The sequence below is a fragment of the Streptomyces wedmorensis genome (genome assembly GCF_000716445.1).
In the GTDB taxonomy this organism is placed as follows: domain Bacteria; phylum Actinomycetota; class Actinomycetes; order Streptomycetales; family Streptomycetaceae; genus Streptomyces; species Streptomyces wedmorensis.
Genome location: NZ_JNWK01000029.1, coordinates 1 through 56,797, shown reverse-complemented (window position 1 = coordinate 56,797; position 56,797 = coordinate 1). Strand labels below are relative to the sequence as shown.

Here is a 56,797-nt window from a genome sequence, read left to right as displayed (position 1 = left end):
CGGCCCCCGCCGCGTACTCGACGAGACCGGCCGACCAGGGCGCGCCGCCCACCTTGCGGCGCATCTCGATGTACTCCAGGGGGTTGGCGATCCGCCCCTCGTTGATGTTGTCGAGCTCCCAGAGGGACTCGTGGAGCAGGTGCTCCGTCGCCTCCGCGAACCGCACGCGCCAGCCCTCGGACATCGAGGGAACGGTCCGCCGCCAGAGGTCCGCGAGACCCGCCTCGACGGGGTTGGTCGGCTCGGGCATGCCGGTCGCCGGGTCCGCCGGCATGAACAGCGGCAGCCGGTCCAGATAGGCCTTGCTGCCCGCCCGGTCCTGGGTCCGTTTGAAGACCTCCAGGAAGTGGTCGTCGAAGAAGAAGACCCAGGTGTACCAGTCGGTGACGAGGTCGAGGGCCTCCCCGTCGCAGTCGGGGTGGGTGTACGAGCAGAGCAGCGCGTAGTCGTGCGATTCGAGGTCGTGCTCCTCCCAGACCCCCGAGCCCTCCAACATCCCCATCGCGCGCGCCCACTCACGCGTGTGCGTGCGGGCGGACTCCACGTGGGGATTGAGCCGCGCCGGATACGGAACATAGAAATCCGGCATAACGAAGGGCTGAGGCATGTGCTGAGGGGCCTTCCGGTGAGCAGGGGCTCTGTGCGGGCCCAGCCTTACCCGTCGCCCGGACGGCGCACACGATCTCCGGGATAGTCGTATGAACGCCGGAGGGGCGGCACCGGATCGTCACCCCGGCGCCACCCCTCACCTTTCGGCCACCCCTCGTCAGATCTGGAATACCCGCACGTCAGCGGCCTTCACGAACGCCACTCGATGGCCGAACTGAATCTGGTAGTACTCCTCCTGCCCCCGGACGACCTTGTGACCCGTCGGATCGAACACCGGCGCGAAGTAGTACTCGCCCGGAGTACGGCCACCCACCACGTACCGCTGACCGGCGAGCAGCTTGTACGGCAGCGGCGACACCGACTGCACCGGAACGCCCACCGGGTACGCCGACGCCTCCGGATACGCCCGGCCGTACACCGGAACCTCCGCGAGCCCCTCCCTCGGCGTCAGCACCGTTCCCCGCGCGTCGACCGCCGTCGGCTCCTGCCGCGGGTTGTGGAACCAGGCCTTCTGGCCGAGGTACCAGATCGCGGTCCAGTCGCCCAGGCGCTCCACCACCGCGTAGCTCTGCCCCGTGGAGGCGCGCGCCCCCGTGTCGTTGACCCCGTCGGTCGAGCCCTGCCCGCCCGGCCGCAGACCGATGTCCTTCACCAGGGGCGCGTCGGCGCTCGGTGCGGTGTGCAGCCGCACCGCCCCGCTGCCGTGCGGCGCGCACGCCACCCCCGCCGTCGCGCAGCCCGTGTAGACCGGCCGGTGGGCGCCGTAGTCGGGCCGGACCGTCACCACACCCGCGTGCGGACCGGCGCTCGGCGTGATCGGACGGCCGAGCAGCCGGAAGTAGTGCGCCCAGTCCCAGTACGGCCCCGGGTCCGTGTGCATGCCCTTGATCGTGGACGTCACGGTCCCGGGCACGTTGTCGTGGCCCAGGACGTGCTGCCGGTCCAGCGGGACGCCGTACCGGTCGGCGAGGTACCGCACCAGGCGCGCCGACGTCCGGTACATCGCCTCCGTGTACCAGGAGTCGGGCGAGGTGAGGAAACCCTCGTGCTCGAGACCCACCGACTTGGCGTTCACGAACCAGTTGCCCGCGTGCCAGCCGACGTCCTTCAGCGGCAGGTGCTGGGCGATGTGCCCGTCGGAGGAGCGGAGCGAGTACTGCCAGGAGACGTACGTCGGGTCCTGCACCAGCTTCAGGGTGACGTCCCACGTGGCCTCGGTGTCGTGGATCACGATGTAGTCGATCGACTGGGACTCCGGCCGGTTCGCCTTGTCGTGGTTCCCGTAGTCGCCGTCCCCGAACTCCTCGTACGGCGCGGGGATCCACTCACAGGCCACCGACCGCGGGCACTCCACCGGACCGCCGGCCGGCCGCCGCAGGCCGAGGCGGTCCACCTGCGCCGTCGAGGGCTCCACCGCCGGGGCGGCGGCGAGCGTCACCACCTGCCCGCTGTCCGTCGTCCGCGACTCCCCGGTCCGGATCACGTCGAACACGTCGTTCGCGTACGTCGAGGCCGTCGCCGAGTCGTCGGCACCGGAGTACGCAGCCACCGCCCCGTACCAGTCCGCCGGGTCCGTGCTCGCGGGCAGCCCGGCCTCCCGCTGCGCCGCCGCGAGCAGAGCCGCCCCGCCCTCGATGTTCGCGGCCGTGCCGGTGCGCAGCTCCTCCGCCGGGATCCCGGACAGCGCGGAAGCCCGCTCCAGGGTCCGCAGCCGTGGGGGCAGCGTCTCCGCCGCCGGGACCGGCGCCCCGGCGCCGGCGCGCACCGCGCGGGAGGAGTCGCCGCGCGCGTCCTCCTCCCCGTCGGAATGGTGCGGGGCGGCCGCGGCCAGCGCCGTCACGGCGTCCGTCAGGTGCATCGGCCCGTAGCCGCCGGTCACGCTCGGCGCCCCGCCGTGCCCGTCCCACCGCGACTGCAGGTACGAGACGGCCAGGAGCACGCTCTCGGGCACGCCGTGGCGCGCCGCGGCCCGCGCGAACTGGCCCTGGAGGGTGCCCGCATCGGGCACGTCGGCCCCCGCCGGCGGCGCCGCCGAGAGCAGCGGAAGCAGTAGGGCGGCGGACGCCACCGCGCCCACCGCCCTCGGTACACGGTTCGGTGACGTACGTCTGCGGGACGCGGAACGGAGCAAGGCAGCCTCCAGGGGAAGGGGGTGACACCGGGGCGTGCGGGACCGAACCCGTACAGGGGTATCGGCTCCCGGACGATCCGTCAATCACGCCTGCGTCCAGGGAAGTTCCCACGTCAGGGCGGGAATGGAGGCCAAGTGGCGGAGTTTCGCGGAGACGGGTCCCGGGCCTGGGACGCGTCAGTGGAGTGGACCAATGGCCGCGCGGCCGCGGCGTTCCGGAGCCGGACGCGCCGGTGCGCCGCGTCCCGGTGTGTCGGCACCGGGCGCACGGCGCACCCCCCCGTGTCGTCGGTCGGGCCCGCCCCCTTCAGCGTGTCCCGACCGCCGCGCGCACGGCACGCCGTGCCATGGCGCAGTCGTCGTGCAGCCGCCTCAGGAGCAGCCGCTGTTCCTCGCCCGGGGCGAGCGTCCCCGAGGGCACCGGCACGGATCCGGCCGGCGGAGCCTCCTTCATGGTGCGCTGCACCGCCGTCTCGTAGGTACGGATCTCCCGCGTCAGCACGATCATCAGGTTGACCAGGAAGGCGTCCCGGGAGGCCGGCCCCGCCTGCTGGGCGAGCTGACTGATCTGGCGCCTGGCCAGCGGCGCGTCACCGAGCACGGCCCACAGCGTCGCCAGGTCGTAGCCGGGCAGGTACCAGCCCGCGTGCTCCCAGTCGACGAGGACCGGACCGGCGGGGGAGAGCAGGATGTTGGAGAGCAGCGCGTCGCCGTGACAGAACTGCCCCATGCCCTGCCGCCCGCCCGCGTGCGCCAGGCCGTGCAGCAGCTTCTGCAGGTCGTCCCGGTCCCGGTCCGTGAAGAGACCGAGCTCGTGGTAGCGCGCGATCCGGGTGCCGTAGTCCAGCGGGGCGTCGAACGTCCCGGCCGGCGGGCGCCAGGCGTTCAGCCGGGCCACCGCGCCGAGCGCGGCCCGCACGTCGGCCCGCGGCGGAGCCTCCACGGGGTGCCGCGAGAGCGCCGCCGCCCGTCCCGGCATCCGCTCGATCACCAGCGTGCAGTTCTCCGGGTCCGCCGCGATCAGCCGCGGCGCCCGCACCGGAGGACGGTGGCGGACGAAGGACCGGTAGGAAGCTATCTCGTGCCGGAACCGCTCGACCCACGCGGGGGAGTGGTCCAGTAAACACTTCGCGACCGCCGTCGTCCGCCCGGTCGTCCCGACGATGAGCACGGAACGGCCGCTGCGCCGCAGCACCTGCACCGGGTTGAACTCCGGGCAGATCCGGTGGACCGAGGCGATCGCCATCTTCAGCTGGGTCCCCTGAGGGCCGGACAGATCGATTCTTCCGCTCACCGGCTGCGTACCGGTGCCGCCCGCCCAACGCCTGGGCCGGACGGCCTGGGTCACGGGGGCGAGGTACGGACCGGCGCCGGCCGGGACGATGCGGTGCTGCGGCCGGGGCGGGGCGGACACGGAGGACGATGCTGTGTACATGGAGGTGACAGATCCCTTCGTGTGCCGACGAGTTGCGCGCGTCGCCCCGCCCGCTCCCCGGTCCGCACCCTGGGGAATGAGGGTCGGTCGGCGGTGCGGGGTGGCGCGTTCATACCTGACACCCGGGCGCGGGTGGCGGAACATCGGGCGCACCCTGGCGAACCCTGGCGAATAGTCGCCAGCCCTATGACAGCGGGCTACTGTCAACTCAGCCGAGAACCTGGGGGCTTAGACGTGACCGGACAAACCAACACCCGCCTGGCGGACCTCTTCGGCCTGGCCGGCTGGTCCAAGGGCGAACTCGCGAGACTCGTCAACCGGCAGGCGGCGGCCATGGGCCACCCCCAGCTGGCGACCGACACCTCGCGGGTGCGGCGCTGGATCGACCGGGGCGAGACGCCCCGCGATCCCGTTCCCCGGGTGCTGGCAGCACTGTTCACCGAGCGACTCGGCCGTGTCGTGACCATCGAGGACCTCGGGTTCGTACGACACGGGCGCGCCGGCAGGCGGCAGGACGTCAGGAAGACGGAGAACCCTGACGGGCTGCCCTGGGCACCCGATCGTACGGCGGCGGTCCTCACCGAATTCACGGGAATGGACCTCATGCTCAACCGACGCGGCCTGGTGGGCGCGGGTGCCGCGCTCGCCGCCGGTTCCGTACTCACCAACGCCATGCACGACTGGCTGCAGACCGACCCCTCCCGCAAGGGCGCGGCTCCGCGGGCCATCGATCCCCTCCACGCCGACCCCGCTGGGTTCGACCGCTACGAGGCCGCCCCCATCGGGTCGGAGGAGATCGAGGCCCTCGAGCACTCGGTGGAGGTGTTCCGAGCCTGGGACGCCTCCCGGGGCGGCGGTCTCCAGCGCAAGGCGGTGGTGGGCCAGCTCAACGAGGTGGGCGGCATGCTCGCCTACCGTCACGCCGACCACCTCCAGCGGCGCCTGTGGGGCGTCGCCGCCAACCTCGCCGTCCTCGCGGGCTGGATGTCGCACGACGTCGGCCTCGAACCCACGGCGCAGAAGTACTTCGTCATCGCCGCCCACGCGGCCCGTGAGGGCGGTGACCGGCCCCGGGCCGGCGAGGCGCTGTCCCGGGCCGCCCGCCAGATGGTGCACCTGGGCCGCCCCGACGACGCCCTCGACCTCATGAAGCTGGCCAAGGCCGGTGCGGGGGAGCGGGTGCTGCCCAGGACCCAGGCCATGTTCCACACGATCGAGGCCTGGGCGCAGGCGTCGATGGGGCGTGGACAGGCCATGCGCCGCACCCTCGGCGAGGCCGAGGAACTGTTCGTGTCCGACCGGCTCGACGAGAAGCCGAGCTGGATGCAGAACTTCGACGAGGCCGACATGCACGGCATGCAGGCCCTCGCCTACCGCACCCTCGCCGAGCACGATCCCTCCGCCGCCGTCCCCGCGCAGCGGCACGCCAAGCTGGCCATCGAACTCCGGCACGGCGGACACGACCGGTCGAAGCTCTTCGACCACATCTCGCTCGCCTCGGCCTGCTTCATCGCCGACGACCCGGAACAGGCCGACCGGTACGCCCGGCTCGCCCTCATGTCCATGGGGGACACCTCGTCCCACCGGACCTGGGACCGGCTCCGGGAGATGTACCGGCTCACCGGCCAGTACGCCGGCTACTCGCGGATCGAGAACCTGCGCGAGGAGATCGAGCTGGCCCTTCCCCGGTCACCGGTCAACCGACCGCGCACCGGGCAGGCCTGATCCGCGGGGCTCGGGGGAACCGGGGGCCGGAGCCCGGCTCACGAGGCGGGCAGGGCCCGGGCGGCTCAGCGGCCGGCCCGGACCACCATCACGCAGGCGTCGTCCTCGCGCTGCTCGTCGCCGAACTCCTCGACCACCGCACGCACGGCGTCCTGGGCGTCCCGCGCCGAGGCGAGCCGGGGGCCGAGGGCGAGGAGCCGTCGCGCGCCGGTGTCGTCCCCGAAGCCGCCGACCGCCCCGCCGGCGCGGGTCAGTCCGTCGGTGTGCAGGACGAGCACGTCGCCCGGGAACAGCCGGGTCTCGGCCTCGCCGTACACGGCTCCGGTCGTCGCCCCGAGCAGCACTCCCTCGGGGCGACGCAGCACGTGCCCCGTCCCGCCGCGGAACAGCAGCGGGGCGGGGTGGCCGGCCTGCGCCCAGCTCAGGGTCTGGGCGACGGGGTCGTACCGGCAGCACATCGCGCTGCCGAGCGCGGGCTGGACGGAGGTCTCGAGCAGCTGGTTGAGGTGGCTCATCAGGGCGGCGGGCCGGATCCCGGCGACGGCCATGCCGCGCAGCGCACCGAGGAGCATGGCCATGGAGGAGGTCGCGGCGACCCCGTGGCCCGTCAGGTCGCCGACGGTGAGGAGTGCGTCCCCGTCCGGCAGCGCGAGTGCGTCGTACCAGTCGCCGCCGATCAGACCGGTGGTGGCGGCGGGCAGGTAATGGCCGGCCACGTCCAGGGGGGCGGGGCCGTCGTGGGCGAAGCGGAGCGAGCCGCGCCACGGCGGGAGGACCGCTTCCTGGAGTTCGACGGCGACCCGGCGCTCGGTCTGCTCGATCTGGCGGCTGCGCTCCAGGCTGTCCCGGCTCTCGCGGACCGCCCGCTGGCTGCGCCGCAGCTCGCTGACGTCCCGTAAGACGGCCCACATGGAGGCGGTGCAGCCGTCGTCGTCGAGCACCGGCTCACCGGTCATGTGCACCGTGCGCACCCGGCCGTCGGTCCGCACGATGCGGAACTCGCCGTCGATCGGCTTACCGTCGATCAGGCAGTCGGTGACCATCGCCTGGAGGACCGGCTGGTCCTCGGCGAAGACCATCGAGGGCATCTCGTCGAGCGACATCGGCCCGCTCTCGTGGGCGCGGCCGAAGATCTGGTACAGCTCCTCCGACCAGCTGACCTCGTCGGTGAGCAGGTTCCACTCGGCGCTGCCGACGCGGGAGAGCAGCGAGCCGGTGCGCGGCGGGGCGGCCTGGCCGTACGCGGTGCCGGGGTCCGTGGCGAGCGAGGCGTCGAGCGCGCCGTCGTATCCGCCCTCGGCCTCGCCGTCGGGCTCCGCGTCCGGTGCGAGCTCCGCCGGGACGCCCGCCCGCAGCTGCCCCAAATGGGCGCCCAGATCATCGAGTTGGTGCACCGCGAGGTCGCACAGGGCGCGCTGCCACCGCTGCTGGGGGTCGTCCTCGTTCGCCACGGCGTCCCGGCGGACGGCGTCGACCTCACCGCGCAGGCGGCGGGTCTGCGAGATCAGCGCGTCCACCGCACCCGGCTCCGGCGGTTGAGCGGGGCGGTCCGCGAACAGATGGGACGGCATGTCGAACTCCGATACAGGCGCGGCGCGGCCAAGTGTGAAGGGGAGGCCTGCGTACGACTGTTGCACAGCCCGGCACAGCCCGTAAGGGATTTGGCAACACTCGATCCGGTGGTGCTTCTGACATATGTCAAAGGCCCACCGATTATCGGCCAGGGCTCGACGCGTTACGGTGCTGGGGTGGTGAACGACGACGGGAACGGCACGGTGGGCACGCACATGGCGGTCGCGGGAAGAGCGGCTACGACCGCCGGCACGTGGGCGACGGGCAGGGGAACGGACGCCCGCACGGCGGTCGCGCGTACGACCGGAACCACGGCCGCCGGCGCCGCCGAACCGGGCACCGCGCGCTTCGACGGCACGGCCGCCACGGGCGGTGGCCAGGCCGCGGTGGGTACGGCGCTGCTGCTCGCGGCCGCGCCCGCCGGGCGCGGCAGGGCCATGGACGCCGCCTCGGTGCTGCCGGCGCTCGCCGCCGTACCGCCCGCGGTCCTCACCGGCACGACCACCGCCACGGTCGTCGAACTCGCGGACCCGCTCGACCCGCAGACCGTCCTCACCCGCCTGCGCGCGGCGGCGGCGAGCCCCGGTCCCCTGGTCGTCTGCCTCGCCGGACAGCTCCACCTCGACCGCCGCCAGGAACTGCCGCACCTCGCACTCGCCCGCACCACCCAGGCCACCCTCCGCTACACGGCGCTGCCCTGGCACTGGCTCGCCGGCGAACTCGGCGCACGGCCGCACGGCACCACCACCGTCGTCGCCGACCTCGTCGCCGACCCCGACGTCTGGCAGCGGCTCGCGGCCGTACCCGAACTGCTCCAGCTCGGACCGGGACCCGTCCTCTACGGCCGGGTGACACCGGCCCCGCGCCGGGGCGAACCCGCCACCCCCGACTACCTCCGCGCCTGGGCGGAACTCTGGCGCTCCGGCGCGCGGCTCCCGCACGCCACCCTCCACGCCGAGGCCGCCGCGGGCACCGCCCCGGCCACCGCGGAGTCCCGGTTCCTCGCCCCGGCGCCTCCGACCGCCGCCGCGCCGCAGGACCCGCACCCCGCCATCCTCGCCGCGGCCATGGCGGGACGGCACGGGGAGGCGGCGGCCGTCGCGGCGGCCTGGGAACACGAGGCCCTGCGCCGCCACGGACCGCACTCGGCGGAGGCCGTGCACTGGACCGAGGTGCGGGCCGACCTCGCCCGGCTCGCCGGCGAACCCGCCCGCAGCTGCGAACTGTGGATCGCCGCCGCCGAAGCCCGCCTGGCCCTGCTGCAGCGCCCCGACGACCCGGACGTCGAAGGCGCCGTCGACCGGGCCCACCACCAGTGGGAACAGATCGTCGACCCCGCCCGCGCCCGCGCCCTCGGCCCCACACTCGTCGCCCTGCGCCGACACGTCCCCGGCCGCCAGCCCGGAGCCCTCGCGGCCCTCACCCGACGCGTGGGCTGACCATCACCGGCCGTTCTGCGGCGCTTCCCGCCTCCCGCCGGACGGCCCGGACGGCCCGACACGGACCCGCCGCCGGGGCGTCCCGTCACCGCCCCTCACTCCGAAAGGCATCGCGTGACCTCGCTCGCCACCGCTCAGCGTTCGCTCGCCGACCCGTCCGTGCGCCATCCGCTCTGGCCGCCGCTGACGCGCGGTTGTCCCGTCACCTCGACGGAGGAGGTGGCGTACCCGCTCGACATCGACTACGCCTACGACGACGTGCCGGCCGATCTGTTCGACCGCCCGGCCGCCCACGGCCTGGAGCGGTGGGCGCCGCTGCTGCCGCCGCTCGCCGCGCCCGGCCTGGGAGAGGGGAACACCCCGCTGGTCGAACTCGCCGACGGGCTCTGGATCAAGGACGAGTCCCGCAACCCCACGTGGAGCCACAAGGACCGCCTGAACCGGGTGGCGGTCAGCGCGGCCGTCGCGTCGGGCGCGCGGGGCATCGTGGTCTCCTCCTCCGGCAACCACGGCGCGGCCGCCGCGGCCTACGCGGCCCGCGCCGGACTGCCGTGCGCCGTGTTCACGTCGCCGGACGCACCGCCCGCCGTCGCCTCGCACCTGCGCGCGTACGGGGCGACCGTGCTGACGGTGCCGCGCGCGTCCGTCCGCCCGCTGATGCTCCGGATCGTCGACGAGCTCGGTTTCCAGAGCGTCAGCAGCGTCACGGACACCGCCCACACCGGGCACCCCTTCGGCCCCGAGGGGTACAAGACCCTCGCCTACGAGATCGCGCTCGACCTGGGACGGGCCCCGGCGGCCGTCCATCTGCCCACGGGGTACGGCGAGTTGCTGTTCGGCGTCGCGAAGGGGTTCCGGGAGCTCGCCCGGCTCGGCGTCACCGACTCGGTGCCCCGCGTGTACGCCACCGAGCCCGCCGCGGCCGGCGCCCTCACCGAGGCCCTCCGCACCGGCCGGCCCGTCGCCCGCGTCCCCGTCGGCCCCAGCATCGCCTATGCCATCGACTGCGAGATCAGCGGCTACCGGGGCGTCCTCGCCGTCCGGGAGACCGGCGGCGCCGCGCGTACGGTGACGGACGAGCAGATGGCCGCCGCACAGGCCGAGTCGGCCGCACAGGGCCTGTGGTTCGAGGCCTCCTCCGCCGCCGGCCTCGCCGGTTTCCGTGCCCACGGGCCTCACGAGGCCGACGGACCCGTCGTGTGCGTGGCCACGTCCAGCGGCTACAAGGACATCGGCACCGCCCGGCACACCTACGCGCCGATGGACCCGGACTGGCAGTCGATCAAGACCGCGCTGACGGAGTCCGAACCCCCGAAGTAGGGGCAGGAGGCTCCAGGGGCCTGCCGGGCACGCGATCGCGCACCCGCACCATCGTTCTCCGGAACCGTGCCACCGGGTCCAGGACGACCAACGTCGCATCGTCACAGGGGAGTACACCGATGAACACGCCGCAACGACCGTCGTCGCCCGCGCCCGTGTCCGTGCCCGCGCCCGTGTCCGTGCCCGCGCCCGTGTCCGTGCCCGCGCCCGTGTCCGTGTCCGTGCCCGCGCCCGTGTCCGCGCCCGCTCCTTCGCCTTCGCCTTCCGGAGCGGGGGGCGTGGACCGGTCGTCCGTCCGCGTGGGCGCCCTCGTTCCGCTCACGCGGCCCGGCTGGGTCGAGGCGGGCCGGCATCTGCTCGCCGGGCTCGAACTGGCTGTCGCCGGGGTCAACGACGGCGGTGGGATCGACGGCAGACAGCTGGAGCTGGTCGTTCGGGACACCGCGGCGGATCCGGAACGGGCCGAGGCGGCCGTGGAGGAACTGGCGGGACTGGGCGTGGTCGCCGTGGCGGGGGAGTACCACAGTGTCGTCGCCCGCGCCGCGGCCGCGCGGGCGGACGCCCTCGGCGTGCCGTTCCTCTGCTCGTCCGCGGTGCTCGACGCGCTCATCGAGGGACCGACGCCGTGGGTCGCGCGCGTGGCCCCGGCGCAGTCCCATGGCTGGCGGATCTACGGGGACTTCCTGCTCGGCGCGGGTCGGCGCCGGATCGCCGTCGCGACCCAGCCGAGCGTCTACTGGGCGACCGGCACCCGCGTCCTGCGGGACCACCTCGCTCCCCACGGCGGGACCGTCGTCGAACTCGACGCCCGCACGCTCGGCCCCGAGGCCCTGTGCGACGCCCTCGTCGAGCACGGCGCTCACGCGCTCCTCCTGCTGGTCGGCACTCCGGAGCCGGCGGTGCCGATCGTCCGGGCCGTCCGCGGCGACCGGCGCCTCGCGGAGCTGCTGATCGGAGCTCCCGCGGGACAACCGGAGTTCGCCGGATGGGCCGCGGCGCTGGGAGAGGACGGCGCCGGGATCCCGTTCCTGCGCTACCTGCCCGAGAGGCTCGGTCCGCTCGGCGAACGCGTCGGGAAGGAGCTGCGCGAACGGCTGGGCGAAGCACCGTCCTTCGTCGCCTACGAGGGCTGGGACACCGTGACCGTCCTGGCGGAGGCGCTGCGTTCCCACGGTACGGGCCGGGCGGCCGTCGCCGCGTCCTGGCCGGAGGTGGCGGTCGACGGCACCCGCGGTCCGATCCGGTTCTCCCGGCAGCCCGGCATCGACGTGTGGCAGTGGGCCTGGCCCCCGGTCCAGGTCGTCGACCGGGACCCGACTCAGCATGGTGACCTGCGGATCCTCCACTCCGGCTGAGCGGCCGAGGCAGGTTCCGGGTGCACGGAATACCCGAACACGCGGGTGAGTTGATCGCAGCATGACCAAGCCCGCAGAGCCCCGCACCCTGTCAGACGACGCCCTGTCCGAACTGCTGGGAACCCAGCAGTTCGGCACTCTCGCCACCAACAAGCGCAGCGGCCACCCCCATCTGACGACCATGCTCTACAGCTGGGACGCCGAGGAGCGCGTCATCCGGTTCTCCACCACCGCCGACCGCGTCAAGGTCAAGCAGCTCCGGCGCGACCCGCGCGCCGCCGTCCACGTTCCGGGCGGCGACGTGTGGTCGTTCGCCGTGGCCGAGGGCGAGGCCGAGGTCTCCGAGATCACGACCACGCCGGGGGACGCGGTGGGCCGGGAGCTGCTGGCGATGATTCCGGAAGCCGCGAGGCCGCAGGACGAGGGCCCTTTCCTGCAGCAGCTGGTCGACGAGCGCCGCGTCGTCATCCGCCTGAAGGTGTCCCGCCTGTACGGGACGGCGCTCGACATCAACGGCTGAGGACGCCCGCGCACGGGAGTCGCCGCGCGGACCGCGGCCGCTCGGCCGGCGGTGTTTGACCTTGACACGGTGACAAGGTCTTCACTGCTCGCCGAGGAGGTGGTCTCGATGACGATCACGAGGCAGGACACAGAAGGCGCGGGAGCGCTCCGGGGGCTTGAGGACGCGTCGTCGTCGGTGCGGCTGAGGGCCGCGCTCGCGGTGGGCACGACACCCGACCCGGGCTTCGTCGGCAAGCTCGTGGAGCGGTGCGCGACCGAGCCCGAGTTCTTCGTCCGCGACATGCTGACCTGGGCGCTCACGCGTCACCCGGTGGCGCTGACGCTCCCCGAACTGGTCCGCGAACTCCGCTCGGAGCGTGCGCAGGCACGCAGCCAGGCGCTGCACACGCTGTCCAAGATCGGGGACCGGCAGGCGTGGCCCGCGATCACCGGGACGCTCCTGACCGACGCGGACGACGAGGTGGCGCGGAGCGCCTGGCGGGCCGCGGTCGTGCTCGCGCCGGAAGGCGAGGAGCCCGCGCTGGCCGCGGTGCTGGCGACACAGCTCGGGCGCGGCGAGCGCGAGACGCAGCTGAGCCTCAGCCGGGCGCTCGTCGCGCTCGGCGAGGCGATCGAGCCGGCCCTCCGTACCGCGACGACGGCACCCGACCCCGGCGTCCGGGCACACGCGCTCGCGACGCTGCGGCTGCTGCGCGACCCGGACACCGGATTCGGCTACGCGATCGAGGAGGCGAAGCGTGTCGTCGCCCTGGGCGGCTCGGAGCGGGAGGGACGACAGGGCGTGTCGACAGGGGAGGGGCTACAGGACGTGTTGACCGGGGACGGACGACAGGGCGTGTCGACGGGGAGGGACGACAGGGCGTGCTGATCGGTGAGGTGGCGCGACGGTCCGGGGTCAGTGCCCGCATGCTCCGGCATTACGAGTCGCTCGGCCTGGTACGGCCCTCCGGCCGTACGGGCTCCGGCTATCGGGAGTACTCCGGGGACGACATCCGGCGGATCTTCCACATCGAGAGCCTGCGGTCCCTGGGGCTTTCGCTGCGGGAGATCGGCCGCGCCCTCGACGATCCCGGGTTCGCGCCCTCGGAGCTCGTCGGCGACCTGGTCCGCCGGACCCGCGAACGCATCGCGGCGGAGACCGAGTTGCTCACCCGGCTGCGCCGGATCGACGCCGCGGAGCCCGGGGCCTGGGAGGACGTCCTCCAGGTCGTCGCACTCCTTCAGGCCCTGGGCTCGCAGAACGCCGACGTGCGCCAGCGCGCGGCCCTCGCCTCCGCCGACGACGTCCCGGTGCCGGTGGAGGCGCTCGTCGACGCGGTGCTGAACGAGACGGAGCCGAACGTCGCCGGAGCCCTCCGGTGGGCGCTGGCGCGATCGGGCGACGGCGGCCCGGCACTGCTGGCCCGCGGCCTCGACTCAGCCGTGTCCGCCGTGCGGGAGCGGGCCGTGCGCTCCCTCGCCGAGCTCGCCGACCGTCCCGGCGACGAGGCCGCCGGGTGGCTCCGGCAGGCCCTCACGCACCCCGACGCCGTGGTCCGGGGCCAGGCGGCCCTGGCGCTCGGGACCCACGGCGTGGTCGACGCGGTCCCCACGCTCGTCGACATGATCGTGGAAGGACGCAACGACACCGACGCGGCCGACGCGCTCAGCGTCCTCGCGAGCGACACCGCGACGGCGGACGAGATCGCGACCCGGCTCGTCGACCGCCTCGCCGACCCCGCCACCGGGTCGGCCGCCCGCGGCCGGCTCACCCAGGCGCTCGCCTCCGTCCCGGGGCCGGCGTCGGCACGGGCCCTCGTCGCGCTGGCGCGGGACGAGGACCGTGCCGTCGCGGTGACGGCGACGTACCTCCTCCGGCTCCGCGACGCGCCGTGACGTGTTCGCCCCTGGCACGCCGCGCACCCGGAGGTCCGGCGGGTGGTGCCCGCCACCGTCGTGGCGGGCGTCGGTCAGGGTGCGGCGGTCGCGGGCGGCACGACCCGGATGCCGAACTCGTACGTGCCGGTGGCCTGCGCGATGGCGACGAAGAGGTCGGCGAAGTGCTCCTGGCCGCGGGCCGTGGCGATGGGACCGAGGTCGAGCACGGAGTCGTGGGACCAGCCCAGGTCGGCGAGCAGGCCGCGGACGACCCGCTTGGCGTTCGGGTCGTCGCCGGAGAGGAAGACGGTGCTGGGGCCCTCCAGGGAGCGCGGGGCGACCATCAGGCCGCGGTCGATGGTGGAGAAGGTCTTCACCACAGGAGTGTCGGGGAACGCCTGCTGGATCTCCTCGCCGAGGCTGACGACGGGGTGGGAGGGCGTGCCGTCCGGCAGGAAGCCGACGGCGACGTCGAGGAGCACCCGGCCGACGAGCGCGGGGGCTCCGATGCTCTGGAGCAGGGCCACGGACGCCGTGCCGGGCGTGGCGTTCACGACGACCTCGGCGTGGGCGACGGCCGCGGCCGAGCCCTCGATCCGTAATCCGGCGGCGACCAGTTCCTTCAGCTCCGCGAGGAGCGCCGGATCGTCGGGGCGCCGCGACCCGACGACCACGTCGTGGCCGGCTCGTGCCCACGCCGACGCGAGGGCCTGTCCTACGTTTCCTGTACCGAGGATCCCTATACGCATGACGCTCATGGTGGCCGGACGGCGGTGCTCGGCACCTCGGCCGAGGAGCCGATGAGCCCTCCGTCGATGGGTCTAGGTCCCGTCCGGAAAGCAGCGCCGTGTGCCCGGAGGGCAGGGCCGGGACCGCCCGGGAGTGCCGGGACGGACAGCCGACCCTATTGTCCGGACACGTCGATCAACGTCGTGCCGGGGTCGGCCGGGACCGCCCGGCCCCTCATCCTTTTCGCCCTGACGGACACCCGCCGGGCCGGCCGGACAGGCGGCGACGGCTCCTACAGCCTGGCCTCGCTCACCGAGGACGACGAGATCACCAAGGCCGTCGAACCGAAAGGACCACCTCATGTACGGCAAGCCCATCGGCTCGGGCGCGGTAGGCGGCGGAGGCGCCGGCCTCGCCGCGACCGGCGGCGGGATGTCACCCGTCGCCGTGCTCTGCCTCGTCGTCGCCGCGACCACGCTGATCGCCGCGGGACTCGCCTTGCGCAGCCTCGTGCCCGTCATCGGCGGCGGCCCGGAGCGCCGCTGACGAGCTCCCGGTCGCGCCGCCGTCCTGAGATGATCGGAGGCGTGACCGTACCCCCGCACCCCGCAGCGCAGCCGCTCGTCACCGAGCGGCTGGTCCTCCGGCCCGTCCGGAGCCGTGACGTGCCGGCCGTGACGCGGCTGTGGACCGATCCCGACGTGCGGCAGCACCTCGGCGGTCCCGTCATCGAGTCGGTCGTCCGGATACGGCAGCGCCGGATCGTCGGGGCGCCCGGCTTCCACGCGGTGGTCCGGGCCGAGGACGGCGTGCTCCTCGGCCTCGTCACGGTGGAGGACGGCGGGTGGGGCGGCGAGACCGAGGTCTCCTATCAGTTCCTTCCCGAGCACTGGGGACGGGGTTACGCGCGCGAGGCGGTCCGCGCGGCCGTCGCGCGGGCCCTGGAGACCGCGCCCAGCGTGGTCGCGGTCACCCAGGAGGCGAACCACAGGTCCCGTCGGCTCCTTGAGGCCGTCGGCCTGGAGCACGCCGAGTCGTTCGTCGAATGGGACGCCCACCAGGTCCTGTACCGGCGGCGCCGGGGCGCCGCCTCCCGTCCCGAGGAGCTGCCACGGGGCCGCACTGCCGCCGAGCCGAGGTCGTGACCCCTGGGTCCCGGCCCCGGCACCCGCATCTGACGCCTCGGGTCTGAGGGGCGGCTCCCAGGCCGCACGGCCGCCGCCCCGAGGCCCGGACCCCCGGCCCCCGGAGCCCCTGCCTCAGCGTCGTCCCTCGCCCGCCGCCAGTGCCGTCACGGCGCGTTCCAGGCGGGCCGCCCGCGTCTTGGCGGTGCGGGCCTGCCAGAGGCTGAGGATCACGAGGTAGCGGTCGGTCTTGCCGAGGGCCTCGAAGGCGGCCGAGGCCCGGGGGTCGGCCGCCAGGGCGGCCGCGAGGTCGTCGGGCACGGTGGCGTCCTTCTGGGAGGGGTACGCGGCCTCCCAGCGCCCGTCCCGCTGCGCGGCCCGCACCTCGGCGAGGCCAGGTTCGCGCATGCGGCCGGCGGCGGTGAGTGCCTCGACCTGGCGCACGTTGACCTGGGACCACAGGCTGCGGGGCCGGCGAGGCGTGATCTTCTGGAGGTAGGTCCGTTCGTCGCGCGTGATGCGCTTGCCCGTGATCCAGCCGTACACGAGCGTGCCGTCGAGGATCTCGTCCGCGGTGGGCGACGGGAGCTCCGTGCCCTTCTTCGCGAGCAGGAGCCAGATGCCGGGCGTGTCCCCGTGGTGCGTCTCCAGCCAGGCCTCCATCTCCTTGCCGTCGCTGAAGGCCATGACCGCGAGCCCCTCGACCGTGTCCACCGGTTCCACCGGAAGACCCCCTCCCCGTTCCGTCCCGAAGCCGCCGGTGACCCGGGCGGCTTCCCATGATCCCCACCATAGGCACGTCGGGCGGGTCTTCGAGCGGCTTCGCACCGACGCGCGCGGCGGGACGGCGTACCATCTGCGGGTCCGTCCGGCAGGGCATCCGCATCCGGTCGGCGGCTAGCCGAGGAGCTCTGACCGCATGTCCTTCCTGGTGATCGGCGAGTGCGTCGCCGACATCGTCCGCGCCCCCGGCACCCCCGACCGGGTCCACCCGGGCGGCAGCCCCGCCAACGTCGCGTACGGCCTGGGACGGCTGGGCCGGGAGGTCGCCCTGCTCACGCAGCTCGCCGACGACGACGCCGGGCGGCTGATCGGCGACCACCTCAAGGGCGCGGGCGTACGGCTGGAGGTCGGCGGCGTGCCCGCCCGCACCCCGTCGGCGGTCGTCGCCCTCGACGCGCAGGGCCGGGCCACGTACGCCTTCGACATCGCCTGGACGCTGGAGGCGGAGCCCGTGCGGCCCGCCCCGGCCCCCGCCCACGTCCACATGGGGTCCATCGCGGCCGTGACCGAGCCAGGCGCGACGGCGGTGCTCGCCCTGGTCGAAGGACTCCGAGGCCGGGCCACGGTCAGCTACGACCCGAACGTGCGTCCCGCGCTGATGGGGGACCACGCCGGCGCGGTCGCACGCGTCGAACGCTGTGTCGCCCTCAGCGACCTGGTGAAGGCCAGCGACGAGGACCTCGCCTGGCTCTACCCGGGCGCGAGCCCGCGCGAGGTCGCCGCACGGTGGCTCGACCTCGGTCCCGCCGTCGTCCTGGTCACCAGCGGCGCCGACGGCTCGCTCGCCGTCACCCGTCGGGCCACGGTCGCCGCCAACGCGCCGAAGGTCCCCGTCGTGGACACCGTCGGCGCGGGCGACTCCTTCATGTCCGCCGTCCTCGACACCCTCGCCTTCCGTGCCGGGGAGGACCTCGGCGGGCTCGGGGCCGAGTACCTCGCCCGGCTGCTGCGGAGGGCGGCCGCGGCGGCGGCCGTCACCGTGTCCCGGGCCGGCGCGCAGCCGCCGGACCGGGGCGAACTGGACGCGGCGGGGGAGGAGTTCGACCTCGTCGTCAGATCCGTGCGTGCGTCGTGATGTCCGAGGTGAACTGCTCGATCATGTCGGGCGTGACCGTCGGCCGGCACTGCCCGATCGCCGCCAGGTAGTCCGCCGTGCTCGCCCCGGGCACCGGGTCGTCGCCGCCACGTCCGCCGACGGCGATCAGGTCCCGCTCGAAGGAGGCCTGAGCGGCGATCCGGGCCGCGTGCTCGATGTCGGCAGGGGTGAACAGGTCGCTCGCCAGGACGAGTTCGTCGATGTCGACGTCCGTGCGCCCGTCGGTGTAGCGGGCCCAGATCGCCGCCCGCGCAGCCTTGTCCGGCGTACCGATCGGGATCAGGTAGTCGAACCGGCCGGGGCGCAGGAACGCCGGGTCGAGGGAGCGGATCGAGTTGGTGGCGCAGACGAGGAGACGCTCGTCTCGCTCCCGGAACCCCGGTATGAGCTTGAGGAGTTCGTTCGTCACCCCGTGCATGCCGCCGGGCTGTGCCGGCTCCGAGCGGACCGGGGCGATCTCCTCCACCTCGTCGATGAAGACGAGGACCCGCTCCAGCTCGGCGATCCGCGCGAACGCGGACCGCAGGGCCGCGGCGAGGTTCCCCTCGTCGGCGAGCCGGGACGGCAGGATCTCGACGAACGGCCATCCGAGCCGGGAGGCGATTCCGCGCGCGAACGTCGTCTTCCCGGTGCCGGGCGGGCCGAACAGGCACACCGCCCGGGGCGGCCGCACGCCGTGCCGGGTGGCCCGCTCCGGTTCGGCGAGGGGGAGCACCACCCGGCGCTCGATCAGGTCCTTCTCGCGTTCCATCCCGGCCACCTTCGCCCACAGGTCGCCGGGCAGCAGTCGGCCGCCCAGGTCGTCGAGGAGGCCTGCGGCGGGGCCGTGCAGCGGCTCCACCTTCTCGAAGTAGGCGACGGCCGGCTGGCGCGTGTACCCGGCGTTCAGCAGTCCCTCGCCGAGGAGTTCCTCCTCCGGCAGCACGTACGCGATCCGCCCGACCCGAGCCGCCACGAGCCGCCGCTCCAGCTCCACGAGCAGGGCGCTGGCGAGGCCCCGGCCGCGCCACGCCGAGGAGATCGCCACGCGCATCACCCATGCCCGCTCCCCGGAGACGCAGGCGAGCGCGGCCCCGATGGGCACGCCCTGGTGGACGGCGACCACGGCCGGCTCCCTGCTGGTGAGGGCACCGATGCACTCGGCGAGCGAGAACACGGACTCCTGCCCGAGCTCGGCGGTGGTGTCGATCAGATGGACGACCGCGGCGAGATCGCTCTCGCGGTAGTCGTGGATGTGCCAGTTCACCGGTGGTTCCGCCCCTCTTTGGTGCCGTCGCGTCCCGTGCGGCGAGGCTAGGCGGGGCGGCGGGAGCGGGTCCTGCGCCACCGTGCACAAGGAGGCACGGCCAATCGCTCCGTACCGGCTCTATCCGTATCGGCTGCGTCCGTGTCGGTTCCGCCCGTATCGGCTCTGCCCGTATCGGCTCGGTCCGTGTCGGCTCCGCCCGACGGGGACGGCGAACGACGGCACCTCCGGGGGATGGGGGTGCCGCCGTCCAGGGAGAGGATCAACGGATGGGGGGAGCGGGGGTCGCGTGAGCGGGGATCAGGCCGTCACGTCCTCCGCTTGGACATGAGCAGTCCGCCGGCCGTGAGCGAGAACAGGCAGACGCACGCACCGGTGATCACATTGCTGAGGATCATGCCCGTGTCGGGGTTCCGCGAGACCACCCACGGGGAGACGATGAGCCACGCGCCCATGAGCAGTACGACGAAGTTCAGGTCCTGCGACCGTTCGGGGGCCATCGACATACACAGGCCGAGGGCCGCGAGGGCGATGCCGACGACCAGGTTGCTGATGGCGAGTTCCGGTTGGGCGGCGGCGAAGTGAACCGTCCACGCGGAGATCGCGGCGTAGACACCGGCGAGGATCACGAGTTCCTCGACCGCCGTGACGCCTCGCGTCTGGAGCATACGGGCGTACCTGTCCCGCATTTCCGACGCGTCGGGGTGTCCGGCGATATCACCATGACGGTGAGAGACGTCGGCCATACGACTCGCCTCCTTCGGCGTGATGCACGTCTGACCGCAGTGGCGGCGTTCCTTCGCCGCTTTTTCATTGTGCGCTTATCTGTCCTTTATGTGTAGATATGGCTGATAGGTGATGTGCACAGAATTCGGGCAGGGGATATGCCGGGATCCGCCAAGAACGGCGCGCCGTACCCGGGAGTTCGATGTGAAAGCCAACCATCCGCGAGCCGGCTGCGGAGGGTGGCCGCGGCGGTCTCGGCGTAGCCTGGAAGAGGACTCGGGGGCCCGCCCTATTTTCCCGCCGGGAGTGCAAGATGGCCGGCATCGTACGGAAGAGCTTCGACGAAGCGGACGAGACCCGTCCCTTCACGGAAGGCAAGGGCAGGCTCGACCTGCTCACCAGTGACGGCGGAGCGGTCGGTCGCGCCGTCTTCGAGCCGGGCTGGCAGTGGTCCAAGCACGTCAAGCCGATCGCAGGCACCGACAGCTGTCAGGCGTCGCACGTCGGTTACGTCGTCAGCGGCCGCATGAAGGTCGTCATGGACGACGGCGAAACGGCCGAGTTCGGCGCCGGCGACTTCATGCGGGTCACCCCCGGGCACGATGCCTGGGTCCTCGGCGACGAACCCTGCGTCGCCCTGGACTGGGTCGGCTTCACCGACTACGCCCTGCCGCCCTCCTCCTGACCCCGCCCCCCTCCCCGCCGAGGGTGCCCGTGGCGTCCCACCGTTCCTGGCGGGTGGGTGCCACGGGCACCCTCGGCGGGGCGCTCGTCATACGGCGGCCGACTCCTTCGCCGCGGCCGGCGTGACGGTCGCGGCCGTCGAGGCGCCGGAGGCGATGCCGAAGCCCGGCTCCGGGACGGTCTCGGGCGCGAGCAGCACCGAGGAGCGGCCGTCGATGCCGACGGGCACGTCGCCGTCGATGGTGACCCGGCGCAGCTTGCGGTCGTGGTCGTCGGAGTCGTCCACGCCGTAGTGCTGGGTGGCCCGGTTGTCCCAGATCGCCACGTCGCCGACCTGCCACTGCCAGCGCACGGTGTTCTCCGGACGCTCGACGTGCGCCTGGAACAGGGACAGCAGCGCGCGTGAGTCGGCGCCCGTCAGACCGCTGATGCGCTGCACGAAGTTGCCGAGCAGCAGCGTGCGTTCGCCGGTCTCGGGGTGGACCCGCACCACCGGGTGCTCGGTGAGGTACTTCGTCGACGCGAAGACCTTGCGGAACTGCTCCAGCTGCTCCGGCAGGACGCCGGGGCGCAGGGCCGCGTAGTCGTAGTCGTTGGAGTGCACGGCGCGCAGGCCGTCGGCGAGGGCGCGCAGCGGCTCGGGGAGCCTCTCGTACGCCGTCGCGGTGTTGGCCCACAGGGTGTTGCCGCCGTAGGGCGGGATGACCACCGCGCGCAGGATCGAGAACGCGGGGTACGCGGGGACGAAGGTCACGTCGGTGTGCCACTGGTTGGCGCGGCCGCCGTGGTCCGAGTCGATCGGGAAGGAGTAACGGCCGTCGGCCGAGGGGACGGTGGGGTGCGCGACGGGCGTGCCGAGGAGCCGGCCGAAGGCCTCGTGCGCTTCCTCGTCCAGGTGGTCCTGACCGCGGAAGAAGACCACCTTGTGCGCCAGGAGGGCGGCGCGGATCTCGGCGACGGTCTCGGCGGGAAGGTCGCCGCCGAGGCGGACGCCGGAGATGACGGCGCCGAGGCGGCCGCCGACCTTCTGGACGGTGATCGTGGTGGTGGCGGTGGACATGGCGGGTCCTTTCGGAGAGGTGGGCACGTCCGGAATTGATTCCGGAGCGGAAGTAATGAGCTGACGGGAAGTCGCGGCCGTCGCACGGCTGCCGGAGCACCACGAGAAGCGCGAGCGGTCCACGGGCAGGGCGACCGCTACGGGGGGGTGTACGGGCGACAGGTGCGGTCCGAGAAGTGCGACGGGTGCGTACCGCGTGGCGGAGGGGTGTGCCCGTCGGGTGGGGAGCGCGGGAGCGCGGCGGCGAACCGGCCACGCGAGGAGGTCGCGAGGGTCAGGCGCCGTGGAGGGCGGTACAGGAGGAGGTCGCGAACATGTCCCGGAGCCTCGCAGTGGCCGCCGCCGGACGTCAAGCGACCGTCCGCTCCCCGAACCGTCCTCCCCGGTGGTTGAATCGGCGCCTGCCCCGGGACCCCGCACCCGTTCCCCGTACCGCACCGAACCCCGTCTGACCTGTGGTGATCCCATTCCCCAGAGCGGGCGCCGCGGTCTCGGAAGCACGGACGGCGGCCGCGCCGCACACGGCCCCGGGATTTCACACCGCCGCAACAGTGATCACAGCGTCCTGCAGGAAAGCGACCAGAGAGGCCCCCATGACGACCACCCCGCACGGCCCCCGGATGGCCGGTGACGGACGGCGCGAGGCCAACGCCGCCAGCGTGCTGCGGACCGTCCTCGACCACGGACCGGTCGCCCGCAGCACCGTCGCACGGCTCTCCGGCCTCAGCCCCGCCGCCGTCTCCCGGCAGGCCACCGACCTCGCCAGGCTGGGTCTCCTGCGCGAACTGCCCGAACACACCGGCGGCGGGGGAGTGGGCCGGCCCCGGATCCCCGTCGACCTGCACGTCGGCGCCTCCGGCGGTCCCGTGGCGGGCGGCGTCCACCTCGGTGTCCCCGCCTCGACGTTCGCCCTCGTCGACCTGCGGGGCCGGGTCGTGGCCCGCCGCACCTACCCGCACGACGGCGTCGCGCCGGAGGTCCTGCCCGCGGCCGTCGCCCGTGAGCTGCGCGGATTCCTCGACGAACACACCCGGGGGCGGCCCTTGTTCGGGGTCGGTGCCGCGGTCGGCGGATGGGTCGACCCCGCCGAAGGCCTGGTGGTGCGCCATGACGCGTTCGGCTGGCGCCGCCGGCCGCTCGCCGCCGAACTCGCCCGTGGCCTGGGCGGACGCACGGTCCGCGTCGACAACCACGCCCGCTCCATCGCCCAGTCGGAGATCCTCTTCGGGCGGCCCGCCGCTCGCCGCAGCCTCGTGCACCTCTTCGTCGGGAACGTCGTCGACGCGGCCGTCGGGCTCGCCGGAGTCGTCCACCAGGGGCCGGGGGCGGCGGCCGGGGACGTGGCCCACCTGCCCGTCCCGGACTCCACGGCCCCCTGCCCGTGCGGGCGTTCGGGCTGTCTGGAGGCGACCGCCTCGAACACCGCCGTCGGGCTCACCGCCGTGCGCCGCGGCATCGTGCCCGAGCCCGACACCTCCCTGGTCGTGGACGCGGCGGCAGCCGGGGACCGGCGCGCCGACCGGCTGCTGCGCGAACGGGCCCGCGCGGTCGGCCGCGCCGTCGCCCTGCTCCTGGACGTCCTCAACCCCGATCTGGTCGTGGTGACCGAGCAGTCCAGCGTGCTCGAACCGGAGTACCTGGAGGAGATCCGCGGCGCCGCGATCGACCTCTCCCACGTCTGCGACGATCCCGAACGCATCGTCAGTCCACATGCCGGACCGGCCACACTTCCCGTCGCGGCGGGCACGGTTCTGCTGAATCCCCTGTTCAGGAGGCCTTTTGAGACGGTCGACGAGTGGGCCGGTACAGGGGGTCGTGACTGATGTCGTCTCAGAATGCGGTCAACCCCGGTTGACCGTCCCGCGAAGCCGCTGTCATATTGCTCCCGTGAATCCGGACATGCGCCTCATCTCCCGCAGGCACGTCGACCTCTGTCGACAGGCCAGCGCGGTCTGTGCCGTCCGCGTCTGACCCTGGCGTCCATCCCGGCGTCCGACTCCGGCGCGGGTCGCCGCATCGGACCCGCCGACACCACCCCGGCCGCGCCGAACGCGGCGGTCCGCCGTTCCTCGTCGCGTCGCCGGCTCCGGTGGCTCTTCCGGCCGCCGTGGACTCGCGGCTCCGTAGTCGAGTGACGCCACGGCCGAGACGGCGTCATGGCCGAGTGGCGTCATCGCCGATGTGAAGGCATGGCCGATACGTAGGCACGGCCGATACGACGTGACGGCCGAAGCGACGTCATAGCCGGTACGACGTCACGGTCGAGCGGCGGCCAAGTCGACCCGACCGGCGTCCGCAACCCCGCACCCGGGCACCTCCGTATCGCCGGCGACGCGGCTCGCCCTTCCGTCCTTCCCATGTCCGGGCCTCGCTCCGCGCAGCCCGTGGCCACACCTTCCTCCTCCTTCCTTCCGCAGCGGAACGAACCCGTGCACCCTGCGGCCTCCCCCTCTTCACAGGCAGGCATCGATGACCGAGCTGTACTCCTCCACGCCCTCCGCCCCCACCCGGCGCACCACCCTGCGCGCCGCGGGCGGTGGCACCCTGCTGCTCGGGCTCGGCCTCGCGGGCTGCCGCTCGGCGGTCTCCGAGGCCGAGGCGCCCGCCGGGAAGGCGGGAGCGGGGCCCCGGCGGGGCGGCACCCTCACCGTCGCCGTCAACACGGACTTCACGCCCAGCCTGCTGTTCGCCCAGAGCGGTCAGTCGCTCCAGCAGCGGCTGATCTACAACACCCTCACCCGCTACGACGACCGGTTGCGGCCGCAGCCGGAGCTCGCCACCTCCTGGGAGTACGTGGAGGGCGGCCGGTCCGTCACGCTGAAGCTGCGTACGGGCGTCATCTACCACGACGGTCGGCCGTTCACCGCCGACGACGTGATCTTCGCGGTGAAGAACCTTCAGAACCCGCTCAGGGCAGCTCAGTTGAGAGCCACGGCGGCGGCCGTGACCGGCTTCGAGAAGCGCGGTGACCACGAGCTGGTCCTCAAGCTCGCCCACCCGGTGAACAACCTCTTCGACCTCTTCGAATTCATGGTCATCGCCGATCGGCACAGCGTCGAGGACGCCGTCAGCGGCAAGAGGCTGAACGGCACCGGACCCTTCGAGCTCACCAAGTGGAGCCCCGGAGCGGGGCTCAGCCTCACCCGCAACGAGAAGTACTGGCAGCCCGGCCGTCCCTACCTCGACGGCGTCGAGATCCGCGTCGTGCCGCAGGCCGACGCACTGCTCTCCTCCCTCCGCAGCGGCCAGTCCCAGCTGTCCTTCAGCGTCCCCGGAAAGAACCTCGCGGTCGTCAAGTCCACCCCCGGGCTCGCCGTCAGCGAGTACTCCACCGGCGGCGGGGCCTACTACCTCGGCGTCAACACCACCGTCGCCCCGCTGCACGACAAGACCGTCCGCCAGGCCCTCGCCTGGGGCATCGACCGCGAGCGGATCCTCAAGCAGGTCCTCGGCGGCTACGGACTCGCCTCCGCCACCCCGTGGCCCAAGTCCTCGCCGGCCTTCACCGAAGCGGGCCGCACCCACTACACGTACGACCCCGGCAAGGCCCGCGAACTCCTCAGGTCCGCCGGGCACACCCGGCTCGACCTGCCGCTGCTCCACGTCAACCTGCCCGGCGAGACCGCGGTCGCCGAAGCCGTCCAGTACGACCTGAAGCAGATCGGCGTCCAGGTCACCCTCCAGCCCACCGACCCGGCCACCGCGCAGAAGCACCTCATCGCCCAGACCATGCCCGGCCTGTGGACCATGGGCCACGGATTCGCCCAGGTCCAGCCCTCCACCCTCGCCGTCAGCGCCTACCCCTTCAACGAGGCCAAGAACACCTCCAGGTTCCGCTCCGCCGCCTACACGAAGGTCGTCCGGGACGCCTGGACCGGGCCCGCCACGGGGGCCGCCGCCAACGCCCTGCGGCAGCGGATCACCGACACCCTGCTCGACGAGGCGTTCATCATCGACCTCGTCATCCGCGGCTCCGTCCAGGTCTCCGCCGCCAAGCTGCGCGGAGTCACGCTCAACAAGTTCTCCTACCTCAACCTCGACGACGCCCACCTGGTGGACTGACGTGCGCCGCTACCTGCTGCGGAGACTCCCCTCCGCCCTCCTCGTCCTCCTCGCCGCCTCCTTCCTCGCCTTCGCCCTCCTGCGGCTCGTCCCGGGCGATCCCGCCGCCGTCCTCGCCGGCCCCGACGCGAGCCCCGCCACCGAGGCCGCCATCCGCGAACGGCTCGGCCTCGACGACCCGCTGCCCGCCCAGTACCTGCGATGGATCGGCGGCCTCCTCACCGGAGACCTCGGACCGTCCTACGCGATCGGCGGCCAGACCGCCGACCTGATCGCCGACGGACTCGGCGCCACCGTCGAACTCACCCTCGGGGCCCTGCTGTTCGTCGTCGCCCTCGGCGCCGCCTTCGGCATCCTCGGCGCGACCTCCCGCAACCGCTGGACCCTCGGCACCGTACGGGTGCTCACCACCGGAGCCCTCGCCGTGCCGCCGTTCGTCACCGGCGTCCTCCTCGTCCTCGTCTTCGCCGTCCTCCTCGGCGTCCTGCCCCCGGGCGGACGCGTCCCCCTCCTCACCGCACCCGACCTCGGCGTCCAGTACCTCCTGCTGCCCGCCCTCTGCCTCGCGCTGCCCAGTGCCGCCGTCCTCGGCCGCTACCTGAAGGACGGCATCGAACGGACCCTCGCCGAGGACCACATCCGCACGGCGACCGCCGCCGGCATCGCACCCCGCCGCCTCCTCTGGCGTCACGCCCTGCCGAACGCCCTCCCGCCCGTCGTGACCCTCCTGGGCATGCAGACCGGCCACCTCCTCGGCGGCGCCGTCCTCGTCGAGGCGATCTTCGCCTGGCCCGGCCTCGGCCAGCTCGCCGAACAGGCCCTGGTCCGCCGCGACTACCCCGTCGTCCAGGACCTCCTGCTCCTCCTCGTCACCGTCTTCGTCCTCGTCCAGCTCCTCACCGACCTCGTCCACGCCCGGCTCGACCCCCGAATCAGGTGGGAGTGACCGCCATGACCACCCTCGCCGCCGCCAAGCCGGCCCCCGCCCGCAAACCCCGCCACCCCTACCGGGCCGCCCTCGCCACCGCCCGCGGCCGCACCGGACTCGCCCTCGTCGGGCTCGTCGTCCTCGCCGGACTCCTCGCCCCGCTCCTCGCCGGCCACGGGCCCACCGACCAGAGCGCCCTCGCGCTCGCCGGACCCGGCACACCCGGCCATCCGCTCGGCACCGACGACCTCGGCCGCGACCTCCTCGCCCGCCTCCTCCACGGCATCCGCGCCGACCTCGGCATCATCGCCGTCGCCGTCCCGCTCGGAGCCGCCGTCGGCTGCCTCCTCGCGCTGGCCGCGGCCGCCCACCCGGTCGCCGACACCGTCGTCCAGCGCGCCTTCGACCTGATCCTCGCCTTCCCCGGACTGATCCTGGCGCTCGCCGTCACCGCCGTCCTCGGCCCCGGACGGCTGCCCGTGATCCTCGTCATCGCGCTCGCCGAGGTCCCCGCCTTCGGGCGGCTCCTGCGCACCGGCATCCTCGTGCAGAGCGGCCGGGAGTACGTGACCGCCGCCCGTGTCGGCGGCACCTCCGGAGGCCGGATCCTCACCCGCCACATCCTTCCCAACGCCGCCGACCCGCTCGTCGTCCAGATCGCCGTCTCCCTGACCGTCGCCGTCTTCCTGGAAGGCGCCATGAGCTTCCTCGGCGTCGGCGTCCGGCCCCCCGAACCCACCCTGGGAGCCGTCCTCAGCCAGTCGATGCCCTACCTCGCCCAGGCCCCGCACTTCGCCGCCGGACCGCTCGTGACCGTGACCACGCTCGTCCTCGGCCTCTCCCTGACCGCCGAGGCGCTGAACCGGGAGATACGCCGATGACCACGCCCCTCCTCGAAGTCCAGGGCCTGGACGTGGAGTTCACCACCCCCGGCGGCGGCTCCCTGCACGCCGTCCGGGACGTGTCCTTCACCCTGCGCCGCGGCGAGACCCTCGCCGTCGTCGGCGAGTCCGGCTCCGGGAAGTCCACCACCGCGCTCGCCCTGCTGCGGATGCTCCCCGGCACCGGACGGATCACCGGCGGTTCGGTCCGCCTGAACGGCGAGGAACTGACCACGGCGGGGGAGGAGCGCCTGAGGGCCGTACGCGGCGCCCGCATCGGCATGGTCTTCCAGGACCCGATGACCGCCCTCAACCCCGTCCTCACCATCGGCCGCCACCTCGACGAGGTGCTGCGGGCGCACGGCGAGCGGGACGGGCGGACCCGCCGCGCCCGCGCCGTCGAACTGCTCCGGCTCGTCGGCATCCCCGACCCCGAACGCCGCCTCGGCGACCACCCCCACCGGTTCTCCGGAGGCCAGCGCCAGCGCGTCCTCATCGCCATGGCCCTCGCCGGCGAACCCGACGTCCTCCTCGCCGACGAACCCACCACCGCACTCGACGCCACCGTCCAGGACCAGATCCTCACCCTCCTCGGAGAACTCACCCGCACCACCGGCACCGCGCTCGTCCTCATCACCCACAACATGGGCGTCGTCGCCCGCGCCTGCGACCGCGTCCTCGTCATGTACGGCGGCACCGTCGTCGAGGACGGCCCCACAGCCGACGTCCTCACCCGCCCGCGCCACCCCTACACCGCCGGTCTCCTCGCCGCCGTGCCCCGGCTCTCCGCCCCCTCCGGCACCCGCCTCACCGGCATCCCCGGCACCCCACCCGACCTCGCCCTCCCGCTCACCGGATGCGCCTTCGCCGCCCGCTGCGCCCTCGCCGAGGAGCGCTGCCACACCACCGCACCGCCGCTCACCGCCGTCACCGACACCGTCCGCGCCGCCTGCCTCCCCGCCGCCGAACGCGGCGAACCACTGCCCCCGCCCCCGCCGCCCGCGAAGATCGACCGGCCCGCCCCCGGCGCCGTCGTCCTGACCGCCGAAGGGCTCCGCAAGACGTACCGGAGCCGCGGCCGCCGCTCCTTCACCGCCCTGGACGGCGTCTCCCTCACCCTCGCCGCGGGAGAGACCCTCGGCATCGTCGGCGAGTCCGGCTCCGGCAAATCGACCCTCGCCCGGGTCCTCGCCCACGCCCACCCTTCCGACGGCGGCCGGATCCTCCTCGACGGCGAGGACGTCACCCGCCCCGGCCGCAAGGAGCTGCACGCCGTACGCCGCCGCGTCCAGATGGTCTTCCAGGACCCGTACGCCTCCCTCAACCCCCGCATGACCGTGGGGGAGATCGTCGCCGAACCACTGCGCGCCTTCGGCATCGGCACACCGGCGGACCGCGCCGGCCGGGTCGCGGAGCTACTGCGCCTCGTCGGCCTCGACCCGGCCGCGGCCGACCGCCACCCGCGCTCCTTCTCCGGCGGCCAGCGCCAGCGCGTCGGCATCGCACGCGCCCTCGCCCCCGGACCGGACGTCCTCATCTGCGACGAACCCGTCTCCGCGCTCGACGTCTCCGTCCAGGCGCAGATCGTCGGCCTGCTCACCGACCTCCAGCGCGACCTGGGCCTCGCTCTCGTCTTCATCGCCCACGACCTGGCCGTCGTCCGCCAGGTCAGCCACCGCATCGCCGTCATGCACGAGGGCCGCGTCGTGGAGACCGGCGACGCCGACGACCTGTGCGAACACCCCCGCGACCCCTACACCCGCGCCCTGCTCGCCGCCGCGCCCGAACCCGTACCGCTCGCGGCCGTCCGCGTCCCCGCCCCGGCCGAGGCGGTGTCCGCGTGAACGCCTGCTGCACCCCCGGCCGCGCCTGTACGGGCTCCGCCGGCCACTCGGCCAACCTGGAGCTGCTCCCGCTGCCGACCGTACGGACAGCCCCGCCGCCCCACCCCATGGTGGAGCTGCCGGGCGGCACCTTCCGGATGGGCGACGCCTTCGGAGAGGGCTACCCCGCCGACCGCGAGGGGCCCGTACGGGAAGTGACCATCGCGCCCTTCGCGATCGACGCCACCGCCGTCACCAACGCACGGTTCGCGCGGTTCGTGACGGCCACCGGGCACCGCACCGACGCGGAACGCTTCGGCTCCTCCTTCGTGTTCCACCTCCTCCTGCACCCCGCCGCCGAACGCCACGTCCTCGGCCGGGTCCCGCAGGCCCCGTGGTGGCTCGGCGTCACGGGCGCCTCCTGGCACACGCCCGAAGGCCCGGGCTCCGACCTCGAAGGACGCGCCGACCACCCCGTCGTGCACATCTCCCACGACGACGCCCGGGCCTACTGCGCCTGGGCCGGCGTCCGGCTGCCCACCGAGGCCGAATGGGAGTACGCGGCCCGCGGCGGGCTCGACGGCGCCCGCTACCCGTGGGGCGACGACCTCACCCCCGGCGGCCGCGAGATGTGCAACATCTGGACCGGCGACTTCCCCCACCGCTCCGAGCGGCCCGGCGGCCGCACCGGCACCGTCCCCGTCACGGCGTACGCCCCCAACGGCCACGGCCTGTACAACACCTCGGGCAACGTCTGGGAGTGGTGCGCCGACGCCTTCGGCCCCGGCGAGCGCGTCATCCGCGGCGGCTCGTACCTCTGCCACTCCTCCTACTGCAACCGCTACCGGGTCGCCGCCCGCTCCCACAACACCCCCGACTCCTCCACCGGCCACGGCGGCTTCCGCACCGCCCGCACGCTCCTCCCGGAAGGACCCGCCCCCGCATGACCACCGGCACCCCGCGCGACCCCGCCACCCGGTCCACGCCCACCCGCCGCGACCCCTACGAGGGCTTCGCCGGCCGCGTCGGCCGCACCTTCGCCGAGTCCGAACCGGCCTGGCCCACCCGTACCGCCCCGCCCGCCAAGGCCCCCAACATCGTCGTCGTCCTCGTCGACGACATGGGATTCAGCGACATCGGCCCCTTCGGCTCCGAGATCCCCACCCCGGTCCTCGACGGCCTGGCCGGCACGGGCGTCCGACTCACCAACTACCACACCATGCCGCTCTGCTCGCCGGCCCGCGCCGCCCTGCTCACCGGCCTCAACCCGCACCGCGTCGGCTACGCCATGGTCGCCAACTCCGACCCCGGCTTCCCCGGTTACGGCATGGAGGTCGCCGACGACATCCCCACCCTCGCCGAACTCCTGCACGACGCCGGATACGCCACGTACGCCGTCGGCAAATGGCACCTCGTCCGCGACTCCGCGTCCAACGCCGCCGACCACCGCGGCAACTGGCCGCTCCAGAAGGGCTTCGACCGGTACTACGGCGTCCTGGAAGGCCTCACCAGCCTCTTCCACCCGCACCAGCTCGTCCGGGACAACAGCCCCCTCGACATCGACGAGTTCCCCGACGACTACTACTACACCGACGACATCACCGACGAGGCGATCGCCATGGTGAAGTCGCTCCGCGCCCACGACCCGGACAAGCCCTTCTTCCTCTACCTCGCCCACAACGCCGTCCACGGCCCCCTCCAGGCCAAGGCCGAGGACATCGCACGCCACCGGGGCCGCTACGACGACGGCTGGGACGCCCTGCGCGAGCGGCGCTTCGCCGCCCAGCTCGCCGCCGGACTCTTCCCGCCCGGCACCGAACTGCCCGAGCGCAACAGCGAGGCCGGCCTCGACGTCCCCGCCTGGGACACTCTGACGCCGGAACAACAGCGCCTCTACGCCCGCTACATGGAGGTGTACGCCGCCCTCGTCGACAACATCGACCAGAACCTCGGCCGGCTCACCGACACCCTCGCCGCCCTCGGCGAACTCGACAACACCATCGTCGTCTTCACCTCCGACAACGGCGGCACCGGCGAGGGCGGCCTCGAAGGCACCCGCTCCTACTTCAGCCGCTTCGTCCACCACCCCCGCCTCCCCGGCGACTGGAACCCCGACGTCGACCGCGACCCCGACCTCATCGGCGGCCCCCGCAGCCTCGTCCACTACCCGCGCGGCTGGGGCATGGCCTCCAACACCCCCTTCCGCCTCTACAAGGGCCACACCCACGCGGGCGGCGTCCGCGTGCCCTTCGTCCTCTCCTGGCCCGACGGAGTACGCGACGGCCGGCTCGCCACCGGACTGCGGCCCCAGTACCAGTACGTCACCGACATTGCCCCCACCCTCCTCGAACTCGCCGGACTCACCCGCCCCGAGACCCGCCGCGGCGTCCCCCTCCAGGAGCTCGACGGCACCGACTTCACACCCGTCCTCGCCGACCCCGCCCACGACTCCACCCACCCCGAGCAGTACTGCGAGATGACCGGCAACCGCAGCCACTACCGCGACGGCCACAAGCTCGTTACCCTCCACCGCCCCGGCACGCCCTACGACGACACCGAATGGGCCCTGTACGACATCCGCACCGACCCCACCGAGATCCACGACCTCGCCGCCGAGAACCCCGGACTCGTCAAGGAGCTGTCGACGGCCTGGGAGACCGCGGCGTGGCGCAACGGCGTCTTCCCCCTGCCCGACCACAGCGGAGCCCTCGCCCGCCGCAACCCCGCCGAGCAGCGCCTCGGCCGCCCCCTCACCCTGCTGCCCGGCACCCCGGAACTGGAGCGCTACCGCTCCTCCCGGCTCGTCTCCCTGCGCTCCTTCGAGATCGCCGTCGCCGTCGACGAGACCGGTGACGGCGTCCTCGTCTCCCACGGCGACCAGGGCGGCGGCTACGGCCTGTACGTCGAGGACGGCCGCCTCACCTTCGCCTACAACGAGTACGGCACCCTCCACGAGACCGACGCCGGCCCCCTCGGCGCCGGCCCCCACGCGATCCTCCTCACCGCCACCGCCGAGGAAGGGCTGCGCTGGCGGTTCACCGTCACCGTCGACGGCGAACACCGCGCCGCACCCGACCCCGTCCACCAGCTCATCGGCATGGCCCCTTTCCAGGGCATCAGCGTCGGCATCGACCGCAAGTCCCCCGTCTCCTGGCCCCTCTTCGAACGCCACCGCTCCTTCCGCTTCACCGGCCGCCTCCGCTCCGTCACCTACCGGCCCGGAGCCCCCGGCCCCGACGCACCCGAGACGATCGCCGCCGCCCTGAAGGAGGCCGCAGTCGCCTTCGAATGACCGGGAAAGCGCGGGGCACGCCGTTCGGCCGCGGGGAAAACCCCAGGCCGAACGGCACACCCCACCGGCACAATGCCCCCATGGACCACGACCTTCCGACGCCCGCGCACGACCACCGGCACCCCGACGTCGCCGAGGCCGTCGCCGGCGAACTCCGCCTCCTGGAACCGGCCGTACGCGCCTCCCGCACCCTCGCCGCCGAGCTCCTCGACCCCGCCTTCGTCGAGGTCGGCGCCTCCGGCCGCCGCTGGACCCACGCGGAGATGCTCGCCGCCCTCCCCGACATGACGGGCAGCACCGACGACGACACGCGCTACGAACCCGGCCCCGTCACCGCCGTCCTCCTCGCCCCCGGCCTCGTCCACCTCACCTACGAGACCCTCCACGACGGCCGCCACGCCCGCCGCAGCTCCCTCTGGCGCCGCGAACCCGGAGCCGCCCCCGACGCACCCCTGCGCATGTACTACCACCAGGCCACACCGGTACCCGAGTCCGTGGTCTAGAGGGTCTCGACGATGCCGACGGACCGCCTGTCGACCCGAGCCCGTGAGCTGTGGGAAGGCCTGGCCGGCGTACCGGTGTCGTTCCCGCCGTCCGGCGGTGTCCGAGTGGTCGTCTCCCCGGAATCGGGACTGTGCCCGCCAGGATGGACCGGTGTGGTCGTCCTCGACGGCTCGGCGATCGTCACCGCGCCGAGCGAGGGCACCGCCGCCGTGGTGCGCGACGCGCTGATCGGGCGGCGGACGGACGCCGACGCGATCCGCGACGCCCTGCCCGCGGCCGGAGTACTCGGCCCCGCCGTCCTCGCGTACCTGTCCCCGGAGGGTTTCCGCCCGGCCGCCGCCTCCGCCACGCTGGAGCGTCTCCCCGGTCACCACCAGGCCCTGCGAGCTCTGGAAGGCGCGGCAGGCCGCGAGGACGCCGACGAGGCTGCCCTCGACGACATCACCTCGCCCGCCTTCGTGGTCCGCGAACGCGGCGAGGTCGTGGCCGCCGCCGGCTACCGGACCTGGCCGCGCCGGACGGCCCACCTCAGCGTTCTGACCGCACCGGCCGCACGCGGGCGCGGACTCGCCCGCCGCACGGCGTCGGCGGCCGTCGCCCACGCCCTCGGCACCGGCCTCCTGCCCCAGTGGCGCGCCCGCCCCGCGGCCTCCCGGCGGGTGGCCGCGGCGCTGGGCTTCGAGGAGCTGGGCGCCCAGCTCTCCGTCGAGATCGTCCCGGGGAGTCCCGGCTAGCTGGGGGTGACGCTGCCGTCGTAGACGTGGTCCGGGGTGATGATCTGCGTGATCGCGCGGGCCATCAGCGTCGACGGCTCCTGGTTGTCGACGCGGCGGATGTCCGTGTTCATCATGAGGACCAGGGTGGCCTTCTGCGAGGGCAGGTAGACGGTGACGGTCTCGTAGCCGGGGATGGAGCCGTTGTGCCCGATCCACCCGTCCGTGTCGAGGATGCCGAGGCCGTAGCTGGTGCCGGGGAAGCCCGTCGGCAGGGTCTTCATGCGCTGCGCCTGGGTCGCGGGGCTCAGCAGCTCTCCGGTGGCGAGGATCTTCGCCCAGCGGCGCAGGTCCTCGAGGTCCGAGATCATCGCGCCGGCCGCCCACGCCCAACTGGGGTTCCAGTCCGTGGCGTCCGCGACGGCGCCGGTCAGGGTCTGGTCCGTGTAGCCGCGCGGGTGCGGCTCGGGGAACTCGGCCCCCGACGGGAAGAGCGTGTGCCGCAGGTGCGACGGGCGCAGCACCCGCTGGTGGACGACGTCGGCGAGCCGGCGCCCGGTGACCTTCTCGATCACGAGGCCGAGCAGGACGAGGTTGGAGTTGGAGTACTCGAACTTCGCGCCCGGCTTGAACGTGTTCTTGTGCTTCATGCCGTACGCGAGTGCCTCCTGCGGCGTGTAGGAGCGGTGCGGGTCGCTCAACAGGTCGTGGATGAAGTCCGGGTCGGACGTGTACGGGAACAGCCCGCTGCGCATCTCCGCCAGGTGTCGCAGGGTGATGTTCCTGCCGTTGCGCACGCCCTTGACGTACTTGGCGATCGGGTCGTCCAGACCGACCTTGCCGTCGTCGACGAGCTGGAGCAGCGCGGTGACCGTGAACGTCTTCGTCTCGCTGCCGATCCGTACGACCGAGTCCTTCCTCATCGGCTCCCCGGTCGCCGTGTTCGCGACCCCCGTCGCCCGGACGTACCTCCCCTTCCCCGGCATCCACACACCGACGACCACGCCGGGAATCCCCGCCTGCTTCCGCACCTCCTCGATCGCCTTGTCCAGCCGCGCCTCCACCTCCGGCCCCAGACCGCCCGGCGGACAGTCCGCCGTCCCGTGGCGGTCGGCGGCCGCCGCATGCACCACCGGGGCCGGAGCCACGGTCATCGGGGCCAGCACGGACGCCACGAGCACGGTCGCGGCGAACAGACGTCGGGTGGGGATACGTCGCATCTCGGGGCGCCTTCTCCTGATCGGGAAACGGACGGCCACATCACCATCCCGCCCGCCGCCCCGGCCTCCCCTCCCGCCCGCATCGCCACGAGTCCACTCGTTCGGAGCCGCGCGCCGGACCCCGCCCGGCACGGCGGGGCCGACCGGCCCCCGGCCGCGGGACGGTCCTCAGCCCCGCGCCACGTCCTGGGCGAGCGCCTCCAGCCACGCGCGGTGGTCGTACGGCGCCGGCGGGTCCAGCTCCAGGCCCAGGCAGGCCAGGCCCAGGCAGGCCAGGCCCAGGGCGCAGTCCTCCTCCGCCAGACCCAGCGCGAGCAGCTCGTGCAGCTCGCCCGGCAGCCGGGCCGCGAGCGTACGGTCCGAGGTGTCCAGGTAGTCGCGCGGCGCCTCCTCGTGCTCCTCGAACTCCTCGCCGAAGTCCTGCGAGAACCAGCCGCCGAGTAGTTGCCCGAGCTCCGGGAACCGCGCCTGCCACTCCCCCCGCGTGCGCGGCGCACCCGGGGGCGGCACGGCGCCCTCCGACAGACTGCGCCTCAGGTGGTCGGCGACGGTCAGCAGCCACGCCTGCACCGAGGCCTCGTCCCGCCCGGTGTCGGGCAGCGCATGGACCTCTCCGAGCCGCAGCCGCAGCGGCCCGGGGGATTGCGGGCGTACTCGCGGAGCTGGCTCTCGGCGATCCCGATCGCCCAGGGCCGACTGTGCCAGGTGTGCCGCAGGTAGGCGGTGAGGGCCTCACCCGGCTTCTCGTCGGTGTCGTCGGCGGGCAGTCCGGCGTACGCCCGTAGCACCCTGGTCCATCTCGCCGTACTGGCGGTCGTGCTGGAGCGGTGTCAGCGCCATCTGGGGCTTCTCCTGCCGGATGTCGGATGTCGGATGTCGGATGTCGGATGTCGGACGTCGGACGTCGGATACGGGGCGCCGGGCGTCGGACGTCCCATGCGGTGTGCGGGGCGGGGGCGTCGGCTTCAGAGGTGGATCGGGAAGGTGGCGTGCACGACGAAGCCGAGGGGACTGTCAGGGGCGCGCTGGAGAACCACGCGCGGCGCGGGTCGGCACCGCCCCCGGACCGGCCAGCATCATCCCCTGGAGGAGCACCTGCCCGACCGGCTCGGGGCGGGACGGCCACGACGCCTCGATGGTGAGTCTCCGGCGGGTGGACTGGGCCAGCCAGCGGTGCACCGCCCGCCCGTTCTGGGTGACCATCGCCTGGGTGGCCCACTGGGCGGTCTCCCGGTCGGGACAGCTGGCGGAACGCGTCAGCACGGCTTCGGCTCCTCTCGACCGCCGGTCCAGGCGAGGGGACCGTGCTCCCGGCGCAGATGGGTGGTCAGGGTGTCGGAGATCAGGTTCAGCCAAGCGGTCCAGGACGTCTGGGAGCTCGAACCGAGGAGGAGCTCGAAGCCGAAGAAGCGCCCCAGGAGCGCGTCGTCGGAGAAGAGCGCGAGGGCTTCCGCGCACTCGCCCACGAGGGGAGGCAGCCGCCAGGTGCAGAGGTCCCGTCCGTGGCAGTCGGCGACGAACACCCCGATCCGCTCGGTGTCGGTCAGATCGGGGTCCTCGACGGCGATGCCGTCCTGGCCGAAGTAGACGCCCAGCATGCCCTCCAGCTTCGGGAAGCGCCCGCGGAGTTCCCCGACGCCGGGCACCCACGCGGCGAGCTTGGCGTCCACTCCCCGCGGCCACGCGTCGACGTGATCGGCGATCTCCCGCCACACGCCGGGCGCACCGCCCGGACCGGACCGTTCCGCCAGCGCCGACAGGTCCTGCGGCACCCGTTCCCGCGCGCTTCCCCCGCGGCCAGCGCCTCTCCCGGAGCCGGCCCAGCCCAGGTCCGCCGCCCTGCCGTGGTGGGGCGGCTGCCGGATCACGTCGGGTACGGCCTTGAGGCTGGTCGGGGCGCCGCCGCCGGGGATGGAGGCGTACTCGGCGCGCACGTAGTTGTTCGCGGTGATGGTGAGGCCGTTGGAGACGCTGCCCACCGCGACCACCGCCAGTGCCCGCACCTCCAGGCAGAGGGCGCTGATCTCGGTGTAGGCGGCCACGAACGCCGACGGCCCGGAACCGATCCCGCACACGTGCTTGTGGTCGTCGAGGGTGTCAAGGAGGCGCCCCGGCGGTCGGTTGAAGGCCGTCTGCAGGTTGCGGATCAGGTACGAGGCGTACCAGACGTGCGTGGGGGAGACGTCGAAGCCGCTGGGGAAGCCGCCGGGGTCCACCGACGGCTTCATCCCCTGGACCTCCTTCACCGGGTCGGGTGGCGGCGCCGCGGTCGGGGACTGGAGGGCCTCCGCCTCACGGGCCACGTCGGTGCCGGATTCGACCCGCCGCATCGCCTGCAACGCGTCGAGTTCCTGTTCGGTGAAGCCGTCCCGGCTGAGGCGGATCGCCTCCTCCAGCACCCGAAGGCGCTCCCGGACGCGTACGGCGTCCTGCGCGACCTCGCGCTGGAGGCCGCGGTACGCCTCCCCGGTCGCGCCCTGCCAGCGTGACTGGATCCGGTCGACGATCCCGTCCATCTGCCGCACCTTGTCGTTCAGATGCTGCTGCATGGCGCCGAGGTCGTCCGCGAGCCTGGTCAGCCCGTCGTCCTCCGGTACCGCGAGATCAGGTCTGTCCACCGCCGTTGCCGGCCCCCGCCCACCCTCGAAGGTGCGACCGTCCGTCGCGCGAACAAGCTACAAGTGACCTTGAAAAAAAAGGAAGTTGGGATCGCCATCGATCGTGGCGACCGTAAACGACTGGCGTCGCCGCGGCGGTCGGGTTCCGCCTCGTCCGCTGATCCGCCGGACAGGCCCTAGCCGTACGCGTCCGTGACGCAGTCGGCGGCGCAGCGCCGGTGTTCGAAGCGCCGGCGCAGTGCGGCCGCCGCGTGGTGTCGTTCGACGGTGTCGTAGCCGTAGTGCTCGCGGGTGAGGTGTACGACGGCGTCGACGGTCACGATCGCGGGCTCGCCCTCGCCGGCGGAGCGGCGGGCTGCGGCGATGACCTGGTCGGAGGCGCGCTGGAGGGCGCGGGCGTACTCGCGTTGGGCGACCGAGTGCGCCCGGGAGGCGGCGAAGGGGCGTACGGCGCGGCCCTTCCACACGACGCCGGCCAGGATGAGCCCGAAGCCGACGAGGCCGACGAGCACGCCCACGACGGTATCGAGGTTCCATCGCATCGCCGGCCGTCCTCCCCCTCGATCCACAGCTGGGCGCGAGTCTAGGGGGTGCCCAGCCGATCAGGCCGGGCTCGCCGGGACACGCGTCAGGTGTGCCGGTCGCGCGGTCGCGCCCAGGAGGGAGTCCAGATGCCGGCGGCCGGGTGGCGGGCGCGCGGGGTGGCGGTGAGGTGCTCGCGGAGGGAGACGAGGGCGGGATGCGGGTTGTCGACGGCCCAGAGGAGGGAGTGGGGGTAGACGGGGGTGGGGCCGTGGACGGCGACGCGGCGGAGGTCGTGGGTCTCGGGCCGGACGAGCCGGGTCTGGGCGCCGACGAAGGTGGCGAGTTCGGGGGAGTCGGCGACGGTGTCGAGGAGGGGTTCGGTGCCGAAGTCGGGGCCGGTCACCTCGATGGCGAGCCCGAACTCGGCGGCGAGGTCGGCGTAGTACGCGGCCCACTCCGTTCCGCTGACGATGCCGGGCACCCAGATGCGGTGGCCGACGAGCTGTGCGGGTGTGACCTCGCGGGCACCCGCGAGCGCGTGCGCCGGTCCGGTGAGGAGTTGGAGGGGCTCGTCCAGGACCGGGACGGCCTCGATCCCCTCGGGGAGGCGGCTGCCGGGCATGGTCACGGCCCGGAAGGACGCGTCGACGGTGCCGGCCCGGAGGGCGGCGACCGCGGCCTCGGCGTCGAAGAGTGTCACGACGTCGAGTTCGATCTCCGGGTGGGTCCGGTGGAAGTCGCGCAGCAGGGCGGCCGGGGCGAGTCGCCGTCCCAGCACGTCCACCCGCAGTGCGCGACGGCCGGGCCGTACGGACGCGACGGCGCGTGCCTCGGCGCGGAGGAGGGCGCGCGCGTGCGGCAGGAAGGCCTGCCCGTCGATCGTGACCTGGGCCCCGCCGGCGGTGCGGGTCAGCAGGCGCACGCCGAGGTCCTTCTCCAGCGCGGCGACGCGTTTGGAGACGGCCTGCTGAGTGATCGACAGCTCGTCGGCGGCCTGCCGGAACCGGCCCGAGTCCACGACGGCGAGGAAGGTGCGCACCGCTTCGAGATCCACGGACGCCACCCTAGGTCGACAACCTGAGGTTGTGGTGTGACCGACTCGTGGTTGTTTGATCTGGGTCTCCTCGGACGGATTTGATGTCGGTGGTCGACGCGTGGTTGTCGGACCGGTCGGCGAGAGGGGTACGGACATGGCGGGCGGGGCGTCGCTCGGGAGGGACTTCGGGTGGCTCTGGGGGGCGTACGCGGCGAGCACCCTGGGGACCTGGATCGCGTTCAACGCCTTCCCGCTGCTCGCGATCACCGTGCTGCACAAGGGCTCCGCCGAGGTCGCGGCGCTCGCCGCCGTGGGTGCCGCGGTGGGTGCGGCGGTCGCGGTGCCGCTGGGGTCGTGGGTGGAGTTCCGCCGCAAGCGGCCGGTGATGATCGCGATGGACCTCGTGCGGTGTGCCGCGCTGCTGAGCGTCGCCGGAGCGTACGCGCTCGGCCGGCTGGGATTCGGCCACCTCCTGGTCGTGGCCGTCGTCGCCGCCGGCGCCGACATCACCTTCGGGGCCGCCTCGGGAGCCTGCCTCAAGGCGCTCCTGCGCCCCGAGGACCTGCTGCGCGCCCAGGCGCGCCTCGAGTCCACCACCTGGACCGCGACCGTCCTCGGCCCCCCGCTGGGAGGTGCACTGTTCGCGCTGCTCGGCCCCGTGGCGACGGTGCTGGCGGACGCCGTGAGCTATCTGCTCTCGGCGGCCGGCATCCGCGCGATCGGGGTGGCCGAGGTGCCTCCCGTGCCTCCTGCACCTCCTGCGCTTCCTGCACCTCCTGCACCTCCTGCGCCTCCTGTGCCTTCCGCGTCCCCCGTGCCTCCCGCGCGGGGGAATCGGCGGCCGGGCGTGGGGCCCCGGCCCCGGCCCCGGTCCCTGCCCCGGCTCGGCGACCTCGCCGCGGGGTGGCGCCAGATCCTCGGTCACCCGCTGCTGCGTCCGCTCTTCCTCAACACGGTGCTGGTCAACGGGCTGATCATGGCGACCGCGCCGCTGCTGGCCGTCCTGATGCTGGGGCCGCTGGGGTTCGCGCCGTGGCAGTACGGCCTGGCCTTCGCGGTCCCCTGCGTGGGCGGGCTCGTCGGCTCGCGGCTGGCGCGGCCGCTGGCCGCGCGGTACGGCGGGCACCGGGTGCTGCGGGTCGCGGGCGTGCTGCGCGTGTGCTGGCCGGTCGGCCTGGCGTTCGTGCACCCCGGGGTCACGGGGCTGCTGCTGGTGATGGGTGTGGAGTTCGCGCTGATCGCCTGCGCGGCCGTCTTCAACCCGGTACTGGCGGCCCACCGTCTCGGCCTGACCGCCACCGACCGGGTCGCCCGGACGCTGACGGCCTGGTCGGTCACGGCGAAGGCCTCGGTGGCGGCGCTGACCGCGCTCTGGGGCCTCCTCGCCGGCGTCGTGGGTCCCCGGGCCGCGATCGCCCTCGCGGGCGTCCTGCTCCTGGCCACCCCGCTGCTGCTCCCGAGTGCGGACCGTCTCGCGGAGGCGGCGGGAAGCGAGGACGGCGAAGGGCGGAGGGAGGCGGCGGGCGCCGGTCGACGGGATTGACACGTGTAAGTGGGCGGTGACACGCTCGCTACCCGGCCCCCGGTCCTTCCCGGCCCCGCGGCGCCCCCGTGCAGAAGGAGCAGCACCCCATGAGCACCACCGTCACCACCGACCGAGGGCCCGTCCGCGGCGAGCGCCGTGCCGACGGCAGCCTCCGCTTCCTGGGCATCCCGTACGCGCAGCCGCCGGTCGGCGACCTGCGGTTCGCCGCGCCCGTACCGCCGGAGCCGTGGACGGAGCCGCTGGACGCCACCGCGTACGGGCCGACGGCCCAGCGCCGCCCGTTCGCCGAGGTGACGACCATTCCCGAGCCGTCGATCCCCGGTGCCGGCGTCCTCAACCTCAACGTCTTCACGCCCGACACCGCCCCCGCGGCGGGCCTGCCGGTCCTTGTGTGGATCCACGGCGGCGGGTACGTGGCCGGCTCGGCCGCCAGCCCCTGGTACGACGGCGCCGCGTTCAACCGCGACGGCGTCGTCGTGGTCTCGTTCGGCTACCGGCTCGGCATCGAGGGCTTCCTCCACCTGGAGGGCGCCCCCGACAACCGGGGCGTCCGGGACTGGATCGCCGCCCTGGAATGGGTGCGGGACAACATCGCGGCCTTCGGCGGCGACCCGGCCAAGGTGACCGTCGCCGGCCAGTCGGCGGGCGGCGGCGCCGTCCAGACACTGCTCGCCGTCCCGGCCGCCAAGGGCCTGTTCCGGGGCGGGATCTCCGTCTCCGGCGCCGTCCTGACCCCCGACGGTCCCGAGGTGGCACGCGCCGCGGCCCGCCTCTTCACCGCGCGCACCGGGGTGCCGGCCACCGCCGAGGCCCTGCGGGACCTGACCGACGACGAACTCCTCGACTTCCAGGACCGCCTCGCGGAGCCCGGACCGGACCGCGAGGGCCTGCCGCCGATGCTGGCCCTCGCCCCCTTCGCGGACGGCGAGCTGATCCCCGTACCCGTGCGCGACGCGCTGACGGCGGGGGACGCGGGCGCCGACGTCCCGCTGCTGCTCGGCTTCACCGAGCACGAGTTCACGATGATCCCCGCGCCCGGCCCCGACGGTCCGCCGCTTCCCGTCCTGCTCGGCGGCCTCGGCCTCGACCCCGCCCGTGCCACCGCGTTCACCGAGGCCTACGCGGCCGACGGTGAGGCCCTGCTGTTCGGCCAGGCGCTGACCGACGCCACCTTCCGCGCCCCGAACCTCGCCGTCGCCGACGCCCGCGCCGCCCGCGAACGGCCCACCTGGTTCTACGAGTTCACCTGGCGCTCACCGGTCACCGGCCTGGCCTTCCACTGCCTCGACCTGCCCTTCGCCTTCGACGTCCTCGACTCCGAAGGCGTTCGCGCCGTGGCCGGCGACGCCCCGCCCCGCGCCCTTGCCGACGCCCTGCACCGCGCCTGGGTCTCCTTCGTCACCGACCAGGACCCCGGCGCCGACTGGCCGCCCTACACCGCCGACGAGCGCGCCACGATGGTCTGGGACGCGGAACCCCGGATCGCCGCGGACCCCGTCCGCCGCGTCCGCGAACTCTGGCTCGACTGAGGGGGCGCGGGTCCGGCCCAAGGGGGGGGCGGGGCCCCGGGACCGTGTCACACGTTCTTCATGCGCCGTGCATGGTCCGCCGGGCCGGGCGCCACGATGATCGATCGTGCGCCCGAGTCCCGGACCGTACGCCAGGCCGGTCCGGGACCTGGCGGGCGCACGACCATCGCGCCCGCCGCCCCGCCCCGAGGAGCCCCGCCATGTCCAGCCGCCGCAGCTTCCTCGCCGGGTCCGCCGCCACGGTCGGGCTCGGCGCCCTGCCCGCCACCGGCGCCGTGGCAGCGACGACGGCACCGGCCGGAGCGGCGGTACCGGAGGACGCGACCCGCCCGCCGAACCTGGTCGTGGTGGTCGCCGACGACCTCGGGCACGGCGAGCTCGGCGCGTACGGGCAGAAGCTCATCACCACCCCGCGCATCGACGGACTCGCCGCCGACGGGCTGCGGTTCACGGACGCGTACTCGACGGCGGCCGTCTGCGCCCCGTCCCGCTGCTCACTCCTCACCGGCCTGCACACCGGCCACGCGACGGTCCGCGCCAACCCGTCCGGAGCGCAGGGCTCCCTCACCGCCGGCGACACCACCTTCGCCCAGGTCCTCAGGGCCCGCGGCTACCGCACCGGCGTCATCGGCAAATGGGGCTTCGGACCGGAGAGCGCCGGCCAGGAGAGCCACCCCAACGCCCGCGGCTTCGAGGAGTTCCACGGCTACATCGACCACACCCACGCCCACCAGTACTACCCGGCGTACCTCTGGCACAACGCCGAGAAGGAGCCCGTCCCGGCCAACGCGGGCGGCGCCAAGGGCGTGTACGCGCCGGACCTGCTGCGGCAGAAGGCCCTCGACTTCCTCGACCGCCACGCCGCCGAACCGTTCCTCCTGTTGCTCACCCCGACGGTCCCGCACGCCCCCAGCGACATCCCCGACACCGGCGCGTACGCCTCCCGCACCTGGACCGCCGCGAACAAGGGGCACGCCGCACAGGTGAGCCTCTTCGACGCCCTCGTCGGCGACGTCGTCGACAGGCTCCGCGCCCTCGGCATCGAGGACGACACCATCGTCCTCGTCACCAGCGACAACGGCCCCCACGAGGAGGGCGGGGTCAACCCCGACCTGTTCGACGCCAACGGCCCGCTGCGCGGCTACAAGCGCAACCTCTACGAGGGCGGCATCCGCGTCCCCCTCATCGCCTGGGGCCCCGGCCGGGTCCTGCCCGGCACGAGCGACCGGCCGACCCCGCTCACCGACCTCCTCCCCACCCTCGCCGAACTCGGCGGCGCCCCCGCGCCGTCCGACGTGGACGGACTCTCCGCTGCGCCCCTCCTGACGGGCGGCGCGACCGCCGCCCACCACGACCACCTGTACTGGTTCCGCGACGAGCGGGGCGTCACGAGCCGCGCCGACGCCCAGGACCGGCAGCGGTCCACCTGGCTCGCCGAAGCCCTCCGCAAGGACCGGTGGAAGGCCGTCCGCTTCGCCCCCGTCCGCGACCACGCCCTCCCCGACGACCAGTGGCAGGTCGAGCTCTACGACCTCGCCACCGACATCGGCGAGACCTCCGACCTCGCGGCCCGCCACCCCGCCCGCACCGCCGAACTCGTCGCCCTGATGCGCTCCTCCTGGCAGGACACCCACCCCCGCGCCGCCTTCGGCACCGGCCTCACGGTGCCCTCGCTCGCCGTGCCGGCACAGCCGTTCACCACCACCGCCACGCTCGCCAACGGCTCCTCCAAGGCCTGGAGTTCCGCCGCCCTCACCCTGCGTGCCCCGGCCGGCTGGACCGTACGCGCCACTATGGCCACCGCCGCCGCGCAGCTCGCCCCCGGAGCGCGTCTCACCGCCACCTGGCAGGTCACCCCGCCCCCCGACGCCCCCACGGCGACCCCCTGGACGCTGACCGCCGAAGGCACCGCCCTCGCCCCGGGCGGCCCCGTGCGGTACGCATCCGACGCCATCGTCACCACCCCGCCCCCGGCCCCCACCCACGACAGCTACCTCTCCGACCTGCCCTGGATCCGCGCCGTCAACGGCTGGGGCCCCGTCGAACGCGACGCCTCCAACGGCAAGAACGCCGCCGGAGACGGCACCCCCATCTCCTTCGGCGGCACCACCTACCCCAAGGGCCTCGGCGTCCACGCCTACAGCGACGTCGCCTTCCACCTCGGCGGCACCGCGAACCGCTTCACCGCCCTCGTCGGCATCGACGACTTCTCCGCCCGCCAGAGCCCCGTCGGCGCCACCCGCGCCACCATCCACGGCGACGACCGCATCCTCCTCACCACCCCCACCCTCACCGCCGCCACCGGCCCCGTACCCATCGACCTCGACGTCCGCGGCATCCGCGCCCTCCGCCTCGAAGTCACCGACGCCAACGCCAAGACCTCCTTCGACCACACCTCCTGGGCCCTGGCGCGGGTCACGGTCGGGTAGCGGCCACGGCGAGCCCGCCGGTGGCGGCCACCGTCCGCGCGGACCGTTCGACGGTCGACCTGCTTGAAGACCGGCCGGTTTTCCGCGCTGCTCGTTCGTCCCCCGATCACCGGGGCCGGCGGTGAGGCATGACGACGCCCTTCACGGGGCACGCCCTAGCATCGGGGCCCAGGCCACCCCGCCGCACCCGCCACGGACGGACAGGAACGTCAGATGCCGATGGACTTCGCCGACCTCTCCACGCCACTGATCGCCGACGCCTGTGTGCGCTTGGGGGAGCCGCTGCGGGCGGCGCCGGCCGGGATCGTGCCCGTCGTCGCGGGGCAGAGGGTCGCGGGACGGGTGTTGCCCGTGCGGCACTACGGGAGTGTGGACGTGTTCCTGGAGGTCTTGGCGCGGGCCGAGGCGGGGGATGTCCTGGTGATCGACAACGGGGGGCGGGGGGACGAGGCGTGTATCGGGGACCTTGCCGTCCTGGAGGCGGAGGCGGCGGGGGTTGCCGGGGTGGTGGTGTGGGGGTTGCACCGGGACACGCCGGACCTGGTGGAGATCGGGCTGCCGGTGTTCTCGTACGGGCGTCACGCGCCCGGACCCGTGCGGCTGGACGAGCGGGACGCGGACGCGCTGACGCGTGCTCGGTTCGGGGAGCACGAGGTGACCGGGGAGGACTTCGTCTTCGGTGACGAGGACGGGGTGCTCTTCGTGGCGGGTGCCCGGGTGGAGGCGGTGTCGGCGACCGCGCGGAACATCTTCCGGACGGAACGAGAACAGGCGCGCCGCATCAGGGCCGGTGAGACGCTGCGGGAGCAGACCCGGTTCGACGAGTATCTGAAGGGGCGGGACGAGGACGCCTCGTACACCTTCCGGCGGCATCTGCGGCGGATCGGCGGGGCGATCGAGGAGTAGCCGGACGGGGCGGGGGTCAGCCCTCGAAGCCGACGGTGCCGTCCGGGAGGATGGCCTCGACGCGGGCGCCGTGTTCGACGGTGCGGCTGACGGTGCAGAACTTCTCGTGGGTGAGGCGGACGCCGCGGGCGAACACCTCGGCGGCCTTGGGGTTGTTGTCCGGCAGGTCGAACTCGTAGCTGACCCTGATGCGACCCACCCGGCCGTCGTCGTCGGGGCCGGACACGGACTCCACGACGATGCGCAGGTCGTCGTGGTCGACGGCCCGTGCGGTCCGGTCCACGACGAGGCCGCCGCAGCCGCCCATGGCGGCGAGCAGCAACTCGACGGGGGTGAAGGACGGCTGGGCGTCGGCGTCGTCGGCGGCGGCCATGCGCACCTCGGCCCCCCGGTCGTTGCGGGCGGTCCAGTTCCGGTAGCCGGTGCGGACGGTCTCGATGCGGTAGTCGGCCATGACGGGGGTGCTCCTCGTGCTCGTTCGGACGGTCGCCGCCACGCAACCCCACCGTCCGCGCCCGGCCAAGCGGACGCGCCGGGCGCACGCGGCGGCACGGGGTCAGTATCCGTGCCGACGGGCGGGGGCCGCACCGGCGCGGGCCCGGACGACCGTGCCCCAGGCCTCCGCGACCGCGCCCCAGACCGTGCGGAGCGCGGGTTCCGCATGCCGTACGGACGCCACCGCGGCCTCCGGGGAGCCGCCGGCGGCGCGGACGTCGTCGCCGTCGCCCGCCGCCCATTCGGCGACGGTGTCGGCGTCGACCTCCGGGTGGAACTGCACGCCCCACGCCGTGTTTCCGGCGCGGAAGGCCTGGACCGGGCAGTCGTCGCCGGTGAGGACCGGTACGGCGCCGGGCGGCAGGCGGTCTATCTCGTCCCAGTGCCACTGCGCGGCGAGGGCGCCGTCCGGTACGCCGCCCAGTACCGGGTCCGTCGTGGCGGCGGGCAGCCGGCGCAGGGGGACGACGCCGACTTCGGGGCCCTGGGACCTTCGTGTGACGGAACCGCCCAGGGCATGGGCGAGGATCTGGCCGCCTAGACAGATGCCGAGCAGGGGGACCTCGTCGGCCACGGCCTCGCGGACGAGGGCGCGGACGCGGGGGAGCCATGGTGCGGCCAGGTCGTCCTCGCAGTTGGCCGCGCCGCCGAGGACCAGCAACCCGGCGTGGCCGCGCAGCGATCGCGGGAGCGCCTCGCCGCGCCAGGCCCGCACGACGTCGAGGCGGAGTCCGGTGTGCAGGAGGTGTTCGCCGACGAGGCCGGGCCCGGCCTCCTGCTCGTGCTCCACCACGAGGACGGCGGGCGCCGTGCCCACCTCCGACCGGATCGGCGTGCCCACCTCCGACCGGATCGGCGTGCCCACCTCCGACCGGATCGGCGTGCTCGTTCCGGCTGTCGCGGTCGTCTCGGTCGTCATCGTCGTGCCCCTCCGCCCGTCGTTCCCCGGGATTCCGTCGTACGTTCGACCTTCAGAGGATCTCCGATGAACCGCCGCGGCGGGACCCCTCGTCGCCCCCTTCCTGCGGAGGAGCCGCTGCCCTTCACGCCCCGTGTCTGAGTAGCCGGATGCGCATGCCTGAGTATGTCGACCGATACGCCGTCCGCCGCCCGCTGATGGACTGGGGTCATGACTTCCGAAGCCCGGCGCAGCCGCCCCCTCCACCACGTCACCGTCACCGGTGCGGCCCTCGCCGTGGCGCTCGGTCCGCTGGTGATCGGTGCGCTGATCGCCCGGTCGGTGGGCGGGGATCCGATGGTCTCCGTCAACGCCCTGATCGCGGGCGGTGGTCAGCGGGCCCGGATCTCCCGGGCGCAGCTCCGCTCGGGCGCGGGACGGGCGCTGGGAGCCCGGCGCGGGCCGCGGATCCGGCGGGCGCCCGGCGGCCCGGGGAGCGGAAGCACGCTGCGACGGCGTCGGCCTCTCCGAAGGGCTCCCGGAGGTGCACCGGATGAGCGATGATCGTCGCCTCTGACGATACTCGGCGGTAGCAAGCCGGGGCACGGCGAAGGGCACACCGAATGGCGAGGCGGCACCCCGCGCGGGACGACCACACGAGCGGCACCGGGGACGGGGACGCGAGCCCGGCGGGCGGGGGCCGGCCCGGTATCGCCCGGCGCCGGTTCCTCGGGTACGTGCTGGCGGCGCCGACGCTCACGGTGGCGGCGCAGATCGGTGCCGAGGCGCTCGCGCCGCGGCAGGCGGCGGCCGCGGTTCCGGCGCTCGTGCCGTCGCTGCCGGGACCGGCCGAACTCCTCGACCTGAACGAGCTGCTGACGCTCGCCGCGCTCCCCACCAGCAACCTCATCACGATCCGCGTCGACGCGGACGGCACGGCCCACTTCGCGCTGCCCCGCGCCGAGGTCGGCCAGGGCGTCACCACCTCCAGCGCCATGATCGTCGCCGAGGAGCTCGACCTTCCGCTGGACAAGGTGAAGGTCACCCTCGCCGACGCGCGGCCCGAGCTGCTCTTCAACCAGCTGACGGGCGGCTCCAACACGACGTACTCCACCTACACGCCGATCCGGGTCGCCGCCGCGGTCGCGCGCGGCCGTCTCCTGCGGGCCGCCTCCCTCGTCCTCGGCGAGGCCGTCACCACCCTCACCACGAAGGCGGGCGCCGTCGTCTCCCCGACGGGGGCGCTGCTCGGATACGGCGAACTCGCCGCCAAGGCCGCCGCCGTCACCGACTCCGCGGTGGAGGTCACCCTCAAGGACCCGGCGCGCTTCCGTGTCGTCGGCACCGGGCATGGACGGGTGGACGCGCTCGACGCGGTCACCGGGCGCAAGAAGTTCGCGATGGACCTCCAGGTGCCCGACGCCCTGCCGACCATGGTGTGCCGCCCGCCCACCATCAACGGCACGGTCCGTTCGGTGGGCAACCTCGCCGAGGTCCGGGCCATGCCCGGGGTCACGGACGTCGTCACCGTCTCCACCGGCGTCGCCGTGCGCGCCCGCACCTTCGGCCAGTGCGTCGACGCAGTCCGGGCCCTGGTCGTCGCCTGGGGGCCCGGCACCGCCGAGGGCGCCTCCGACGCCACCGTCCAGGAGGAGCTCCGCCGCGCCGAACTGCCCCTGGTGGTCCCGGCCCTGCCTCTCCTGACCAAGGCGGTCGACGCCCGCTTCACCTTCCACTTCGCCAGCAACGCGGCGCTGGAGACCAACTGCGCCATCGCCGACGTGCGTCAGGACTCGGCGGAGATCTGGGCCTCGCTGAAGGCGCCGATCGTCGCCCAGGAGCGGATCGCCCTCAAGCTGGGCCTGCCGCCCAGCGCCGTCCGCGTCCACGTCACCGAGGGCGGCGGCTCCTTCGGGCGCAAGCTGTTCGCCGACGCCGCCCACGAGGCCGTCGAGATCTCCCGGGCCATGGGCAAGCCCGTCAAGCTGATGTGGCACCGCACCGACGACTTCCGCCAGGGTCGTACGCATCCGATGTCGACCTCGCGGGTGCGGGCCACGTACGCGCTCGGCGAGGTCCTCACGTACGAGCAGCGCCACACCTCCGTCGCCACCGACTTCGGGCACGGCGTCGGGGAGGTCCTCACGGCGGAGGCGGCCAGGCTGCCGGTCGGGGACGCCACCTTCTCCCAGACGATGTTCCAGCTCACCCAGATCAGCCCGTACCACCTCGGAGTCACCACCCAGCTGCTCTCCGAGACGGACAAGGGCTTCAACACGGGGTCGATGCGCAACATCTACTCGCCCAACGTCCGCTGCGCCCAGGAACTCGTCATGGACGAACTGGCCAGGCGGATGGGTCAGGACGGGTACGCGCTGCGGCGCCGGCTCGTCAAGGACGCACGGGCCCGTGCCGTCCTCGACAAGGTCGCCGAGGTGGGGGAGTGGGGCCGGCCCATGGCGGCCGGGACGGCCCAGGGCATCGCCGTCCACACCGAGTACCACTCGGCCGTCGCGATCCTCGCGGAGATCGACTGCCGGCCCGGGACCACCGGCCGGAAGGTCCCGAACGCGTACACCGGACCGAGGGTGACCAAGGTGGTCTGCGCCGTCGACGTCGGTCTCGCGGTCAACCCGCGGGGTCTGGAGGCCCAGATGATGGGCGGGATCGCCGACGGCATCGCGATCACCCTGACGTCCGGACTCCACCTGCGCGACGGGCACTTCCTCGAAGGCAGCTGGGACCAGTACTTCTACACCCGTCAGTGGAACACCCCGCCCGAGCTGGAGATCATCGTGATGCCCCCGACGGGCGACAAGCCGGGCGGCGCGGGCGAGCTGGCGGTCGCCGGCGCGATGGCCGCCGTCGCCTGCGCCTACGGCCGGGCGACCGGCACGATGCCGACGGTCTTCCCCGTCAACCACGCGGAGCCGCTGGCCTTCACCCCCCTGCCGACCGTCCCGCCCGTCCCGGCCTCGCCCACCGACGGCCGCGACCGCACCATCTGAGAGCTGGAGTCCCCGTGCCGCAGCACACCTTCATCCTGAACGGCAAGGCCGTCACCGCCGACGTCGAGGGCGACGTCCGGCTTCTGTGGGTCCTGCGTGACGTCCTCGGCGTCACCGGCCCCAAGTACGGCTGCGGGGTCGGCGTCTGCCGGGCCTGTACGAGCCACCTGAACGGCAAGGCGTTCACGCCGTGCGCCGTGCCGGTCGAGGACCTCGCCCCGACCGACGAGGTCACCACCATCGAGGGCCTCGCCGACACCGTCGACAGCGAGCTCCATCCGATGCAGGACGCCTGGCTCGACCTCGACGTCGCCCAGTGCGGCTACTGCCAGCCGGGCCAGATCATGACCGCCGTGGCGACCGTGCGCCGGGCGCGCGAGGCCGGCCGGGAGGTCACCGAGGCCGACCTCGACGCCATCCGGAACATCTGCCGGTGCGGCACCTACCACCGCATCCGGCAGGCCGTCCTCGAAGGCGCCCGCCGGATGGGATGAAGCCGGTAGTTCGTATCGCGAAGGTATTCTGTTCGCGTCACGAAGGTATTCTGTTCGCATGGCGAAGGACGATGGCGGAACGATGAGCGTGGTGACCGCGCTGGTGCGCGGCGCCTTTCTGGTGAACGCGGTCTACGCGGACGCGGGCCGGGAGTACGGGCTGACGCCGCAGCAGGGGCAGTTGCTCTGCGTGCTGATGCCCGGGCCGTCCGGGATGGGCGAGCTCGGCACCAAGCTGGGGCTCGCCAAGTCCAGCCTGACGGGTCTGGTGGACCGCACGTCCCGCCTCGGCTTCGTCCGCCGCGAGCCCGACCCGGACGACCGCCGTGCCGTGCGGGTGGCGCTCACCGAGGAGGGCGCGCGCGTGGCCGAGGACTTCTACACGGAGACCTGCCGCCGCGTCGAGGAGCTGCCGTCGGGTCTTGCCGACCCCGAGCGCGAGCAGCTGGCCGGCCTGCTCGGCCGGGTCGTGCGGGACAACGAGGTGCCCGTCGTCTTCGTCGACCCGGCCTGACCGGGCGGGCGGCCTCCGGGCCTTCCGGAAGGCCCCGTCCGGCTCGCAGGGGCGGCCCGGGCGGCCACTCTCCGTACGGGGCTTACGCCGAGGCGGGCACGCCCGTGACTTACGCCGAGGCGGGCACGCCCGTGCCGAAGAGCTCGACGAACCGGCCCGTGAACAGGTCGTTCCCCTTGTACTCGGCGACCGTCTCGGCCGGCAGGACGAGCGGCCCGTCGGGCGAGGGGAACTGCCCGACGCCGCCCAGCGGCCCCAGCGGCAGGAGCACGGACGGGACGGCCGAGGGCCGGTAGGCGGCCTCCGGGCGCTCGCCTTTGATCTGGGCGAGGATGTTGCGCGCCACCACCTCGGCGTGCTGCATGGCGTAGCCGGCCATCTTGGCCTCGGCGACGTCGGTGATGTCCCCGACGGCGTAGACGCGCTCCTGGCCGTCGACGCGGAGCAGCTCGTCCACCCGGACGTGTCCGGCCGGGGTCGTCGCCTCCGCCAGGCCGGCGCCGAGGAAGCCGCCGTGGACGCGGACTCCGTGGGCGCGGAACCAGATGTCGGCGCCGATCTTCCCGCCGTCCGTCGTCGCCACCGTGAAGGCCTCCGCGCGGCCGGGGCCGGCCGGCGGCTCCGTCACGGGCGCGGTGCCGAGGCGCAGCTCCACGCCGAGGGCGTCGAGTTGGCGGTGGAGGTCCTCCCGCAGCCCGGGGGCGAAGCCGGGCAGCAGTTCCGGCGCGGGGTCGACGATCGTCACCCGCTTCTCCGGCCACACGGCCTTGATCTCTCCGGCGAGTTCGAGTCCGACCGGTCCGGCCCCGCTGATGAGGACGCGTTCGGCGCGGGCCAGTTCGTCGTGGGTGTCCCGGAGCAGCCCGAGGGCCTCCTCGGCGGAGTCCGTGTCGAACTTCGCCGGGTACGGGTAGGCGGATCCGGTCGCGAGGACGACGTAGTCCGCGTCGATCCGGCGCCCCGAGGCCAGGGTGACGCCCCCGGCGTCGACGGAGGCGGCGCGTCCGCGCACCACCCGGCCGCGGGTGAGCAGCCGGTCGTACGGGAAGAAGATGTTGCCGGCCCAGTCGGGCCGTACGAGCGCCCGCAGCGAGCCGGCCGCGTGCACGAAGGCGTCCTTGGGCTCGACGAGGACGACGTCCGCCTCGGCGTCGAGTGCCTTGGCGACGGTGGCGCCGCCGTAGCCGCCGCCGATCACCGCGACGATTGCGTTCATGATTCCCCCTCGGAAAGACATGGCTTGTAGTTCGCACAACGAACCGTAGTAGTTCGTGGTGCGAACTGTAAAGTCCGAAGGGAGCCGCCTACGACGAAGGGGCCGACCGCTTCTCCCGTACCGCGTCCAGGTACTCCGCCACCGCGTCCCGGTTCCGGGTCAGGCAGCGGATCCGTTCGGTCATCCGGTCGCGCTCGCCCTCCAGCGTCGCCAGCATCTCCGGGGTCGCGTCGGGGAAGTGGATGATCCTCGGCTTGTTCAGGCAGGGGAGGATCTGCTTGATGATGCGGGTCGGCAGGCCGGCGTCGAGGAGGCCCCGGATCTGCAGCACCCGGTCGACGTTCGACCCGTCGTAGACGCGGTAGCCGTTCGGCAGCCTGTCCGCGACGATGAGGCCCTGCTCCTCGTAGTAGCGCAGGAGCCTGCGCGGTGTACCGGTGCGCTCGGACAGCTCGCCGATCCGCATGGGAAGCCCCCTCCGGGCGATCGCTTGACCCTCACATCGATGTGAGGGTTCGAGCATACGGAGCATGAGCCACGACACGACAGCGGCGGCCGGTCCGGTGACCCGCGCGCCCGAACCCGACGAACACCCGCCCCTCACCGGCCGGTTGCCGCTCCCCGCGCTGCTCGCCCTCGCCACCGCCGTCTTCGTCACGAGCCTCACCGAGACCCTCCCGGCCGGCCTGCTGCCCGCCATGAGCGCCGGACTCGGCGTCGGCGAGGCCGCGACGGGCCAGGCGGTGACCGTCTACGCCCTCGGCACCGCCCTCACCGCGATCCCCCTGGCGGCCCGGACCGCCGCATGGCGCCGCAAGCGCCTGCTGCTCACGTCCGTCGCCGGCTTCGCCGCCGCCAACACCGTCACCGCCGCCTCCTCCTCGTACGCCCTCACCATGGGCGCCCGGTTCCTCGCCGGAGTCGCGGCGGGCGTCGCCTGGGCCCTGCTCGCCGGATACGCCCGCCGCCTCGCCCCCGCGCACCTCCAGGGCCGCGCGGTCGCCGTCGCGATGACCGGCATCCCGCTCGCGCTCTCCCTCGGAGTGCCCGCCGGCACCTTCCTCGGCGAGGCCGCGGGCTGGCGCACCTCCTTCGCGGCGATGACGGTGATCGCCGCCGCACTCCTCGCCTGGATCGCACTCGCCGTCCCCGACCTGCCCGGCGAACCGCGCGGCGCCCGCGCCCCGGCGGCCCGGACCCTCGCGGTCCCCGGCGTCCTCCCGGTCCTCACCGTCACCTTCGTCCTCGTCCTGGCCCACACCGTGCTCTACGCCTACGTCGCCGCCTACCTGGCCCACGTCGGCCTGGCCGGCTCCACCGGGCTCGTCCTGCTGGTCTTCGGCGCCGCCTCGCTCGCCGGCATCTGGGTGACCGGCCGTCACATCGACCGCAGGCTCCGCGCCCTGACCCTCGCCGGAACGCTCCTCGTCGCCGTCGCGGCCGCCGCACTCGCCGTACCGGCCGGGAGCACCGCCCTCGTCCTGGCGGCCGCGGCCCTGTGGGGACTCGGCTGGGGCGGGGCGCCCACCCTGCTGCAGACGGCCGTCGCCGACGCGGGCGGGGACGCCGCCGACACCGCCCAGACGATGCTGGTCAGCCTCTGGAACGCGGCCATGGCGGCCGGCGGCCTGGCCGGCGGTCTCCTCCTCGACCTGCTCGGCGCGGGAGCCCTGCCCTGGAGCGTGCTCCTCCTGCTCGTCCCGGTCGTGGCCGTCGTGGCGGGAGCCCGCACCCACGGCTTCCCCGCCCGGCGCCGTGACGGCTGAACCGCGGCCCGACGGAACGGGCGCGGGCTCCCACCGTGAACGGTGGGAGCCCGCGCCGCGTACGGGACCGGTCAGACGGCGGGCGGGACGCGGGGCGGCCGGCCCGTGCCGCGCGTCAGCACGTAGCCGCCGATGCCGGCGAGCGCCGCGAGGATGCCGCCCGCTGCCGTCCAGAGCCAGCGGTCGGACCACCAGCCGGAGGACCAGCCGTCCTCCGGGGCCGCGGCCTCGACGGCGGTGCGCCGGCCCGCCTCCTCGTCCGCCTCCGCCTGGTCGGCGGTGGTCGCTCCGGGCACCAGGGGCGCGCCGAGCGACCCGTCGGTGGCGTAGGCGCCGCCCTTGTCGACCGTGTCGACCCCGATCCGGGCCGTGAACGGCTGCCCGAGGTCCTCCTCCGGCAGGCCGGTGACGGTCAGACGCACGTAGTAGCTGCCGGGCAGCGGGTCGTTCGCCCAGGCGTCGGCCGACGCGCGGACCGGTCGCAGGACACAGGCCAGCTCGACGGTCGCGGCCTCCTTCGGCGCCGTACGGGACTGCATCCCGTACATGCACGGCTGCCGGCGCCGCAGCCCGTCGTACACGTCGATCCGCCAGGTGGCGGGCCCGTGCCGCAGAGCGGCGTCGGGCAGCGTCACCGTCGCCCGGACGGTCGGCCGCTGCCCGGTGTCCGCGGGGAACACCCAGTACAGGTAGTCACCCGTGGCGGCCTGCGCGGTGGCCTGCTGCCCCGGCAGGAACCGGGCGGCGGTGCGGAACGTGGTCCCGGCCTCCGTCGGGCCCGACCCCGAACCCGCGCTCGGATCCGGCGTGGCGGAAGGGGAGTCGGCCAGGGCGGCGGGACCCGCGAGACCGAGGAGGGCGGCGCCCGTGAGCGCGGCCGTGGCGAGCATGCGTACGGTACGCATCAGTGGGTCCTCCAGACAGCGACGCGCCAGCGGGACAGCCAGCCCCAGACCAGACCGGCCAGGAACCCGACGAGCACCAGCGCGCCGAGCAGCCACCAGCCGCGGCCGAGACCGAACGAGGCCACGTCGGAGGCGGTCGAGGGACCGTCGACGACGTCCACCGTCAGCTCGATGGGCATGCCCGGCGTCGTCTTCACCGACGGGGGAGCGGAGAAGGAGTTGCTGACCTGGAGACACACGCTCTCGGCCGCCGGCTTGGCGTCCCCGGGCCCGTCGTCGAGGTCCGGCTTCGGGTAGCGCAGGCCGGTCGAGATCACGTCCGTGCGCCCGTCGCCCGCCTCGGAGCCGCGGACTATCTCCCGGCCGTGCAGGGTGACGGCCCGCAGCAGCACGCCGTAGTCGTCGTTGACGGCCCGGTCGGCCGAGACGCTGACGGAGGCGCGCAGTTCCTGACCGGGCAGCAGGTCCACCCGGTACCAGCGGTGCTCTCCGAAGGACTCGCGGTCCGTGTACAGGCCGGGCTTCAGCTGCGGGGCCTTGTCGCACCGCACCGCGCCCTCCGTGGCGACGGGGGTGACGACCGGGTCGGCCGCGCGGTCGACCAGCTGACGGACGCGGCGGGAGAGGTCCTCGGTGCGGTGGATGGAGGTGTACGTGCCTCCGGTGGCCTCCGCGATGCAGGTGAGCTGCTGCCGGGTCTTGGCGTCCGGCACCAGGCCCAGGGTGTCGATGACGAGGTGGATGCCCTTCGCCGCGATCTCCCGCGCCACCTGGCAGGGGTCGAGCGGAGCGCAGGTGTCCTCGCCGTCCGTGATGAGCACGATCCGCTTGGTCGCCCCGTCGTCGCCGAGGTCGTCGGCCGCGCCGAGCAGCGCGGGGCCGATCGGCGTCCAGCCCGTCGGGGCCAGGGTGGCCACCGCGGTCTTGGCCTCGGTCCGGTCCAGCGGTCCGACCGGGTACAGCTGCCGGGTGTCCTTGCAGCCGCGCTTGCGGTCCTGGCCCGGGTAGTCGGCGCCCAGAGTGCGGATGCCGAGCCGGACCTCCTCGGGCACCGCGTCCAGGACCTCGTTGAAGGCCTGCTTGGCCGCCGCCATCCGGGATTTGCCGTCGATGTCCTTGGCCCGCATGGAGCCGCTGACGTCGAGTACCAGCTCGACCTTGGGGGATTCCTTCGCCGGCTCGTCGGCGGCCGCGCCCGTCGGCAGGAGCGCGACGCTCAGGGCGGCGAGCAGCGCGCAGGCCCCGGTCGCCAAGCGTTTTCTCGTGATCATCGCCGGATCGTATTGATGATCCTCCGACAATCCCAAATCACGTCCGGCTGTCGAGGCGTCCGACGAGGCGGGCGCCCGCGCCGCGGCCCCTTGCGGACGTCGAACCGATGCGGCGGAGCCGGGCCGCATCCCAGGTACGAGGGGCCGGGCCCGGCCTCACCGATCCAGCCCGCGTCCGCCTGCGGCGGCACCGATGCTGGGCGAGCGGAATGAGGGTGCTGGTGGTGGTGCGGGTCAGTACCAGAACTGGTTGAGGCCTCTGTTGCAGTCCCACTGGGTGACCGGGGCGCCGTCGTCGGTGCGCCAGCCGCCGATCTCCAGGCACTTGCCGCTGTGCACGTTGACGAGGGTGACGATGCGTTCGCCCGCGTACTGCATGGACCATTGCTGGTTGGCGCCGCCGTGGCAGTCCCACTGGCCGACCTGGGCACCGTTGGCGGTGGACCAGCCCTTGACCTCGAGGCACTTGCCGCTGTTCAGGTTGTAGATGAGGTAGCCACTTCCGTAGTAGCTCCCGGTCCATTTCTGGTTGGCACCCGCGTGGCAGTCCCACTGGTTGACACCGGCGCCGTTGGCGGTGGACCAGCCGCCCACTTCCAAGCACTTGTTGCTGTTGATGTTGATGATCAGGTCCGACCGCGACAGGTCGAGGGCGGCGGCAGCGGGGGAAGTGGGCAGGGCGAGGGAGATGAGCAGGGCGCCCACGGCCGCACCCAGGGTGCGGCGGAGGTTCTTGGCCGCCTTGAATCGCATGGTGTTCTCCTGGTGGGTCGTGGGTCGTGGGGCGTGGGTGGGGGGGGCGGGG

51 protein-coding genes and 2 pseudogenes (1 of these 53 cut by a window edge) are annotated in these 56,797 nt (G+C 73.7%); 30 read left to right on the top strand and 23 right to left on the bottom strand.

Annotated features, from left to right (window positions below; all coding sequences use genetic code 11):
* The 3 genes from OO54_RS22665 to OO54_RS22655 form a co-directional block, all read right to left on the bottom strand.
* Positions 1-607, bottom strand: the 5' portion of a protein-coding gene (locus tag OO54_RS22665) for a terpene synthase family protein (RefSeq protein ID WP_033205847.1). 1,592 nt of this gene lie to the left of the window's left edge; only the first 607 of its 2,199 coding nucleotides appear in the window; its start codon is at positions 605-607; its stop codon lies off the left edge, out of view.
* A gap of 159 nt (positions 608-766) precedes the next feature.
* On the bottom strand, positions 767-2,686 hold the full coding sequence (locus OO54_RS22660; RefSeq protein WP_033205844.1) for an N-acetylmuramoyl-L-alanine amidase: 1,920 nt from the start codon (positions 2,684-2,686) through the stop codon (positions 767-769).
* A 361-nt stretch (positions 2,687-3,047) separates the two neighbouring features.
* Positions 3,048-4,175, bottom strand: a complete 1,128-nt coding sequence (locus OO54_RS22655; RefSeq protein WP_033205842.1) for an aminoglycoside phosphotransferase family protein — start codon at positions 4,173-4,175, stop codon at positions 3,048-3,050.
* A gap of 234 nt (positions 4,176-4,409) precedes the next feature.
* Between OO54_RS22655 and OO54_RS22650 the strand changes: the two genes are divergently transcribed.
* The gene (locus tag OO54_RS22650; protein ID WP_033205839.1) at positions 4,410-5,900 is read left to right on the top strand and encodes a DNA-binding protein NsdB; all 1,491 of its coding nucleotides are present in this window, start codon (positions 4,410-4,412) and stop codon (positions 5,898-5,900) included.
* 65 nt (positions 5,901-5,965) lie between these two features.
* Here the strand turns inward: OO54_RS22650 and OO54_RS22645 are convergent, their stop codons facing one another.
* Positions 5,966-7,471, bottom strand: a complete 1,506-nt coding sequence (locus OO54_RS22645) for a PP2C family protein-serine/threonine phosphatase (RefSeq protein WP_033205836.1) — start codon at positions 7,469-7,471, stop codon at positions 5,966-5,968.
* 177 nt (positions 7,472-7,648) lie between these two features.
* Here OO54_RS22645 and OO54_RS22640 point away from each other — a divergent pair, with 177 nt between their 5' ends.
* From OO54_RS22640 to OO54_RS22615, 6 genes are all read left to right on the top strand, one after another.
* Positions 7,649-8,911: a hypothetical protein gene (locus OO54_RS22640; RefSeq protein ID WP_078905299.1), complete on the top strand. Its 1,263-nt coding sequence runs from the start codon at positions 7,649-7,651 to the stop codon at positions 8,909-8,911.
* Between the two features lie 114 nt (positions 8,912-9,025).
* Positions 9,026-10,231 (top strand): threonine synthase, encoded by a 1,206-nt coding sequence (locus OO54_RS22635; protein WP_033205833.1) that lies wholly within the window; start codon positions 9,026-9,028, stop codon positions 10,229-10,231.
* 299 nt (positions 10,232-10,530) lie between these two features.
* Positions 10,531-11,586 (top strand): ABC transporter substrate-binding protein, encoded by a 1,056-nt coding sequence (locus OO54_RS22630; RefSeq protein WP_234439497.1) that lies wholly within the window; start codon positions 10,531-10,533, stop codon positions 11,584-11,586.
* 61 nt (positions 11,587-11,647) lie between these two features.
* Positions 11,648-12,106, top strand: coding sequence for a pyridoxamine 5'-phosphate oxidase family protein (locus OO54_RS22625; RefSeq protein WP_033205831.1), 459 nt, complete (start codon positions 11,648-11,650; stop codon positions 12,104-12,106).
* Positions 12,107-12,214: 108 nt separating this feature from the next.
* The gene (locus OO54_RS22620; protein ID WP_234439496.1) at positions 12,215-12,976 is read left to right on the top strand and encodes a HEAT repeat domain-containing protein; all 762 of its coding nucleotides are present in this window, start codon (positions 12,215-12,217) and stop codon (positions 12,974-12,976) included.
* Entirely contained in the window at positions 12,970-13,983 is a 1,014-nt protein-coding gene (locus OO54_RS22615; protein ID WP_033205828.1) for a MerR family transcriptional regulator, read from the top strand. The genes OO54_RS22620 and OO54_RS22615 overlap by 7 nt, the downstream gene beginning before the upstream one ends.
* A gap of 74 nt (positions 13,984-14,057) precedes the next feature.
* On the opposite strand, the gene OO54_RS22610 is transcribed toward OO54_RS22615, so the two are convergent.
* Positions 14,058-14,714, bottom strand: a complete 657-nt coding sequence (locus OO54_RS22610; RefSeq protein ID WP_033205825.1) for an NADPH-dependent F420 reductase — start codon at positions 14,712-14,714, stop codon at positions 14,058-14,060.
* 340 nt (positions 14,715-15,054) lie between these two features.
* Between OO54_RS22610 and OO54_RS22605 the strand changes: the two genes are divergently transcribed.
* A complete protein-coding gene (locus OO54_RS22605) occupies positions 15,055-15,240 on the top strand; it encodes a hypothetical protein (protein ID WP_033205822.1) in 186 nt (61 codons plus the stop codon).
* A gap of 41 nt (positions 15,241-15,281) precedes the next feature.
* A complete protein-coding gene (locus OO54_RS22600) occupies positions 15,282-15,839 on the top strand; it encodes a GNAT family N-acetyltransferase (RefSeq protein WP_234439495.1) in 558 nt (185 codons plus the stop codon).
* Between the two features lie 114 nt (positions 15,840-15,953).
* Here OO54_RS22600 and OO54_RS22595 read toward each other — a convergent pair whose 3' ends face one another.
* Positions 15,954-16,505, bottom strand: coding sequence for a YdeI/OmpD-associated family protein (locus OO54_RS22595; protein WP_033205916.1), 552 nt, complete (start codon positions 16,503-16,505; stop codon positions 15,954-15,956).
* A 232-nt stretch (positions 16,506-16,737) separates the two neighbouring features.
* Here OO54_RS22595 and OO54_RS22590 point away from each other — a divergent pair, with 232 nt between their 5' ends.
* A complete protein-coding gene (locus tag OO54_RS22590; RefSeq protein ID WP_033205819.1) occupies positions 16,738-17,676 on the top strand; it encodes a carbohydrate kinase family protein in 939 nt (312 codons plus the stop codon).
* Here the strand turns inward: OO54_RS22590 and OO54_RS22585 are convergent.
* Positions 17,654-18,943 (bottom strand): ATP-binding protein, encoded by a 1,290-nt coding sequence (locus OO54_RS22585; RefSeq protein ID WP_033205816.1) that lies wholly within the window; start codon positions 18,941-18,943, stop codon positions 17,654-17,656. The genes OO54_RS22590 and OO54_RS22585 overlap by 23 nt on opposite strands.
* 308 nt (positions 18,944-19,251) lie before the next feature.
* Positions 19,252-19,611 (bottom strand): SPW repeat protein, encoded by a 360-nt coding sequence (locus OO54_RS22580; RefSeq protein WP_234439494.1) that lies wholly within the window; start codon positions 19,609-19,611, stop codon positions 19,252-19,254.
* A gap of 371 nt (positions 19,612-19,982) precedes the next feature.
* On the opposite strand from OO54_RS22580, the gene OO54_RS22575 reads away from it, so the two are divergent.
* Positions 19,983-20,354, top strand: a complete 372-nt coding sequence (locus OO54_RS22575) for a cupin domain-containing protein (protein WP_033205811.1) — start codon at positions 19,983-19,985, stop codon at positions 20,352-20,354.
* An 87-nt stretch (positions 20,355-20,441) separates the two neighbouring features.
* On the opposite strand, the gene OO54_RS22570 is transcribed toward OO54_RS22575, so the two are convergent.
* Positions 20,442-21,413, bottom strand: a complete 972-nt coding sequence (locus OO54_RS22570) for a TauD/TfdA dioxygenase family protein (protein WP_033205808.1) — start codon at positions 21,411-21,413, stop codon at positions 20,442-20,444.
* Positions 21,414-22,006: 593 nt separating this feature from the next.
* Between OO54_RS22570 and OO54_RS22565 the strand changes: the two genes are divergently transcribed.
* The 10 genes from OO54_RS22565 (at position 22,007) to OO54_RS22525 (ending at position 33,637) form a co-directional block, all read left to right on the top strand.
* Positions 22,007-23,236: an ROK family transcriptional regulator gene (locus OO54_RS22565; protein ID WP_051787108.1), complete on the top strand. Its 1,230-nt coding sequence runs from the start codon at positions 22,007-22,009 to the stop codon at positions 23,234-23,236.
* Positions 23,237-23,312: 76 nt separating this feature from the next.
* Positions 23,313-23,384 (top strand): putative leader peptide, encoded by a 72-nt coding sequence (locus OO54_RS48810; protein WP_329625827.1) that lies wholly within the window; start codon positions 23,313-23,315, stop codon positions 23,382-23,384.
* Positions 23,385-23,882: 498 nt separating this feature from the next.
* On the top strand, positions 23,883-25,475 hold the full coding sequence (locus tag OO54_RS22560) for an ABC transporter substrate-binding protein (RefSeq protein WP_033205806.1): 1,593 nt from the start codon (positions 23,883-23,885) through the stop codon (positions 25,473-25,475).
* A 1-nt stretch (position 25,476) separates the two neighbouring features.
* The gene (locus OO54_RS22555) at positions 25,477-26,421 is read left to right on the top strand and encodes an ABC transporter permease (RefSeq protein ID WP_033205803.1); all 945 of its coding nucleotides are present in this window, start codon (positions 25,477-25,479) and stop codon (positions 26,419-26,421) included.
* A gap of 5 nt (positions 26,422-26,426) precedes the next feature.
* Positions 26,427-27,284: an ABC transporter permease gene (locus OO54_RS22550; RefSeq protein ID WP_106970079.1), complete on the top strand. Its 858-nt coding sequence runs from the start codon at positions 26,427-26,429 to the stop codon at positions 27,282-27,284.
* Entirely contained in the window at positions 27,281-29,128 is a 1,848-nt protein-coding gene (locus OO54_RS22545; protein WP_051787107.1) for an ABC transporter ATP-binding protein, read from the top strand. The genes OO54_RS22550 and OO54_RS22545 overlap by 4 nt, the downstream gene beginning before the upstream one ends.
* Positions 29,125-30,054, top strand: coding sequence for a formylglycine-generating enzyme family protein (locus tag OO54_RS22540; protein ID WP_483414689.1), 930 nt, complete (start codon positions 29,125-29,127; stop codon positions 30,052-30,054). Before OO54_RS22545 ends, OO54_RS22540 begins: the two co-directional genes overlap by 4 nt.
* A complete protein-coding gene (locus OO54_RS22535; protein ID WP_033205798.1) occupies positions 30,051-32,399 on the top strand; it encodes an arylsulfatase in 2,349 nt (782 codons plus the stop codon). Before OO54_RS22540 ends, OO54_RS22535 begins: the two co-directional genes overlap by 4 nt.
* Positions 32,400-32,479: 80 nt before the next feature.
* On the top strand, positions 32,480-32,902 hold the full coding sequence (locus tag OO54_RS22530; protein WP_051787106.1) for a nuclear transport factor 2 family protein: 423 nt from the start codon (positions 32,480-32,482) through the stop codon (positions 32,900-32,902).
* Between the two features lie 12 nt (positions 32,903-32,914).
* Entirely contained in the window at positions 32,915-33,637 is a 723-nt protein-coding gene (locus OO54_RS22525) for a GNAT family N-acetyltransferase (protein ID WP_033205795.1), read from the top strand.
* On the opposite strand, the gene OO54_RS22520 is transcribed toward OO54_RS22525, so the two are convergent.
* The 6 genes and pseudogenes from OO54_RS22520 to OO54_RS22495 all read right to left on the bottom strand — a co-directional run bounded on the left by OO54_RS22520 (position 33,634) and on the right by OO54_RS22495 (position 39,033).
* The gene (locus OO54_RS22520) at positions 33,634-34,836 is read right to left on the bottom strand and encodes a serine hydrolase domain-containing protein (RefSeq protein ID WP_033205792.1); all 1,203 of its coding nucleotides are present in this window, start codon (positions 34,834-34,836) and stop codon (positions 33,634-33,636) included. The genes OO54_RS22525 and OO54_RS22520 overlap by 4 nt on opposite strands.
* A 168-nt stretch (positions 34,837-35,004) precedes the next feature.
* Positions 35,005-35,406: a contact-dependent growth inhibition system immunity protein gene (locus OO54_RS48580; protein ID WP_324611645.1), complete on the bottom strand. Its 402-nt coding sequence runs from the start codon at positions 35,404-35,406 to the stop codon at positions 35,005-35,007.
* A 395-nt stretch (positions 35,407-35,801) separates the two neighbouring features.
* Positions 35,802-36,099: pseudogene (locus OO54_RS41650) on the bottom strand (RNase A-like domain-containing protein).
* Positions 36,093-37,454, bottom strand: coding sequence for a WXG100 family type VII secretion target (locus tag OO54_RS43745; RefSeq protein WP_234439296.1), 1,362 nt, complete (start codon positions 37,452-37,454; stop codon positions 36,093-36,095). The pseudogene OO54_RS41650 and the gene OO54_RS43745 overlap by 7 nt, the downstream one beginning before the upstream one ends.
* Before the next feature lie 176 nt (positions 37,455-37,630).
* The gene (locus OO54_RS22500) at positions 37,631-37,996 is read right to left on the bottom strand and encodes a hypothetical protein (RefSeq protein ID WP_033205789.1); all 366 of its coding nucleotides are present in this window, start codon (positions 37,994-37,996) and stop codon (positions 37,631-37,633) included.
* A gap of 86 nt (positions 37,997-38,082) precedes the next feature.
* A complete protein-coding gene (locus tag OO54_RS22495) occupies positions 38,083-39,033 on the bottom strand; it encodes a LysR family transcriptional regulator (protein WP_033205907.1) in 951 nt (316 codons plus the stop codon).
* A 136-nt stretch (positions 39,034-39,169) separates the two neighbouring features.
* Between OO54_RS22495 and OO54_RS22490 the strand changes: the two genes are divergently transcribed.
* The 4 genes from OO54_RS22490 to OO54_RS22475 all read left to right on the top strand — a co-directional run bounded on the left by OO54_RS22490 (position 39,170) and on the right by OO54_RS22475 (position 45,425).
* A complete protein-coding gene (locus tag OO54_RS22490) occupies positions 39,170-40,558 on the top strand; it encodes an MFS transporter (protein WP_078905297.1) in 1,389 nt (462 codons plus the stop codon).
* Between the two features lie 89 nt (positions 40,559-40,647).
* Positions 40,648-42,090: a carboxylesterase/lipase family protein gene (locus OO54_RS22485; protein WP_033205787.1), complete on the top strand. Its 1,443-nt coding sequence runs from the start codon at positions 40,648-40,650 to the stop codon at positions 42,088-42,090.
* Between the two features lie 200 nt (positions 42,091-42,290).
* On the top strand, positions 42,291-44,519 hold the full coding sequence (locus OO54_RS22480; RefSeq protein WP_033205785.1) for a sulfatase family protein: 2,229 nt from the start codon (positions 42,291-42,293) through the stop codon (positions 44,517-44,519).
* A gap of 213 nt (positions 44,520-44,732) precedes the next feature.
* Positions 44,733-45,425, top strand: a complete 693-nt coding sequence (locus tag OO54_RS22475; RefSeq protein ID WP_033205783.1) for an RraA family protein — start codon at positions 44,733-44,735, stop codon at positions 45,423-45,425.
* A 16-nt stretch (positions 45,426-45,441) separates the two neighbouring features.
* Here OO54_RS22475 and OO54_RS22470 read toward each other — a convergent pair whose 3' ends face one another.
* The gene (locus OO54_RS22470; RefSeq protein ID WP_033205781.1) at positions 45,442-45,879 is read right to left on the bottom strand and encodes an OsmC family protein; all 438 of its coding nucleotides are present in this window, start codon (positions 45,877-45,879) and stop codon (positions 45,442-45,444) included.
* Between the two features lie 102 nt (positions 45,880-45,981).
* Positions 45,982-46,839: a type 1 glutamine amidotransferase gene (locus tag OO54_RS22465; protein WP_051787105.1), complete on the bottom strand. Its 858-nt coding sequence runs from the start codon at positions 46,837-46,839 to the stop codon at positions 45,982-45,984.
* A 210-nt stretch (positions 46,840-47,049) separates the two neighbouring features.
* On the opposite strand from OO54_RS22465, the gene OO54_RS46800 reads away from it, so the two are divergent.
* The 4 genes from OO54_RS46800 to OO54_RS22445 are packed head-to-tail and all read left to right on the top strand — an operon-like array spanning position 47,050 to position 50,834.
* Entirely contained in the window at positions 47,050-47,382 is a 333-nt protein-coding gene (locus tag OO54_RS46800; RefSeq protein WP_063738312.1) for a hypothetical protein, read from the top strand.
* A 59-nt stretch (positions 47,383-47,441) separates the two neighbouring features.
* Positions 47,442-49,826, top strand: coding sequence for a molybdopterin cofactor-binding domain-containing protein (locus OO54_RS22455; RefSeq protein ID WP_033205778.1), 2,385 nt, complete (start codon positions 47,442-47,444; stop codon positions 49,824-49,826).
* Positions 49,827-49,840: 14 nt separating this feature from the next.
* Entirely contained in the window at positions 49,841-50,320 is a 480-nt protein-coding gene (locus tag OO54_RS22450; RefSeq protein WP_033205775.1) for a (2Fe-2S)-binding protein, read from the top strand.
* Positions 50,321-50,378: 58 nt separating this feature from the next.
* Positions 50,379-50,834 carry a MarR family winged helix-turn-helix transcriptional regulator gene (locus OO54_RS22445; protein ID WP_033205772.1) on the top strand — a complete coding sequence of 152 codons (456 nt, stop codon included), beginning with the start codon at positions 50,379-50,381 and terminating at the stop codon, positions 50,832-50,834.
* A gap of 109 nt (positions 50,835-50,943) precedes the next feature.
* Here OO54_RS22445 and OO54_RS22440 read toward each other — a convergent pair whose 3' ends face one another.
* The gene (locus tag OO54_RS22440) at positions 50,944-52,050 is read right to left on the bottom strand and encodes an NAD(P)/FAD-dependent oxidoreductase (RefSeq protein WP_033205769.1); all 1,107 of its coding nucleotides are present in this window, start codon (positions 52,048-52,050) and stop codon (positions 50,944-50,946) included.
* Positions 52,051-52,138: 88 nt separating this feature from the next.
* On the bottom strand, positions 52,139-52,516 hold the full coding sequence (locus OO54_RS22435; RefSeq protein ID WP_033205766.1) for a MerR family transcriptional regulator: 378 nt from the start codon (positions 52,514-52,516) through the stop codon (positions 52,139-52,141).
* Between the two features lie 64 nt (positions 52,517-52,580).
* Between OO54_RS22435 and OO54_RS22430 the strand changes: the two genes are divergently transcribed.
* The gene (locus tag OO54_RS22430) at positions 52,581-53,816 is read left to right on the top strand and encodes an MFS transporter (RefSeq protein WP_033205763.1); all 1,236 of its coding nucleotides are present in this window, start codon (positions 52,581-52,583) and stop codon (positions 53,814-53,816) included.
* A gap of 71 nt (positions 53,817-53,887) precedes the next feature.
* Here OO54_RS22430 and OO54_RS22425 read toward each other — a convergent pair whose 3' ends face one another.
* From OO54_RS22425 to OO54_RS22415, 4 genes and pseudogenes are all read right to left on the bottom strand, one after another.
* Complete coding sequence (locus OO54_RS22425) at positions 53,888-54,721, bottom strand: hypothetical protein (protein WP_033205760.1); 834 nt, start codon at positions 54,719-54,721, stop codon at positions 53,888-53,890.
* On the bottom strand, positions 54,721-55,992 hold the full coding sequence (locus OO54_RS22420; protein WP_078905296.1) for a VWA domain-containing protein: 1,272 nt from the start codon (positions 55,990-55,992) through the stop codon (positions 54,721-54,723). The genes OO54_RS22425 and OO54_RS22420 overlap by 1 nt, the downstream gene beginning before the upstream one ends.
* Positions 55,993-56,102: 110 nt before the next feature.
* Positions 56,103-56,186, bottom strand: a pseudogene (locus OO54_RS48805) (flavodoxin family protein); the annotation flags it as partial.
* Positions 56,187-56,226: 40 nt separating this feature from the next.
* Positions 56,227-56,745, bottom strand: a complete 519-nt coding sequence (locus tag OO54_RS22415) for an RICIN domain-containing protein (RefSeq protein WP_051787104.1) — start codon at positions 56,743-56,745, stop codon at positions 56,227-56,229.
* Positions 56,746-56,797 lie beyond the last annotated feature (52 nt).

Excerpts from the sequence above, each read along its gene's own strand:
- OO54_RS22655 (WP_033205842.1), bottom strand. The coding sequence starts at position 4,175 with ATGTACACAGCATCGTCCTCCGTGTCCGCCCCGCCCCGGCCGCAGCAC.
- OO54_RS22645 (WP_033205836.1), bottom strand. The coding sequence starts at position 7,471 with ATGCCGTCCCATCTGTTCGCGGACCGCCCCGCTCAACCGCCGGAGCCG.
- OO54_RS22625 (WP_033205831.1), top strand. The coding sequence starts at position 11,648 with ATGACCAAGCCCGCAGAGCCCCGCACCCTGTCAGACGACGCCCTGTCC.
- OO54_RS22620 (WP_234439496.1), top strand. The coding sequence starts at position 12,215 with ATGACGATCACGAGGCAGGACACAGAAGGCGCGGGAGCGCTCCGGGGG.
- OO54_RS22610 (WP_033205825.1), bottom strand. The coding sequence starts at position 14,714 with ATGCGTATAGGGATCCTCGGTACAGGAAACGTAGGACAGGCCCTCGCG.
- OO54_RS22605 (WP_033205822.1), top strand. The coding sequence starts at position 15,055 with ATGTACGGCAAGCCCATCGGCTCGGGCGCGGTAGGCGGCGGAGGCGCC.
- OO54_RS22595 (WP_033205916.1), bottom strand. The coding sequence starts at position 16,505 with ATGGCCTTCAGCGACGGCAAGGAGATGGAGGCCTGGCTGGAGACGCAC.
- OO54_RS22590 (WP_033205819.1), top strand. The coding sequence starts at position 16,738 with ATGTCCTTCCTGGTGATCGGCGAGTGCGTCGCCGACATCGTCCGCGCC.
- OO54_RS22580 (WP_234439494.1), bottom strand. The coding sequence starts at position 19,611 with ATGCTCCAGACGCGAGGCGTCACGGCGGTCGAGGAACTCGTGATCCTC.
- OO54_RS22575 (WP_033205811.1), top strand. The coding sequence starts at position 19,983 with ATGGCCGGCATCGTACGGAAGAGCTTCGACGAAGCGGACGAGACCCGT.
- OO54_RS22570 (WP_033205808.1), bottom strand. The coding sequence starts at position 21,413 with ATGTCCACCGCCACCACCACGATCACCGTCCAGAAGGTCGGCGGCCGC.
- OO54_RS22565 (WP_051787108.1), top strand. The coding sequence starts at position 22,007 with ATGACGACCACCCCGCACGGCCCCCGGATGGCCGGTGACGGACGGCGC.
- OO54_RS22560 (WP_033205806.1), top strand. The coding sequence starts at position 23,883 with ATGACCGAGCTGTACTCCTCCACGCCCTCCGCCCCCACCCGGCGCACC.
- OO54_RS22550 (WP_106970079.1), top strand. The coding sequence starts at position 26,427 with ATGACCACCCTCGCCGCCGCCAAGCCGGCCCCCGCCCGCAAACCCCGC.
- OO54_RS22545 (WP_051787107.1), top strand. The coding sequence starts at position 27,281 with ATGACCACGCCCCTCCTCGAAGTCCAGGGCCTGGACGTGGAGTTCACC.
- OO54_RS22535 (WP_033205798.1), top strand. The coding sequence starts at position 30,051 with ATGACCACCGGCACCCCGCGCGACCCCGCCACCCGGTCCACGCCCACC.
- OO54_RS22530 (WP_051787106.1), top strand. The coding sequence starts at position 32,480 with ATGGACCACGACCTTCCGACGCCCGCGCACGACCACCGGCACCCCGAC.
- OO54_RS22525 (WP_033205795.1), top strand. The coding sequence starts at position 32,915 with ATGCCGACGGACCGCCTGTCGACCCGAGCCCGTGAGCTGTGGGAAGGC.
- OO54_RS22520 (WP_033205792.1), bottom strand. The coding sequence starts at position 34,836 with ATGCGACGTATCCCCACCCGACGTCTGTTCGCCGCGACCGTGCTCGTG.
- OO54_RS22500 (WP_033205789.1), bottom strand. The coding sequence starts at position 37,996 with ATGCGATGGAACCTCGATACCGTCGTGGGCGTGCTCGTCGGCCTCGTC.
- OO54_RS22490 (WP_078905297.1), top strand. The coding sequence starts at position 39,170 with ATGGCGGGCGGGGCGTCGCTCGGGAGGGACTTCGGGTGGCTCTGGGGG.
- OO54_RS22485 (WP_033205787.1), top strand. The coding sequence starts at position 40,648 with ATGAGCACCACCGTCACCACCGACCGAGGGCCCGTCCGCGGCGAGCGC.
- OO54_RS22480 (WP_033205785.1), top strand. The coding sequence starts at position 42,291 with ATGTCCAGCCGCCGCAGCTTCCTCGCCGGGTCCGCCGCCACGGTCGGG.
- OO54_RS22475 (WP_033205783.1), top strand. The coding sequence starts at position 44,733 with ATGCCGATGGACTTCGCCGACCTCTCCACGCCACTGATCGCCGACGCC.
- OO54_RS22470 (WP_033205781.1), bottom strand. The coding sequence starts at position 45,879 with ATGGCCGACTACCGCATCGAGACCGTCCGCACCGGCTACCGGAACTGG.
- OO54_RS22465 (WP_051787105.1), bottom strand. The coding sequence starts at position 46,839 with ATGACGACCGAGACGACCGCGACAGCCGGAACGAGCACGCCGATCCGG.
- OO54_RS46800 (WP_063738312.1), top strand. The coding sequence starts at position 47,050 with ATGACTTCCGAAGCCCGGCGCAGCCGCCCCCTCCACCACGTCACCGTC.
- OO54_RS22455 (WP_033205778.1), top strand. The coding sequence starts at position 47,442 with ATGGCGAGGCGGCACCCCGCGCGGGACGACCACACGAGCGGCACCGGG.
- OO54_RS22445 (WP_033205772.1), top strand. The coding sequence starts at position 50,379 with ATGGCGAAGGACGATGGCGGAACGATGAGCGTGGTGACCGCGCTGGTG.
- OO54_RS22440 (WP_033205769.1), bottom strand. The coding sequence starts at position 52,050 with ATGAACGCAATCGTCGCGGTGATCGGCGGCGGCTACGGCGGCGCCACC.
- OO54_RS22435 (WP_033205766.1), bottom strand. The coding sequence starts at position 52,516 with ATGCGGATCGGCGAGCTGTCCGAGCGCACCGGTACACCGCGCAGGCTC.
- OO54_RS22430 (WP_033205763.1), top strand. The coding sequence starts at position 52,581 with ATGAGCCACGACACGACAGCGGCGGCCGGTCCGGTGACCCGCGCGCCC.
- OO54_RS22425 (WP_033205760.1), bottom strand. The coding sequence starts at position 54,721 with ATGCGTACCGTACGCATGCTCGCCACGGCCGCGCTCACGGGCGCCGCC.
- OO54_RS22420 (WP_078905296.1), bottom strand. The coding sequence starts at position 55,992 with ATGATCACGAGAAAACGCTTGGCGACCGGGGCCTGCGCGCTGCTCGCC.
- OO54_RS22415 (WP_051787104.1), bottom strand. The coding sequence starts at position 56,745 with ATGCGATTCAAGGCGGCCAAGAACCTCCGCCGCACCCTGGGTGCGGCC.